The organism is Methylobacterium sp. Leaf106 (assembly GCF_001422895.1).
Taxonomy (GTDB): Bacteria; Pseudomonadota; Alphaproteobacteria; order Rhizobiales; family Beijerinckiaceae; genus Methylobacterium; species Methylobacterium bullatum.
The window spans coordinates 166,764-220,555 of record NZ_LMNB01000036.1; the positions used below are offsets into that span (position 1 = coordinate 166,764).

Annotated in this window: 51 protein-coding genes (1 of these 51 only partly in view); 20 read left to right on the forward strand and 31 right to left on the reverse strand. The window is 68.0% G+C overall.

What is annotated here, in order from left to right; genetic code table 11:
• The 5 genes from ASF34_RS21645 to ASF34_RS21665 all read right to left on the reverse strand — a co-directional run.
• On the reverse strand, positions 1 to 93 hold the beginning of the coding sequence (locus ASF34_RS21645) for a pyridoxamine 5'-phosphate oxidase family protein (RefSeq protein WP_018043681.1). The gene continues 540 nt to the left of window position 1, outside the view; the window shows 93 of its 633 coding nt (coding positions 1-93); it begins with the start codon at positions 91 to 93; its stop codon lies beyond the left edge, outside the window.
• Positions 80 to 421: a lipid-A-disaccharide synthase N-terminal domain-containing protein gene (locus ASF34_RS21650; RefSeq protein WP_018043682.1), complete on the reverse strand. Its 342-nt coding sequence runs from the start codon at positions 419 to 421 to the stop codon at positions 80 to 82. Before ASF34_RS21650 ends, ASF34_RS21645 begins: the two co-directional genes overlap by 14 nt.
• Before the next feature lie 4 nt (positions 422 to 425).
• The gene (locus ASF34_RS21655; RefSeq protein WP_056164509.1) at positions 426 to 1,193 is read right to left on the reverse strand and encodes a glycosyltransferase family 2 protein; all 768 of its coding nucleotides are present in this window, start codon (positions 1,191 to 1,193) and stop codon (positions 426 to 428) included.
• Positions 1,190 to 2,914, reverse strand: a complete 1,725-nt coding sequence (locus tag ASF34_RS21660) for an ArnT family glycosyltransferase (RefSeq protein WP_056164511.1) — start codon at positions 2,912 to 2,914, stop codon at positions 1,190 to 1,192. The genes ASF34_RS21655 and ASF34_RS21660 overlap by 4 nt, the downstream gene beginning before the upstream one ends.
• 145 nt (positions 2,915 to 3,059) lie before the next feature.
• Positions 3,060 to 4,088 (reverse strand): GlxA family transcriptional regulator, encoded by a 1,029-nt coding sequence (locus ASF34_RS21665; RefSeq protein WP_056164640.1) that lies wholly within the window; start codon positions 4,086 to 4,088, stop codon positions 3,060 to 3,062.
• 83 nt (positions 4,089 to 4,171) lie between these two features.
• Here ASF34_RS21665 and ASF34_RS21670 point away from each other — a divergent pair, with 83 nt between their 5' ends.
• The gene (locus ASF34_RS21670) at positions 4,172 to 4,870 is read left to right on the forward strand and encodes a DJ-1/PfpI family protein (protein ID WP_056149672.1); all 699 of its coding nucleotides are present in this window, start codon (positions 4,172 to 4,174) and stop codon (positions 4,868 to 4,870) included.
• 3 nt (positions 4,871 to 4,873) lie between these two features.
• Here ASF34_RS21670 and ASF34_RS21675 read toward each other — a convergent pair whose 3' ends face one another.
• Positions 4,874 to 5,344, reverse strand: a complete 471-nt coding sequence (locus ASF34_RS21675; protein WP_056164514.1) for a winged helix-turn-helix domain-containing protein — start codon at positions 5,342 to 5,344, stop codon at positions 4,874 to 4,876.
• Between the two features lie 89 nt (positions 5,345 to 5,433).
• Positions 5,434 to 6,552, reverse strand: a complete 1,119-nt coding sequence (locus ASF34_RS21680) for a replication protein RepA (RefSeq protein WP_056149677.1) — start codon at positions 6,550 to 6,552, stop codon at positions 5,434 to 5,436.
• A gap of 702 nt (positions 6,553 to 7,254) precedes the next feature.
• Here ASF34_RS21680 and mazG point away from each other — a divergent pair.
• A complete protein-coding gene (mazG, locus tag ASF34_RS21685; protein ID WP_200913348.1) occupies positions 7,255 to 8,085 on the forward strand; it encodes a nucleoside triphosphate pyrophosphohydrolase in 831 nt (276 codons plus the stop codon).
• 37 nt (positions 8,086 to 8,122) lie between these two features.
• Here mazG and ASF34_RS21690 read toward each other — a convergent pair whose 3' ends face one another.
• From ASF34_RS21690 to pabB, 4 genes are read right to left on the reverse strand one after another with little or no spacing between them, the layout of a single operon-like run.
• Entirely contained in the window at positions 8,123 to 8,524 is a 402-nt protein-coding gene (locus ASF34_RS21690; protein WP_056164646.1) for a DoxX family protein, read from the reverse strand.
• 14 nt (positions 8,525 to 8,538) lie between these two features.
• Positions 8,539 to 9,384: an aminotransferase class IV gene (locus ASF34_RS21695; RefSeq protein ID WP_056164517.1), complete on the reverse strand. Its 846-nt coding sequence runs from the start codon at positions 9,382 to 9,384 to the stop codon at positions 8,539 to 8,541.
• The gene (locus ASF34_RS21700; protein WP_056149681.1) at positions 9,371 to 9,973 is read right to left on the reverse strand and encodes an anthranilate synthase component II; all 603 of its coding nucleotides are present in this window, start codon (positions 9,971 to 9,973) and stop codon (positions 9,371 to 9,373) included. Before ASF34_RS21700 ends, ASF34_RS21695 begins: the two co-directional genes overlap by 14 nt.
• Positions 9,970 to 11,379, reverse strand: coding sequence for an aminodeoxychorismate synthase component I (gene pabB, locus ASF34_RS21705; RefSeq protein ID WP_056164529.1), 1,410 nt, complete (start codon positions 11,377 to 11,379; stop codon positions 9,970 to 9,972). Before pabB ends, ASF34_RS21700 begins: the two co-directional genes overlap by 4 nt.
• 271 nt (positions 11,380 to 11,650) lie before the next feature.
• Here pabB and rimO point away from each other — a divergent pair, with 271 nt between their 5' ends.
• The gene (rimO, locus tag ASF34_RS21710) at positions 11,651 to 12,994 is read left to right on the forward strand and encodes a 30S ribosomal protein S12 methylthiotransferase RimO (protein ID WP_056164532.1); all 1,344 of its coding nucleotides are present in this window, start codon (positions 11,651 to 11,653) and stop codon (positions 12,992 to 12,994) included.
• Between the two features lie 25 nt (positions 12,995 to 13,019).
• On the opposite strand, the gene pncA is transcribed toward rimO, so the two are convergent.
• Together pncA and ASF34_RS21720 are read right to left on the reverse strand one after the other, a co-directional pair.
• Positions 13,020 to 13,664, reverse strand: a complete 645-nt coding sequence (pncA, locus tag ASF34_RS21715; RefSeq protein ID WP_156465804.1) for a bifunctional nicotinamidase/pyrazinamidase — start codon at positions 13,662 to 13,664, stop codon at positions 13,020 to 13,022.
• Positions 13,665 to 13,704: 40 nt separating this feature from the next.
• A complete protein-coding gene (locus tag ASF34_RS21720) occupies positions 13,705 to 14,679 on the reverse strand; it encodes a quinone oxidoreductase family protein (protein WP_056164535.1) in 975 nt (324 codons plus the stop codon).
• Between the two features lie 218 nt (positions 14,680 to 14,897).
• Between ASF34_RS21720 and ASF34_RS21725 the strand changes: the two genes are divergently transcribed.
• Positions 14,898 to 15,101 carry a hypothetical protein gene (locus ASF34_RS21725; RefSeq protein ID WP_018043697.1) on the forward strand — a complete coding sequence of 68 codons (204 nt, stop codon included), beginning with the start codon at positions 14,898 to 14,900 and terminating at the stop codon, positions 15,099 to 15,101.
• 223 nt (positions 15,102 to 15,324) lie between these two features.
• Here ASF34_RS21725 and ASF34_RS21730 read toward each other — a convergent pair whose 3' ends face one another.
• On the reverse strand, positions 15,325 to 16,131 hold the full coding sequence (locus ASF34_RS21730) for an alpha/beta fold hydrolase (RefSeq protein ID WP_056164537.1): 807 nt from the start codon (positions 16,129 to 16,131) through the stop codon (positions 15,325 to 15,327).
• Positions 16,132 to 16,226: 95 nt separating this feature from the next.
• Positions 16,227 to 17,618, reverse strand: a complete 1,392-nt coding sequence (locus ASF34_RS21735; RefSeq protein WP_056149689.1) for a GntP family permease — start codon at positions 17,616 to 17,618, stop codon at positions 16,227 to 16,229.
• 301 nt (positions 17,619 to 17,919) lie between these two features.
• On the opposite strand from ASF34_RS21735, the gene ASF34_RS21740 reads away from it, so the two are divergent.
• Positions 17,920 to 19,122: an FAD-dependent monooxygenase gene (locus ASF34_RS21740; protein WP_056164540.1), complete on the forward strand. Its 1,203-nt coding sequence runs from the start codon at positions 17,920 to 17,922 to the stop codon at positions 19,120 to 19,122.
• 3 nt (positions 19,123 to 19,125) lie between these two features.
• Here ASF34_RS21740 and ASF34_RS21745 read toward each other — a convergent pair whose 3' ends face one another.
• Complete coding sequence (locus tag ASF34_RS21745) at positions 19,126 to 20,406, reverse strand: patatin-like phospholipase family protein (protein WP_056164543.1); 1,281 nt, start codon at positions 20,404 to 20,406, stop codon at positions 19,126 to 19,128.
• 329 nt (positions 20,407 to 20,735) lie between these two features.
• Here ASF34_RS21745 and ASF34_RS21750 point away from each other — a divergent pair, with 329 nt between their 5' ends.
• A complete protein-coding gene (locus tag ASF34_RS21750; RefSeq protein ID WP_018043703.1) occupies positions 20,736 to 21,788 on the forward strand; it encodes an HpcH/HpaI aldolase/citrate lyase family protein in 1,053 nt (350 codons plus the stop codon).
• A 292-nt stretch (positions 21,789 to 22,080) separates the two neighbouring features.
• Entirely contained in the window at positions 22,081 to 22,434 is a 354-nt protein-coding gene (gene hspQ / locus ASF34_RS21755; protein WP_056164652.1) for a heat shock protein HspQ, read from the forward strand.
• A 111-nt stretch (positions 22,435 to 22,545) separates the two neighbouring features.
• Here the strand turns inward: hspQ and ASF34_RS21760 are convergent, their stop codons facing one another.
• Positions 22,546 to 23,319: an invasion associated locus B family protein gene (locus tag ASF34_RS21760; RefSeq protein ID WP_018043705.1), complete on the reverse strand. Its 774-nt coding sequence runs from the start codon at positions 23,317 to 23,319 to the stop codon at positions 22,546 to 22,548.
• Between the two features lie 446 nt (positions 23,320 to 23,765).
• Here ASF34_RS21760 and ASF34_RS21765 point away from each other — a divergent pair, with 446 nt between their 5' ends.
• Together ASF34_RS21765 and ASF34_RS21770 are read left to right on the forward strand one after the other, a co-directional pair.
• Entirely contained in the window at positions 23,766 to 25,052 is a 1,287-nt protein-coding gene (locus tag ASF34_RS21765) for an AMP-binding protein (RefSeq protein ID WP_081612738.1), read from the forward strand.
• A 303-nt stretch (positions 25,053 to 25,355) separates the two neighbouring features.
• A complete protein-coding gene (locus ASF34_RS21770; RefSeq protein WP_018043707.1) occupies positions 25,356 to 25,700 on the forward strand; it encodes a hypothetical protein in 345 nt (114 codons plus the stop codon).
• 105 nt (positions 25,701 to 25,805) lie between these two features.
• Here the strand turns inward: ASF34_RS21770 and mfd are convergent, their stop codons facing one another.
• The 3 genes from mfd to ASF34_RS21785 form a co-directional block, all read right to left on the reverse strand.
• Positions 25,806 to 29,405, reverse strand: a complete 3,600-nt coding sequence (gene mfd / locus ASF34_RS21775; protein WP_056164550.1) for a transcription-repair coupling factor — start codon at positions 29,403 to 29,405, stop codon at positions 25,806 to 25,808.
• Between the two features lie 165 nt (positions 29,406 to 29,570).
• Positions 29,571 to 29,864 (reverse strand): FAD assembly factor SdhE, encoded by a 294-nt coding sequence (locus ASF34_RS21780; protein WP_018043709.1) that lies wholly within the window; start codon positions 29,862 to 29,864, stop codon positions 29,571 to 29,573.
• An 82-nt stretch (positions 29,865 to 29,946) separates the two neighbouring features.
• Complete coding sequence (locus ASF34_RS21785) at positions 29,947 to 30,210, reverse strand: hypothetical protein (RefSeq protein WP_018043710.1); 264 nt, start codon at positions 30,208 to 30,210, stop codon at positions 29,947 to 29,949.
• A 270-nt stretch (positions 30,211 to 30,480) separates the two neighbouring features.
• Between ASF34_RS21785 and recG the strand changes: the two genes are divergently transcribed.
• Together recG and ASF34_RS21795 are read left to right on the forward strand one after the other, a co-directional pair.
• Positions 30,481 to 32,622: an ATP-dependent DNA helicase RecG gene (gene recG / locus ASF34_RS21790; protein ID WP_156465805.1), complete on the forward strand. Its 2,142-nt coding sequence runs from the start codon at positions 30,481 to 30,483 to the stop codon at positions 32,620 to 32,622.
• A gap of 300 nt (positions 32,623 to 32,922) precedes the next feature.
• Positions 32,923 to 33,255, forward strand: coding sequence for a hypothetical protein (locus ASF34_RS21795; RefSeq protein WP_056164556.1), 333 nt, complete (start codon positions 32,923 to 32,925; stop codon positions 33,253 to 33,255).
• Positions 33,256 to 33,355: 100 nt separating this feature from the next.
• Here the strand turns inward: ASF34_RS21795 and ASF34_RS21800 are convergent, their stop codons facing one another.
• From ASF34_RS21800 to ASF34_RS21840, 9 genes are all read right to left on the reverse strand, one after another.
• Entirely contained in the window at positions 33,356 to 34,159 is an 804-nt protein-coding gene (locus ASF34_RS21800; protein ID WP_244479071.1) for a DUF502 domain-containing protein, read from the reverse strand.
• A 117-nt stretch (positions 34,160 to 34,276) separates the two neighbouring features.
• The gene (locus ASF34_RS21805; RefSeq protein WP_018043714.1) at positions 34,277 to 34,474 is read right to left on the reverse strand and encodes a hypothetical protein; all 198 of its coding nucleotides are present in this window, start codon (positions 34,472 to 34,474) and stop codon (positions 34,277 to 34,279) included.
• A gap of 229 nt (positions 34,475 to 34,703) precedes the next feature.
• The gene (locus ASF34_RS21810) at positions 34,704 to 35,051 is read right to left on the reverse strand and encodes a nitrile hydratase accessory protein (RefSeq protein WP_244479072.1); all 348 of its coding nucleotides are present in this window, start codon (positions 35,049 to 35,051) and stop codon (positions 34,704 to 34,706) included.
• Positions 35,051 to 35,716: a nitrile hydratase subunit beta gene (nthB, locus tag ASF34_RS21815; protein WP_056164559.1), complete on the reverse strand. Its 666-nt coding sequence runs from the start codon at positions 35,714 to 35,716 to the stop codon at positions 35,051 to 35,053. The genes ASF34_RS21810 and nthB overlap by 1 nt, the downstream gene beginning before the upstream one ends.
• Positions 35,713 to 36,354 (reverse strand): nitrile hydratase subunit alpha, encoded by a 642-nt coding sequence (gene nthA, locus ASF34_RS21820; protein WP_056164562.1) that lies wholly within the window; start codon positions 36,352 to 36,354, stop codon positions 35,713 to 35,715. Before nthA ends, nthB begins: the two co-directional genes overlap by 4 nt.
• A gap of 146 nt (positions 36,355 to 36,500) precedes the next feature.
• A complete protein-coding gene (locus ASF34_RS21825; RefSeq protein ID WP_082494254.1) occupies positions 36,501 to 37,547 on the reverse strand; it encodes an endonuclease/exonuclease/phosphatase family protein in 1,047 nt (348 codons plus the stop codon).
• A 189-nt stretch (positions 37,548 to 37,736) separates the two neighbouring features.
• Positions 37,737 to 39,563 carry a glutamine--fructose-6-phosphate transaminase (isomerizing) gene (glmS, locus tag ASF34_RS21830; RefSeq protein WP_018043719.1) on the reverse strand — a complete coding sequence of 609 codons (1,827 nt, stop codon included), beginning with the start codon at positions 39,561 to 39,563 and terminating at the stop codon, positions 37,737 to 37,739.
• Between the two features lie 235 nt (positions 39,564 to 39,798).
• On the reverse strand, positions 39,799 to 41,202 hold the full coding sequence (glmU, locus tag ASF34_RS21835; protein WP_056164569.1) for a bifunctional UDP-N-acetylglucosamine diphosphorylase/glucosamine-1-phosphate N-acetyltransferase GlmU: 1,404 nt from the start codon (positions 41,200 to 41,202) through the stop codon (positions 39,799 to 39,801).
• Positions 41,203 to 41,338: 136 nt separating this feature from the next.
• Positions 41,339 to 41,578, reverse strand: coding sequence for a hypothetical protein (locus ASF34_RS21840; RefSeq protein ID WP_056164577.1), 240 nt, complete (start codon positions 41,576 to 41,578; stop codon positions 41,339 to 41,341).
• 243 nt (positions 41,579 to 41,821) lie between these two features.
• Here ASF34_RS21840 and ASF34_RS21845 point away from each other — a divergent pair, with 243 nt between their 5' ends.
• Together ASF34_RS21845 and mdoH are read left to right on the forward strand one after the other, a co-directional pair.
• Complete coding sequence (locus tag ASF34_RS21845; protein WP_056164579.1) at positions 41,822 to 43,432, forward strand: glucan biosynthesis protein; 1,611 nt, start codon at positions 41,822 to 41,824, stop codon at positions 43,430 to 43,432.
• Positions 43,420 to 45,570 carry a glucans biosynthesis glucosyltransferase MdoH gene (mdoH, locus tag ASF34_RS21850; protein ID WP_056164582.1) on the forward strand — a complete coding sequence of 717 codons (2,151 nt, stop codon included), beginning with the start codon at positions 43,420 to 43,422 and terminating at the stop codon, positions 45,568 to 45,570. The genes ASF34_RS21845 and mdoH overlap by 13 nt, the downstream gene beginning before the upstream one ends.
• Positions 45,571 to 45,785: 215 nt before the next feature.
• Here the strand turns inward: mdoH and ASF34_RS21855 are convergent, their stop codons facing one another.
• Entirely contained in the window at positions 45,786 to 46,199 is a 414-nt protein-coding gene (locus ASF34_RS21855) for a flagellar biosynthesis repressor FlbT (RefSeq protein ID WP_056164585.1), read from the reverse strand.
• A gap of 240 nt (positions 46,200 to 46,439) precedes the next feature.
• On the opposite strand from ASF34_RS21855, the gene ASF34_RS22525 reads away from it, so the two are divergent.
• The 7 genes from ASF34_RS22525 (at position 46,440) to rmf (ending at position 52,248) form a co-directional block, all read left to right on the forward strand.
• Positions 46,440 to 48,140 carry a flagellin N-terminal helical domain-containing protein gene (locus ASF34_RS22525; RefSeq protein WP_082494255.1) on the forward strand — a complete coding sequence of 567 codons (1,701 nt, stop codon included), beginning with the start codon at positions 46,440 to 46,442 and terminating at the stop codon, positions 48,138 to 48,140.
• 719 nt (positions 48,141 to 48,859) lie between these two features.
• The gene (locus tag ASF34_RS21865) at positions 48,860 to 49,102 is read left to right on the forward strand and encodes a hypothetical protein (RefSeq protein ID WP_056164658.1); all 243 of its coding nucleotides are present in this window, start codon (positions 48,860 to 48,862) and stop codon (positions 49,100 to 49,102) included.
• A 115-nt stretch (positions 49,103 to 49,217) separates the two neighbouring features.
• Positions 49,218 to 49,436 carry a hypothetical protein gene (locus ASF34_RS21870; protein WP_056164592.1) on the forward strand — a complete coding sequence of 73 codons (219 nt, stop codon included), beginning with the start codon at positions 49,218 to 49,220 and terminating at the stop codon, positions 49,434 to 49,436.
• Complete coding sequence (locus tag ASF34_RS21875) at positions 49,433 to 50,143, forward strand: hypothetical protein (protein ID WP_056164595.1); 711 nt, start codon at positions 49,433 to 49,435, stop codon at positions 50,141 to 50,143. Before ASF34_RS21870 ends, ASF34_RS21875 begins: the two co-directional genes overlap by 4 nt.
• Positions 50,144 to 50,284: 141 nt before the next feature.
• Complete coding sequence (locus ASF34_RS22955; RefSeq protein ID WP_156465806.1) at positions 50,285 to 51,556, forward strand: calcium-binding protein; 1,272 nt, start codon at positions 50,285 to 50,287, stop codon at positions 51,554 to 51,556.
• A 130-nt stretch (positions 51,557 to 51,686) separates the two neighbouring features.
• Positions 51,687 to 51,899: a hypothetical protein gene (locus tag ASF34_RS21885; protein ID WP_056164601.1), complete on the forward strand. Its 213-nt coding sequence runs from the start codon at positions 51,687 to 51,689 to the stop codon at positions 51,897 to 51,899.
• 160 nt (positions 51,900 to 52,059) lie between these two features.
• On the forward strand, positions 52,060 to 52,248 hold the full coding sequence (rmf, locus tag ASF34_RS21890) for a ribosome modulation factor (protein WP_018043730.1): 189 nt from the start codon (positions 52,060 to 52,062) through the stop codon (positions 52,246 to 52,248).
• 809 nt (positions 52,249 to 53,057) lie between these two features.
• On the opposite strand, the gene ASF34_RS21895 is transcribed toward rmf, so the two are convergent.
• Positions 53,058 to 53,792: hypothetical protein (locus tag ASF34_RS21895; protein ID WP_244479073.1), on the reverse strand; the 735-nt coding region annotated here is incomplete at its 5' end.

Sequence of the window (53,792 nt, forward strand, 5' to 3'; positions counted from 1 at the left end):
CCAGAGATGGGCCAGGCTGGCGTCGAGATCGTCGAAGAAATCCGGCAGCGGAATCGTCGGGAGAGTCATACCGAGGACGTCACGGAACGGCATCCGCCCCGGGCTTCCGACGCTTTTCCTTCAGGATCAGCGCGACGTTGCGGAGATAAATGCCCGTCGAGAGAGCCTGCCCGAAGATGATGACCGGCTCGCGCCGCACCAGCCCGTAGACCAGGGTCATCAGCCCGCCCGCGATGGAGAGGAACCAGAACGAGAGCGGCATGACGCTGCGGCCGGCCTTCTCGCTCGCCAACCATTGCAGGATGAAGCGGGCACCGAACACCACCTGGGCCAGGATGCCGAAGACGAGCCAGCCGTCGAACTTGGTGACGAAGATGTCATAGGCGTAGCCGCTCAGGTCTTCCGAAAGCTGCATCAGCATGGGTTCAGGCCTCCCTGTCCGTGACGAGCGCGACCTCCACCGCCTCGGGCGAGGGCCGCTTGCGGCGGATCAGCCACCACACCCCCGCGAGATCGAGGAGGCCGACCCAGAGCCGGTCGAACAGGCCGTAATTGGAGCGCCCGGTGAAACGCGGCCGGTCGATCACGTCGGCATGGACCACGCGGTAGCCCTCGCGGGCGACGAGGGCCGGCATGAAGCGGTGCAGCGCATCGAAATAGGGCAGCGCCCGGTAGACCTCGCGCCGGAACACCTTCATGCCGCAGCCGGTATCGCGGGTGTCGTCCTTGAGGATGCGGCCGCGCACGCCGTTGGCGATGCGCGATTGCAGGGTCTTCAGGCGCCCGTCCTTGCGGCCGACCCGCTGGCCCTGGGCCAGGCCGGTGCCCCGACCGCCCTCCTCCAGGGCCGCCACCAGGGCGGGGATGAAGGCCGGATCGTTCTGGCCGTCCCCATCGAGGGTGGCAATGAGGGCGCCCCGCGCCACGGCGACGCCCGAGCGGATCGCCGCCGACTGCCCGCCGCTGCGGGCATGGCGGACCACGCGCAGCCAGGGCCGGCTGCGGCGCAGATCGCCAAGGATCGCCCCGGTGGCGTCGGTGGAGCCGTCATCGACATAGATCACCTCGAACGGGCCGAGGCCCGAACAGGCGCGCTCGATCTCGGTGACGAGGCTCTCGACATTGCCGGCCTCGTTCTTCACCGGGACGACGATGGACAGGCGGATGGAGGGGGCTGTGTCGGTTTGGGTCACGGGGTCACCGCATAGGCCGAGAGGTCGATCCGCCGGCCGCTGTTAATGTTGAAGCCGGAGACCCGGCCGACCGGCGCAGCCTTAACGCCTGTTTCCGCCCGCCGGAACTCGTCCAGGAACGGCTCGGTGACGAAGACGAGGCGGCAGCCGCCCTGAGCCAGGAACTCCGCCGCCTCGGCACCGGTGTTCGTCATGGCGAGATCGGTCCCGATGAGGAAGACGAGGCTCGGCTCGCGGTAGCCGAGACTGGCGACCTTCGGCGCGGCGCAGGGCAGCCCGTCGCGGAGGGCGGCAAGGCGCGGCGAGACCTTCAGCGCCGCGAGCACCGGCTGGGTCAGCCCGAACACCGCCGGCGAGAGCAGGGCCGAGGCCAGGATGGCGCAGGCCAGCGCCCGTTCGGGCAGGCGGCGGGCGAACAGGACGACAGCGAGGATCGCGGCGGCGCAGGAGGCCAGCAGCAGCGGCAGCCCGGCGACGGGGATCACGTGGTCGAAGGTCCAGGCCACCCCGACGAGGCCGAGGGTCAGGCCGACCGGGATCAGCACCACCAGGGCGGCCACGGCCCTGGCTCCCCGCCGGCCCGGATCGAGGGCCCCGCGCGCAACGGCCAGGAGGGTGAGGATCGCCACGGCCGGCATCAGCGGCAGGACGTAATGCGGCAGCTTGGTCGGCACGGCCTCGAACAGGATCCAGGCGGGCACGATCCAGGCGAGGAGGAACGCGATCGCATCGTCGCGCCGGTTGGCGAAGGCGAAGGGCGCGCTCAGCGCCGCGAAGGCGGCCCCCGGCCAGAAGGTGGCGAAGAACACCGCCAGGTAGGTGCCGGGCGGCGCGCCGTGCTTCTCGGCGGCACCGCCGACCTTGCCCAGCATGTCGTGCCCCACCGCCTCGCCGAAGAACGCGCCGCCGCTCTTCCACGCGATGGCGACGAACCAGGGGGCGACGATGGCCAGGGTCAGCCCTAGGCCGAGGCCGGGACGCAGGTCCATGAGCCAGCGGCCGGACCGCTCCTTCAGCGACAGCGCGAGCGCGGCGAGCCCGACGAAGAGCGGCACCATCGGCCCCTTGATCAGGATGCCGATCGCCATGGCCAGCCAGAACACCAGCACGGTCGTGAGATCGGGCCGGCCCCGCATCCGTCCGGGCGTGATCCGGCCGAGCCAGACCCGCGCCAGCGCGCCCATCGCGACGACCGAGCAGGCGGTGAGGAGGGCGTCCGTCTTGGCGAGGCGCGCCTCCGCCGAGATCATGATGCAGGCGGAGAACAGGGCGGCGGCGACGAGCGCGCCCCGGCGCGGCAGGAAGGCGAGGGCCGCCCAGTAGGTGAACAGGCTCGCCAGCAGCGCGCCGATCAGCGAGGGCACGCGGTAGAGCGCGATGGTGGTGCGGGCGTGGTCGAGCCCCAGGGACTCGGCCCCCTTCACCACGGAGGCCTGCACCCAGTAGATCCCCACCGGCTTCTTGTGGCGCGCCTCGCCCTGGAATCGGATGTCGACGATATCGCCGGTCTCGATCATCTGCTTCGAGGCCTGGGCGAAGCGCGGCTCGTCGCGGTCCATCGGCTGGAGCGAGACGAAGCCCGGCAGGAAGCAGACGAGGCAGAGGGCCAGGAGCAGGGCGCAGGCGCGGGCATGGCTCGCCGAGGCCGCCTCGATCAGCCTGTCGAGGAAACCCGCTTCGGCGCCGGGCGGGACGGCATGTCCGGCATCGGCGGTTCTCATGAGACGGGACGCAGTGGGGCGGACATGGGGCGGCTCCGGGCCGACGGGCAGCCCTTGACGATCGGTCGATGCCGCGACGGGCGGCGGTGTCGATGATGCGGCCGGGAAAGTCAAATTCGCCCGCATCGGAGGAGGGCTGCCAGGATCACGCAAAAGCAGCGAAACGACGGCGGTACTCGCCGGGCGTCGTCGCGATCCGGCGCAGGAAGACCCGGCGCAGGGTCTCCTCCGCGCCAAAGCCACAGCGTTCGGCGATGCGCTTCAGCGGCAGGTCGGTCTCCTCCAGCAGCCGGCGGGCGGCCTCGAAACGGATGCCCTCCATCGCCTCGGCCGGGCTGCGGCCCGTCGCGGCGCGGTAATGCCGGGCAAAGCTGCGCGGGCTCATCCCGGCCCGGTCGGCCAAAGCGGGGATCGTCAGATCGGCGGCGAGGTTCTCGCCGATCCAGGCATGGAGGCGGCCGAACCGGTCGTCGCCGCCCTGGAGCGAAAGGGCGGCGCTGAACTGGGCCTGCCCGCCGGGGCGCTTGAGGAACACGACGAGGTGCCGCGCCACGGCCAGGGACGTCTCCCGCCCGAGATCGGCCTCCACCAAGGCCAGGGCGAGATCGATGCCGGCAGTGACCCCGGCCGAGGTCCAGAGCGCGCCGTCGCGGATGAAGATCGGGTCGGCCTCGACCCTCGCCGCCGGATAGAGGGCCCGGAGGGCGTCGCAGCGGGTCCAGTGGGTCACCACCCGGCGGCCGTCGAGGAGGCCCGCCGCTCCGAGGAGGAAGGCGCCGGTGCAGACCGAGGCGACGCGGTGCGACCGGGCGGCCCGCGCGCGCAGCCAGCTCCGAAGGTCGGCATTGTCGAGCTGGGCCTGAACCCCTCGCCCGCCGGCGACGATCAGCGTGTCGATGGAGCCGGTATCCGGGACCAGCCCCTCGGCCGTCAGCGCGAGGCCCGACGAGGTGGCGACGGAGCCGGCGCGCTCGGCGACGACGCTGACGCGATAAGGGGATGGCCGGCCGGCATCGACGAAAAGGTCGTTGGCGGTGGCAAAGACCTGGAGCGGACCGGCCACATCGAGGAGTTGCACCCCGGGATAGGCCAGGATCGCCACGGTGATGATCGCCCCGGCTAGGGGCGGCTCCAGAAGCGGGCGGTTTGGCAGGATAGGAGGGTTTTTGGTCATGTCGGCCGGCAACGTGCGCCGGTATCGTCGGACCTGTCCAGTCGCGGACTTTCCGTTGCCGCCCCCTCCCGGAGACCCTTGCCATGTCCCAGACCGAGATCCGCTTCGAGATCGGCCTCCTGACCTTCGAGGGCGTGCAGCAGCTCGACCTCACCGCGCCCTACGAGGTCTTCGCCTCGCTGCCGGGGGCGCGCGTCCATCTCGTCGGCCTCGACCGCGCCACCATCGTCAGCGCCACCGGATTGCCGCTGACGCCCACGACGGATCTTACCGCCTGCCCGCCCCTCGACCTCCTGTGCATTCCGGGCGGGATCGGCGTGAACGCCCTGATGACGCACGCGCCCGTGCTCGATTTCGTGCGCGCCCAGGCCGAGCGGCCGATCCTCGTCACCTCGGTCTGCACCGGCGCCCTCATCCTCGGGGCGGCGGGCCTGCTGCGGGGGAAGCGCGCGACGACCCATTGGGGCGCCCTCGACCTGCTGGCCGCGTTCGGGGCGATCCCGGTCGACGAGCGGATCGTGCGCGACGGACGGATCATCACCGGAGGCGGCGTCACGGCCGGTCTCGATTTCGCCCTCGCGGCGGTGGCCGAGCTCGCGGGCCGGACGGAAGCCGAGACGATCCAGCTGGCCCTCGAATACGCGCCGGCCCCGCCCTTCTCGGCGGGCCATCCCGGCACGGCCTCGCCCGAAGTGGTGGCGGCGGCCCGCGCGCGATTCGCCGCCTCGCGCGCGGCCCGCGAAAAGATCATCGCGGAGATCACCCGGAATGGGCGGTTCTGAGCCTCATGCGTCGTCGGGCCCGGAGGCGAGGGCATAGACCGCGTCGCCGAGGCGCTGGAACGGACCGTCGGGCCCCGAGCGCTTCCACAGCCGGGTGTTGAGGGCCGCCACCGGGTCGATGCCGGGGACCGACAGGCCGCGCAGGGTCAGTCCCTCCAGGATCTCGGCGGCATGGAGGGGACGGCCCGCCTCCTCGAGGATCTCGGAGGCCGCCTCCATGAGGAGACGGCCCTCGCGCCGGGCCTGCGACCGGTCGCCGCCGGATTCGCCGGCGGGCTCTTCGCTTGCCGTATCCGGCGACGGGGCGACCGGGGCCGGATCGCGCCGCCCGTCCACTGCTCCTCGGGCGGGCACGGATATCCGCCGGCCGATATCGAGGAAGAGCGTGAGGTCGGCGATGACCCGCTCGATGCGGGACCGTTCACGATAGAGGTCGGAGAGGCGCGCCTCGGCCTCGGCTTCCGTCAGGAACATGGTGATACCTCTGGAATATTCCAATTATGGAATATCTAACAGAAGACGCATCATAATGGAATATTCCCAACGGATATTTGGAAGATGCCTCAGCCCGCGAGGGCGCGCCGTGCCGCACCGGCCTTGGATGCGCCCGCCTTCGCCCCGCCGAGCCTGGGCGGCACCAGCAGGGCGCTGGGATGGGCGGGCTGGAGCATCATGCCGGCCTCGTCGAGGGAGACGGGCAGTTTCGGGAAGACCTCCTGCATATGGGCGAGATCGGCCTTGAACGCCTGCCGGAAGCTGCGGATGCTGGCATTGTCGGCGCCGAACTGGCTGTGCAGGTTGGCCCAGGTCAGCCGCAGCGGGCGCTGCAGGACGCGCAGGCGGTAGCCGAGCCAGAACAGGAGATCGAGCTTGCGGGCCGATCCGGCGAAGGCGCGGGCCGCGCGGATATCCACCGGCAGGGCGTGCTGGATCAGGTTGTCGTAGAAATCCTGGTGGAACTGGACGGTCTTCGACCAGACCTGCCCCTCCCCCGATCCGTGCGAGAGCCAGAGGTCGAGCTGGCGGAAGGGCGGCACGTTGAGGGTGCTGGCCTTGTCGCTGCCGTCCCAGAGGCCGATCTGCAGGGTGCAGGCGGCGAGCCGGTTGAGCTGTTCCTTGAACTGCCGGATCGTGCCGCGCTCGCCGCCGGTGACGGAAAATCCCATCTCCTTCATGAAGCCCGACAGGCTGTCGGCCACCGTGATGGTGGGGCTGCGCTGGCGCACCGCCTCGGTGCAGAGATGCAGCAGGACGAGGCGGGCCTTGGGGCCGTAGGGCAGGCCCTGGAACTCCATCTCGCCATTGACCGGGTTCTTGAGGCGGCCGGCCAGCAGGCTGAGGGAGTTGCGGCCGTATTCCCGGAAGAACTCGCGAGCATCGCCCGGATCGCGATAAGGCAGGCCGCACAGGGCCAGCACGCTGTGGATGTGCTGCAGGTTCTCCGGCAGGGTCGGTTCGTTCTCGATGACCTCGCGCACCATGTCGCGCCGACGCCGGTCGCGGGGCATGGCGCCGCGCATGTCGGCGGCCTCGCGCAGGATCGAGGCCTCGGCGTCGCGGGCACGCTGCCGGTGGAGGATGTGCTCGACGATGCTTCCGAACAGGAAGCTGCCGCGGCCGGCCTCGACCTCCTCCAAGAGGTCGGGATCACGGATCTGGGCGAGCTTCTCCTCGATCCCCATGGCTGTCATCGATACCGGCGGCTCTCGTCACTGAACGTCCGCCATCGCACGATTCCGAGGCTAGGAGTCGCCGGGGCCGGATCTTATCCCGACAATCCACGGGCCCGGCCACGAAACCCGGCAACCGGGGGATGGGCCGCACCGGTTCGGCGATCCCGCCACCGGAAGAGACCGCCCCCTGGCCGTTCCGGCGCCTACGCAGAGTTCGATACGGGCCGGAATTCCGTTCTATCCCCATACTTCACCGGCAAACCCCGTTCTCCCCGCAGAATTCCATACGGATCGGCGCAGAATCCCATACGGATCGGGGCCGCGACAGCGCAGAATCCGATACGGAGCCACGCAGAATTCGATACGTCCCCGCGCAGAGTTCGATACGCAAAAGGGGCTCAACCCACGGGACGACCACGCGAATTCGCCGTCCCATATAACTTGCTGAACTGACTCTCTAAAAAGAGGTTACTGATATCTTTCCTAAGGGTCCGGAGGATCGTTCGTTTTGACGGACGGCACGGTTTTTTGATCGATATCTTGGAATTTCCAGAATTCCTCCTCTCCCGGTCCACAGGTTCGGCACAGACGAGGATGGACCGCGCACCTTGCGACAGCGGGTTGAGGAAACCCCGCCGCGTGGCCTAACCCTGGTCCGACACTCGCTTCCGCTTCTCCCCGATCCTCCGATTTCCCAAGCGTGGTGAACCCGTGACATCCGACTTGCCGATCGAGACCCTGCTGCGATTGATGGCGGTGCTGCGCGATCCCGAACGGGGCTGCGCCTGGGACCAGGTCCAGACCCTCGAAACCCTCGCGCCTTACACGCTGGAGGAAGCCTACGAGGTGGTGGACGCCATTGAGCGCGGTGATCTCGACGAACTGAAAGGCGAACTCGGCGATCTCCTGCTCCAGGTTGTGTTCCAGGCACGGGTCGCCGAGGAGGCCGGGAGCTTCGCTTTCGACGACGTGGTCCGGACGATCTGCACCAAACTGATCCGGCGGCATCCGCATGTGTTCGAGGCGGATGGGTCGCCGCTGGCGGACGGTCCCGAGCGCCTGAGCCTGGCGCAGCTCGACGCCAATTGGACCGCCTCGAAAGTGGCGGAGCGGTCGGAGAAGACGGGACCGTCCGAACACGCCGGGGGCGACCTCCTCGGCTCCGTCGCCAAGGCCCTGCCCGCCCTCACCCGGGCCGAGAAGATCAGCCGCAACGCGGCGCGGCACGGATTCGACTGGCCGGACGCGGCCTCGGTCGTCGCCAAGATCCGCGAAGAGGTGGACGAGGTCGCCGACGCGCTCGGGCGGGACGATCCGGATCACCTCGCCGAGGAGATCGGCGACCTGCTCTTCGCGGTGGTGAATCTCGCCCGGCATTCCGGAATAGACCCGGAATATTCCTTGAAAAAAGGGAATATCAAGTTCGAGCGGCGCTTCCACGCCATGGCGGCTTTGATCGCGGAGGATGGGGCAAGCCTGGACGAGGCCGATCTTCCCGCCATGGAGGCCGCCTGGCAGCGGGTGAAGCGTTCGGAAGCCTGATCGCCGGCTCGCTTCGGTCCGTTCGGCCGCCCGCGCTCTAGCGCCGCCCGAACGGCCAATCGACGATCCGCGTGGCGTGGAGCGCCCACCAGACCAGAACCGGCTGCAGGGCGAGGCGGGGGTCGTGATACCACCAGCTGTCGGGCAGGCCGGGAACGGAGATCCCCTCGACCGCGTGCTTGATGTTGGCCGGGAACACGCAGATCGCGTAGGCGGCCAGGGCGTAGCCTGCGGCGCGGCGGGTGCGCGCGACGAACAGGCCCGCCACGCAGGCGAGTTCGTAGAAGCCCGTCAGGATGACGACCTGCCTCGGCCAGGGCACCCAATCGGGCATGATCGGCAGGAAGCTGTCGGCGGCCGCGAGGTGGAGGAAGCCGATGCCGCCATAGAGCGCGGCGAGGCATAGCCGCGAGAGCAGGCGGTTGGGGGCCTCCGGCATGATGGTCTCCGGCCTCACGCCACTTCCGGTGCGACGCTGCATTCCTCGGCGATGAGACGGCGGAGCCCGTGGCTCAACGCGGCGACGGCTTCGTGCCCGCCGGGAAACGCCGTCGTCCCGATCGTCGTGACGGGGGACAGGCCGCGCAGGGAATTGGTCATGACCACCGCCTCGGCGGCCAGGACCTCATCGAGGGCGAGGGAGCGTTCCGTGGTCCCGATGCCGAGGGATCGCGCCAAGCCGAGAACCTGCGCCCGGACGATGCCGGGCAGCACGCCGTCCGACAGGGGCGGGGTGACGAGGCGCCCGTCCAGGATTGCGAAGAGGTTGCCGGTCCCGGCGCAGGCGAGGTGGCCTCCGGTGTTGAGGAACAGGGCCTCGTCGAAGCCCCGCGCCTTCGCCTCCCGGGCGGCGAGGATGGCGTCGAGATAGCCCAGCGTCTTGATCCTCGCGGCCGGCGAGGTCTCGTTGCGGCGGATCGTGCTCGGATGGAGGGAGACCGGCGCGAAGCCCGATCCCGCCTGGCGCGGCGTGGCGGCGATCCACCAGACCGGCCGGGCCGGCTCCGGCGGAGCGAGGCCGCGCGGGCCCGAGCCGCGGGTCACCGTGGTGCGGAGCGCGCCGTCGCCGATGGCGGCGGCGACGAGATGCATCGCCTCCCCCACCGCTTCCCGGTCGATGGAAAAGCCCAGATCCGCGGCCGAGGCGGCGAGCCGGGCGAGATGCGCCTCCCGGAAGGCGATGCGGCCGCCGAGGCAGAGGGCCGTGTCGAAGAGGCCGTCCCCGAGGGTCAGGCCCCGGTCGGCGAGGTCGAAACCGTGGCGGTTGCCCTCGTGGAGGGCGCCGTCAAACCACAGCATCGCGGGTCTCCCGCCACCGGCGCGCCAGGTCGAGGAAGTTGCCGAACACCGCGTGGCCGTTCTCGGTCAGCACCGATTCCGGGTGGAACTGCACGCCCATCGTCGGGTGGCGCCGGTGGGACAGGGCCATCACCTCGCCCTCCCCCGACACGGCGTCGATAACGAGGGATTCGTCCATGCCGGGCTGGGGCGTGACGATGAGGGAATGGTAGCGGCCCACCTGCATCGGGTCGGGCAGGCCCGCGAACAGGCCGGACCCGTCATGCCGGATCGCCGTCGCCTGGCCGTGGAGCGGCCTCGCCGCCCGCTCGACCCTTCCACCGAAGGCCGCGCCGATGGCCTGGTGGCCGAGGCAGACGCCGAGGATCGGGATCTCGCCGGACAGGGCCTCGATGGCGGGCAGGGTCACGCCGGCCTCGTTGGGGGTGCAGGGGCCGGGAGAGAGGATCAGCGCCTCGGGGGCGAGCGCGCGGATGCCGGCGACGTCGACGGCGTCGTTGCGCAGCACCTTCACCTCCTGGCCGAGCTCCTCCACGTAGCGCACCACGTTGAAGACGAAGGAATCGTAATTGTCGACGACGAGGATCATGACGCCTCGCCCCGGTTGCGATCCGGCTCGAAGGCGGCGAAGACCCGCGCCGCCTTGGTCAGGGTCTCCTCGTATTCGGCGGCCGGGTCGGAGAGGAGCGTCACCCCTCCCCCGGCCTGGAGCACGGCGCGGGCCTCGTCCATGAACACGGTGCGGATGGCGATGGAGGTGTCGAGCGACCCGTCGAAACCGATGGCGCCGATGGCCCCGCAATAGAGCTCGCGGGCATCGCCCTCGATCTCCGTGATGATGTCCATGGCGCGCAGTTTCGGCGCCCCGGTGATCGAGCCGCCGGGGAAGGTGGCGGCGATCAGATCGATGGCGTCGAGGCCCTGGCGCAGGGTCCCGGTCACCACCGAGACGAGGTGATGGACCGAGGCGTAGGATTCGAGCCCGCACAGGACCGGCACCTTGACGCTGTGCGGCTCGCAGATGCGCGAGAGGTCGTTGCGCAGGAGATCGACGATCATGATGTTCTCGGCCCGCTCCTTGACGTTGGCCTGGAGCGCCTCGCCCAGAGCCCGGTCCTCGGCGGGATCCTCCACCCGGCGCACGGTACCCTTGATCGGCCGGGTCTCCACCGCCCTGCCCTGCAGCTTCATGAAGCGCTCGGGGCTGCTCGACGCGATGGTGAGAGCACCGAAGGACAGATAGGCGCCGAAGGTCGCCGGGTTGGTCTCGCGCAGGCGGTGATAGAGCGAGAAGGGATCGTATCCCGCCGGCAGCGCCGCCTCGAAGCGCTGGGCGATGTTGGCCTGGTAGATGTCCCCGGCCCGGATGTAGTCGCGCACCCTCTCCACCGCCGCCTCGTAGGAGGCCCTGGTGAAGTTGGAGCCCCAGGCAAGCGGCGGCGTCTCCGTCCTCGTTCCGGTTCCGCCGGCCGCGAGCAACTCCGCGAAACGGTCGAGCCGCGCCCGTGCCCGGTCGGCGCGGGCGGATTCCGTGAGCTCCGGAAAGCCGGTGGCGATGAGCCGGCAGGTCCGGCTGTCATGGTCGATGGACAGGACCGTGTCGTAGAGGTTGAAGGCGATGTCGTCGGTGAGGCCGGCCCGGCGGGCCGGCGGCCTCACCCGCTCCAGGCTCGCGCCGAGATCGTAGGCGAAATAGCCGATGGCTCCGCCGGGAAAACCGGTTCCCTCGTCCCCCGCCAGCCGGTAGGGCGCGAGGCAGGCGCGCAGGGCCTCCAGGCCAGTTTCGCCGGATTGCCGCCCCTCGAGGGGCCGTCCGTCGAGCGTCGCGCGGCCGTTCGCGTAGCGGAACCGCCCGAACGGGTCGGCGGCCACGATCGAGACGCGCCCCAGGGTCTCGTGGCGCATGGCGCTGTCGAGGAAGGCCAGCCCCGGCAGGGACGAGAACGCCTCCGCCGCCGCGACGGGATCGATGAAGGGGATCTCGCGGGTCCACATGATGCTGTCGGACTTAAGAGCTTCGCGCGGGCGGGGACACGGGCCCCTCCTGCGGCATGGTTTCCTGATAACGCGCCACAGGTGACACGGGTCGCGGTTCGACGGAAGCCGCGCGGGCTGCATGGGCCGTGCAGGCTGTCGGCATGGTGCCCGGAACCGCCGCCCTCGCAACCGCGCGAGGATGGGCGTATAGGAAGGCTGCAACCCGGCACCCTCCGCCCCGAGAATCACGGCCGGTCGAGTTTTCCTCGGCCGCGACCGACGAGCGACCATGACCGTACCCGTCACCATTCCGACCCCGGCGAAAGCCGCGCCCAAGATCTCGTTCGTCTCTCTCGGCTGCCCCAAGGCGCTGGTGGATTCCGAGCGCATCCTCACGCATCTCCGGGCGGAAGGCTATGAGCTCGCGCGCCGGCATGACGGGGCGGATGTGGTCATCGTCAACACCTGCGGCTTCCTCGATTCGGCCAAGGCAGAATCGCTCTCGGCCATCGGCGAGGCCATGGCCGAGAACGGACGCGTCATCGTGACCGGCTGCATGGGCGCCCAGCCCGAGGAAATTCGCGAAAAGTATCCGAACCTCCTCGCGGTGACCGGGCCGCAGGCCTACGAATCGGTGGTGGCCGCCGTGCACGAGGCGGTGCCCCCGGCGCACGACCCGTTCCTCGATCTTGTGCCGCCGCAGGGGGTGAAGCTCACCCCACGCCATTACGCCTATCTGAAGATCTCCGAGGGCTGCAACAACCGCTGCACCTTCTGCATCATCCCGTCTTTACGCGGCGATCTCGTCAGCCGGCCGGCCGGCGACGTGCTGCGCGAGGCCGAGAAGCTGGTGAAGGCCGGCGTCAAGGAATTGCTGGTGGTCTCGCAGGACACTAGCGCCTACGGCGTCGATATCCGCTACGCCACGAGCCCCTGGCGCGACCGCGAGGTGCGGGCGAAGTTCTACGACCTCTCCGCCGAACTCGGCGAGCTCGGTGCCTGGGTGCGGATGCATTACGTCTATCCCTACCCGCACGTGGACGACGTCATCCCACTGATGGCCGAGGGCAAGATCCTGCCCTATCTCGACATGCCGCTGCAGCACGCCAGCCCATCCGTGCTCAAGCGCATGCGCCGGCCGGGCAACCAGGAGAAACAGCTCGAGCGGATCCGGCGCTGGCGCGAGATCTGCCCGGACCTCGCCATCCGCTCGACCTTCATCGTCGGCTTCCCCGGCGAGACCGAGGCCGAGTTCGAAGAGCTGCTGACCTGGATCCGCGAAGCCAAGCTCGAGCGCGTCGGCTGTTTCGAATACGAGCCCGTAGGCGGCGCGGTGGCCAACGGACTCGGCGATCTCGTCCCGCCGGAACTCAAGGCCGAGCGCAAGCGCCGCTTCATGGAGGCGCAGCAGGGTGTCTCGGTCCGCCTGCAGAAGGCGCGCGTGGGCAAGCGCCTGCCCGTCATCATCGACGAGGCCAATGGCGGCATCGCCAAGGGCCGCTCGAAATACGACGCGCCGGAGATCGACGGCAACGTCCACGTCACCTCGCGCCGGCCGTTGCGGGTCGGTGACATCGTCACCGTGAAGATCGAGCGGGCCGACGCCTACGACCTCTACGGCAGCGCGGTTTAGGACCGCGCACCGGCGTGTTCAGGTTCTATCCGCCCCCGATCGCCCCGATCGCCCCGATCGTGATCCGTTCGATCCCAGCCTCACGCATGGTTGCCCAAGCGCGTTCCACCGATCCGTCGATATCGATCCCCCGCACCGCATCTTCGATGACGGTGACGGCAAAGCCTGCCTTGCGGGCATCGAGCGCGCTCCAGAGCACGCAGTAATCGGTGGCGAGACCGGTGAGATAGAGGTGTTCGAACCCGCGCTCGCGCAGGTATCCGTCGAGCCCCGTTCGCGTATTCCGATCGGCCTCCAAGAAGGCCGAGTAGCTGTCGGTATGGGCATGATAGCCCTTGCGCATGACCAGTTCGGCCCAATCGACGTGAAGCTCGGACGAGAAACGGGCACCGGGCGAGCCCTCGACACAATGGTCGGGCCAGAGGACCTGAGGGCCGTAGGCGAGGTCCACGGTCTCGAAGGGGGACTTCCCCGCATGGCTGGAGGCGAAGGAGACATGGCCCGGCGGATGCCAGTCCTGGGTCAGGACCACGTGCGGGAACAGGGCGGCGAGGCGGTTGATCGGGGCGATCACCGCATGGCCGTCCGGCACCGCGAGGGCTCCGCCGGGCAGGAAGTCGTTCTGGACGTCGACCACGAGGAGAAGGTCGCGCTCGCCTGGGGGCATCATCCGCCTCCTCCTGTCGTCAGGTGATCACGGGATACCCGGATCACGGGGTCATGATCGTGGCGCCCGTGGTCTGGCGTCCGGCCAGATCCTTGTGCACCTGCACCGCGTCGGCGAGCTTCGCCCGGGCATGGACGGGGATCTTCACCGCCCCGCTCGCCACCACGCCGAACAGGTTTTCGGCCATGGAATCGAGGGTGGCCCGCGTCCCCGCATGGGTGAACAGCGTGGGCCTCGTGGCGAAGAGCGAGCCCTTCTGGGCGAGGAGGGCCAGATTGAAGTTCTCGATCGGGCCGGAGGCGGAGCCGAAGCTCACGAACATCCCCAGCGGGGCGATGCAGTCGAGGGAGGCCGGGTAGGTGTCCTTGCCGACGCCGTCATAGACGACGCGCACGCCCTTGCCGCCGGTGATCTCCTTCACCCGCGCGGCGAAATCCTCGTCGCGGTAGAGGATGACGTGGTCGCAGCCATTGGCCCGCGCCAGCTCCGCTTTCTCGGCCGAGCCCACCGTGCCGATGACGGTGGCGCCGATATGCTTGGCCCATTGGCAGGCGATGAGGCCGACGCCGCCGGCGGCGGCGTGGAACAGGATCGTGTCGCCCGGCTTCACCGGGCATGTCCGGTGCAGGAGATACTCGGCGGTGAGGCCCTTCAGCATCATGGCCGCGGCGGTGGCGTCGTCGACCCCGTCGGCGAGATGCACGGCGGCGCTGGCATTGATCACCACCTCCTCCGCATAGGTGCCCTCGGCCGAACCGTAGGCCACGCGCTCACCCACCCGGAACCCGGTGACGCCCTCGCCGATGGCGGCGACCACGCCCGCACCCTCCTTGCCGGGCGTGAAGGGGAGCTGCGCCGCCTTGTAGGCGCCCGAGCGGAAGTAGATGTCGATGAAGTTGACGCCGATGGCCGTCTGGCGGACGCGGATCTGGCCGGGGCCGGGCTCGCCGACCGCCACCTCCTCGTAGCGCATCACTTCGGGCTCGCCATACTCGTAGACCCGGATCGCCTTGGGCATCGTCGTCACTCCTCGTCTGACCGATGGACGCGACATAAGCTGCCTGCTGTCAGGGGCAAGCCCAGTGCTGCCGAGCCGAGCCCTGACGCCGGCGATCGAGGCGCCTTGCCCGAGGCGAGTGCGGGCGGCATGGCCGTTGCAGACCATCGCCCGGCTTCGCGTGAGACAGGCCGGTCGGTATCGTTCCCCGGCAGCTGCGCAGGAGGGTGCCGCGTTCCATGGAAGAGATCGTCTGGATCAGGCCCGCCGATTACGATCCCGCCGTCGTCGCGGGGCTCGTGTTCCAGCCGGAGCCAGGCCTTCCCGCCTTCGAGGTCATGGACCGCTGCCGGGTGGTGATGATGTTCAAGGCCGGGATCGCCTGGGAAATCAGGCCGTTCACGCAACTCACCTTGAAGATCGTCGAGGAGCCGGAAGGCTGAAGCTTTTCACGGGATCCGCGACAGTTCCAGGTCGCGGCGGATCGCCAGGAGGTCGAGGACGGCGATAACCAGCCAGGGACCTGCGATCCCGATGAAGAATGCCATGGTGAGCTCTCCTCTCCCGGCGATGATCCGGCACCGCCGCATCGGACGATAGGACAGGTCCCGGCAGTCGGCAAACGGGAGTTCGGGCTGTGGCATCGCCCTGATCCCGCGAGATGCCTCAGGGCCGTCCGGCGGCGTTCAGGATCAGCATCGCGATCGTGTCGGGCTGGGAGATCAGGGACAGGTGGCTCGCCGTCACCTCGATCGTCGTGGCGCCCATCCTCTTCGCCATGAAGCGTTCGAGATCGGGGTCGATCGTCCGATCCTCCGTCGAGACCGCGTAGAAGCTCGGCTTCGATCGCCAGGCCGCCTGGGTGGTCCTGCCCGCCAGCAGCGCCTTCGCGAAGGGCTGCTGCACCGCGTAGAGCACCTTCGCCTTCGCCTCGGGAAGGTCGCCGGCGAAATCACGCAGGAAGGCCGCCTCGCCGAGGCGCCCGTATTCTCCGTCGAAGACGATGCCGGCGCTGGCGGGGGGCGTCGGAAAGGTTCGTGCCAGGGCCGCGTAATCCTCGCCGGCATCCGGCGCGCGGGCCGCCACGTAGACGAGGGCGGATACGTTCGGATCGGTGCCGGCCTCGGAGACGATCATGCCGGCGAAGGAATGGCCGACGAGCACGGTCGGCCCGTCCTGCCGCGCCAGCACCCGCCGCACCGAAGCCACCGCCTCGTCGAGTGTGGTCAGCGGGTTCTGCACGGAGGTGACGGTCAGGCCCGCCATCTGCAATCGCCCGATGACCTCGGACCAGCACGACCCGTCGGCGAAGAGGCCGTGGACGAGGACGACGTTCCGCGCCGGCGGCGGGGCCGCCTTGCCTGGGTCCGCCTTGCCTGGGTCCGCCTTGGCTGATTCCGCCTTGGCCGGGTCCGCGCCAAGCGGGAATGCGGCACCGGCGGCCGCGAGTGTCAGGAAGGTTCGACGATCCATCGGAAGGCTCCCGTCGCATCGGATGTCGCGGCATTGGCCGCCCGCGCCCTGAGAAAGTCCAGGCCATCGGGAACCGCGATGCCTCTGACCGAGCCTCACACCAGCCCGGTCAAGTAATAGACCCCGATCACGAGAAACACCGCGCTGGTCTTGAGCACGGTGATCGCGAAGATGTCGGCATAGGCCTGCCGGTGTGTCAGCCCCGTCACCGAGAGCAGGGTGATGACGGCGCCGTTATGGGGCAGGGTGTCCATGCCGCCGCTCGCCATGGCGGCCACCCGATGCAGCACCTCCATGGGGATATGGGCCGCCTGCGCCGCCGCGATGAAGGTGGAGGACATGGCGGCGAGGGCGATGCTCAGCCCTCCGGAGGCCGAGCCGGTGATGCCGGCCAGCGCCGTCACCGTCACCGCCTCGTTGACCAGCGGGTCGGGGATGGCCGACAGGGCCTCGCGGATGACGATGAATCCCGGCAGGGCCGCGATGACCGCGCCGAACCCGTATTCGGAGGCCGTGTTCATGGCCGCCAGCAGCGAGCCGGCCACCGCCGCGCGGCTGCCCTCGGCGAAGCTCTTCGAGACCGGCTTCCAGGCGAAGACGAAGACCGTGAGGATGCCGGCCAGCAGCGCCAGCTCCACCGCCCAGATCGCGGTGACCGACGAGACCGTGGTGACGATGGGCTTGTCGAGCCCCGCCAGCATGGTCTCGGTCTTCGCCCCGTAGAGGCGCGGGATGAGCGCGGTGAAGGCGAGGTTCGAGAGGCCGACCACGACGAGCGGCAGCAGCGCCACCAGGGGATGCGCCAGGGCTTCGTCGGAGACGGGCGTCGGCTCGTTGGTGTGGCCGCTGCCGTAGCCCTCTCCTCTGGCCTTGGCCGAGGCGATGCGCCGGTCGAGATAGGCCACGCCGGCCACGAGGATGAAGGCGGCGCCGATCAGACCGAGCCAGGGGGCGGCCCAGGTGTTGGTGCCGAAGAAGGTGGTGGGGATGATGTTCTGGATCTGCGGCGTGCCGGGCAGCGCGTCCATCGTGTAGGAGAAAGCGCCGAGCGCGATGGTGCCGGGGATGAGGCGCTTGGGGATCTCGCTCAACCGGAAGGCTTCCGCCGCGAAGGGATAGACCGCGAACACCACGACGAAGAGCGAGACGCCGCCATAGGTGAGCAGGTTGCACACCAGCACGATGGAGAGCACGGCCCGGCGCGCACCCACGAGATCGATGACGGCGGTGACGATGGACCGTGAAAAACCCGACAGTTCGATGACCTTGCCGAACACCGCGCCGAGGAGGAAGACCGGCAGGTACAGCTTCACGAAGCCGACCATCTTCTCCATGAACAGGCCGGAGAAGACCGGCAGCACGGCGGACGGGTCGGTGAGCAGCACGGCAAGCAGCGCCGCCACCGGGGCGAACAGGATGACGCTGAAGCCGCGATAGGCGACGAGCATCAGGAATCCGAGCGCCAGCAGCGCGATGGCGAGGCTCATGACGACGCTCTCATGATGGGGCAACCTCCGGGCACTCTGCCCCTGTCGGGACGCTCAGCTGATGCTAAGGCAGGTTCGCATTGGCAATGCCAACGCTTCACCTCGCTCAGGCCTTTGAAGTGTCGCAGGTTTTGGGATGCAAAACCGGTGACCACTTTTGCTAAACCTGCTTAAAAGCCGCAGCGTGGCAATGCCACAGCGAGGTGACCCGAGACGGACGGCACCTATTTGAAACGGCAGCGGTCCGGTCGGTGCCGCTTCGACTGGTCTGGTGAGGGTACCCCTCGCCGAGGAGCGATGCATGGATTCGTCCCCTCCCCGTTTCGACGTGGCCGTCGTTGGCGCGGGTGCCGCTGGGCTCGGTCTCGCCCTGGCCTTGGCCCGAGAGGGCATCGCCACGGCCCTCGTCGGCCGCCACGCCCCCGTCGCCGATGGACGCACGGTCGCCCTCCTCGACGGGTCGGTGCGCTTCCTCGACGCGCTGGGGGCCTGGGCGGAGGTGGCGCCGCATGCAGCGCCGCTCGCCGAACTCCATATCGTCGATGACACGGGCAGCCTGTTCCGTCCGCCGCCGGCCCGGTTCGTGTCCACCGAGATCGGCCTTCCCGCCTTCGGCTGGAACGTGGAGAGCGCCCGCCTCGTGGAGACCCTGCGGGCGCAGGCCCGGTCGGCTCCCGGCCTGACCCTGTTCGAGAGCGACGCGGTGGGGCTGGAACGGGATGCCGACGAGGCCCGGATCGGTCTGGAAGAGGGCGGACCCGTCGTCGCTCGCCTCGTCGTCGGCGCGGACGGTGCCCGCTCGCGCATGCGGGAGCAGGCCGGCATCGCCACCAGGGAGTGGTCCTATCCGCAGGCCGCCATCACCACGCTGCTCGCCCACGAGCGCCCGCACCGGGACGTCTCCACCGAGTTCCATACCCGGCAGGGGCCGTTCACCCTGGTCCCCCTCCCCGGTGGGCATCGGTCCAGCCTCGTCTGGGTCACCGGCGCGGGACCGGCGCGCCGCCTCTCCGAACTGGAGGATGCCGACCTCGCGCGCGCCATCGAGAACCAGGCCCAGGCCATGCTCGGAGCCATGCGCATCGACGGGCCGCGCGGGCTCGTTCCCATGCGGGGCCTCTCCGTCGCCTCCCCGGTCGGGCCTCGCATCGCGCTCATCGGCGAGGCGGCCCACGCCTTCCCGCCCATCGGTGCGCAGGGGCTCAATCTCGGCTTGCGCGATGCGGCGGCGATGCGTGACAGCGTCCTGGCCGCGACCTCGGACGGACGCGATCCGGGCTCGCGCCAGGCCCTGTCCGGCTTCGCCCGGTCCCGGTCGCTGGATGCCCGCCTGCGCACGGCGGCGGTGGACACCCTCAACCGCAGCCTGCTCAGTTCTTTGATCCCCATCGACGCCCTGCGTGGCCTGGGACTCCTGGCCATGACGACGATCGGACCTCTGCGCCGCATCGTCATGCGCGAGGGGGTTCTGCCGCGCCTGGGCGCACCCTCGCTGATGCGGTGACGGTCAGCGCCGGGCGAGACTCGTGGGCGATTCCGCCGACCCGACACGGTCGCCCGTCGATCCGGTGGGGATCGAGGCGGCGGGGGTTCCGCGGCTGAAGGCGGTGCCGTCGCGCCCGAGGCTCTCGCCATGGGCGAACAGGGCCTTCATGTAATCCTGGTCGAAGGGTGCCGAGCTGGTGCGCGTGAACCGGTTGTCGATCTCGGCCACCTCGAGATCGAGGCCGTTGCGTTCGGCGAAACGCTCCGTGAGGGCGAGCGCCGCGCGGGTCTGCGCCTTGATCGCGGCGGACATCGCCCGGCCGAGCACGCTCAGGGTCGTGCGTGTGGCCATCTGGAAGTCCGGTGTCACCGTGTTGTTGACCACGAGGTAGACCGTTCTCGTGGGAAGCCTCACCTTGGCCTTGCCGAGGATCGCGGCTTCCGGCGCCAGGTAGAACGGCGCGGTGGTGCCGCCATCCGCATGCATCTCCTGGAAGCGCTTCCCGCCCGTACCGATCACGTCGAGCATCACCGGCGGGAACACGCCCGGCACCGCCGAGGAGGCGAGGATGATCGAGCGGAACAGGTCGAGCGCCTTCGGGCTGCCCTCGGAGGCGATGGCGCCCATGTCCCACAGGACCGGGCGCTCGCTGTCCACGGCGGTGGTCGCCACCAGCAGGCGCCGTCCCTTGGCGTGCTCGGCGGCGATGTCGGCGAGGAGCTTGCCCGTCACCATCCGGTCGATCCGGCGCTTGAGCGGCCAGGTATCGGTGAGCGCCTCATTGGTGCCGCCGAACTCGAACACGTCGGCGGCGGAGATCTCGGTATAGGCCCGCGCCAGCGTCGCATCGGCGCTGGAGCCGAGGAAGGCGAAGGGCGCGATCATCGCCCCCGTGCTCACCCCGGTGATGATTCCGAAATCGGGCCGGTCGCCGGCCTTCGACCAGCCGTTGAGAAGGCCGGCGGCGAAGGCCCCGTTCTCGCCGCCACCCGACAGGACAAGCCACGGATCGGCCGCCGCGCTCGCGCCGTCGATGAGGCTCTGGAATGCCTTGGTGTCGTCGGCCGCGATCCGTAGCTGGCCCTTCAGGCCGTCGGGCCGGGCCTCGGCGGCGTCACCGGCCGTGAACGGCACGCGCTCGGATGCTCTGGCGGGCGATGCCTTGGAGGAGTCCCTGGGAGAAGCGGTTCTCGCCGGAGCGCCCGCATGGGCCGGAGCGGCTTCGCCCGGCGCGGCGACGCTCAGCATCGTGACGAGGCCGGCAGCGTAGAGGAGACCGTGTCGGGTCGATGATCCGGACATGATAGAGTGTCCTTGATGAGTCTCGAAACGCCCGCCTCTGTTGCGAGAACCCGGCCTGTACCTGCCGGTTCCTACCCGCTGCACGGGCCCCTGCGTCGAACATGCGCCAGCGCACGTCGTTGGGAAAGTGGTCTTCGCCTCGAACCCGCCTTTACGTGGGGGGTAACCTTGACTAACCGCTTCGAGGCTAGAGCCTCACCCCGAAAAGTCCGACCCGAGTTTTCGGCAAAGATGATGCGACCTGAACATCCTATGGCATCGTCCTGAATACGATATCCAGAGCGATGACCCAGTCCGACGATCGATCGACACACGGAGCCCGAGACCCCATGAAATTGCCGCGCCGCTTCTTCCAGCCCCTCGCCACTGGCGCCCCGGCCCCGTTCCGTGACCTGCCGGTGAAGCTCGAGCGGATGATCCACTTCGTGCCGCCTCACAACGACAAGGTCCGCGCCCGTGTGCCGGACCTCGCCGCCACCGTGGACGTAGTGCTCGGCAACCTCGAGGACGCCGTGCCGGTCGACCAGAAGGAGGCGGCCCGCAAGGGCTTCGTCGCCATGGCGCAGGCGACCGATTTCGCCGCGTCCGGCACAGGCCTGTGGACCCGTATCAACGCCCTCAACAGCCCCTGGATTCTCGACGACCTGTTCGAGATCGTGTCCCAGGTCGGGGACAAGCTCGACGTGGTGATGGTGCCCAAGGTCGAGGGTCCGTGGGACATCCACTACATCGACCAGCTGCTGGCCCAGCTCGAAGCGAAGCACGGCGTCGGCAAGCCGATCCTCGTCCATGCCATCCTGGAGACGGCCGAGGGCGTCGCCAACGTGGACGCCATCGCCTCCGCCTCCCCGCGCATGCACGGTATGAGCCTCGGCCCCGCCGATCTCGCCGCCTCGCGCGGCATGAAGACCACCCGCGTCGGCGGCGGCCACCCGGATTACCGTGTCATCGCCGACCCGACGAGCGACGGCGCCGCTCGGGCCAGCGCCCAGCAGGACCTTTGGCACTACACCATCGCCAAGATGGTCGATGCCTGTATGGCCAACGGCCTCAAGGCCTTCTACGGCCCGTTCGGCGACTTCTCGGACGGGGATGCCTGCGAGGCCCAGTTCCGCAACGCCTTCCTCATGGGCTGCGCCGGCGCCTGGACCCTGCACCCGAACCAGGTCGCCATCGCCAAGCGCGTCTTCGCCCCCGATCCGGCGGAGGTCGCCTTCGCGGTGCGGATCGTCGAGGCGATGCCGGACGGCACCGGTGCGGTGATGCTCGACGGCAAGATGCAGGACGACGCCACGTGGAAGCAGGCCAAGGTCATCGTCGACCTCGCCCGGCTGGTGGCCGAGAAGGACCCGGAACTCGCCAAGACCTACGGCCTGAAGTGACCTCTGGCCCGAACTGAGATGGCCTCCCCTGGCTCCCCTTCTCCCCGCACGCGGGGAGAGGGCTTCATGCCCCCTCGTCGGGGCATGAAGCGAGGCGGCAGCCGACGGTGAGGGGGCGGCTCAGGCACAGCCTCGTTCGTTCGCCCCCCCTCACCGCCGCTTCCCGCAGCCACGGATCCCGAAGCGATCGGCCGGATGTCGTTCCGAGATCTGCGGCCTGAGATGGCTCCTTGCGATGCGGCGTGGCAACGCCGCCGATGACAACCTGTCCGACGCATCCTATTTTGGCGTCATGACCGATCTCTCTCCCACCGGAATCCAGACGCGCACCGCCAAGTTCGGCCTCGGCGCCGTGGTGCGCCACCGGATCTACCCGTTTCGCGGCGTCGTCTTCGACGTGGACCCGATCTTCGACAACACCGAGGAATGGTGGCTGGCGATCCCCGAGGAGGTCCGGCCGCGCAAGGACCAGCCGTTCTACCACCTCCTCGCCGAGAACGCGGAGAGCGAGTACGTGGCCTACGTCTCCGAACAGAACCTCGTTCCCGATACATCCGGCGAGGCCCTGCGCCATGCCGGGATTCCGGAGGTGTTCGAGCGGGATTCGGACGGCGCCTACCGTCTCCGGAGCGCGCACGCGAACTGAGTGCGGGACGGTCCCCCACTGCATGGGGCGCCGTCGTCGAATGTGCGCATGAAAAAGGCCGGGCGACGAGCCCGGCCTTTTTCATGTTCGGATCGAGGCCGGGGCTCGGTCTCAGGGCTTCGGAGCGGCACTTCCGGCAGCGGTACCGGCGGCGTTCTGCTTTTCCAGGTTCTTGCGCATGTCTTCGCTGCGCTTCTCGAGCTCGGCCTGGAGCTTCTTCTGCTGCTCTTCCAGCACCTTCGGGTCCACGGCCGGGCCGTCGAAGGCCTTGCCGAAGCCGGCCAGCGGCACGGCGAAGGTCACCTCGCGCTGGGCCTGGTTCTGGACGCTGATGTTGAGGGTGGTGCCCTTCTTCAGCGCGTTCACGAGGTCGTTACCGACATTGCCGGCTTCGGCGAAGCAGCCGTTGGGGAAGCACACGGCGAACTTGCCCGGGGTCGCCTGCTGGCCATCGACGGTGAAGCGGATGCCCGGGCCGAGGAGCAGGCCGAGCGGCAGCAGGTAGCGCACCACGCGCACGCTCTGCTGGGCGTTCTTCATGTCGTAGACCGCCACGGCGAGGACGGGCTGGCCCTGGTCGGAGACGAAGTCGCGGGTTGTGTAGCAGACGTCGGTGCTGGTGTTCTGGTCCTTGCCGCACACCTTGGTCCAGTCGGCCTGGGACGGCTCGGACTTCACGTTGACGATCTGCGGGCCGGCCGGCTGCTGGGCGGCCGGGGTCTGGGTGGCCGGAGCCGCCGGTGCCGGGGCGGCCGGAGCGGGCGCCTTGCCCTTCGGCGCCTGGGCGAAGGCCGGTGCCGCCAAGCCCGTATTGCCCATCATGCCGGCCAGGGCGAGAATCGCGGCGGCGCGCATCGGGCGCGCGGGACGGTTGGCAAAGAACATCAGCTCTGACCCCTTGGATATCGCGAATGACGAAGGAATGCTGCGGCTCTCGAGCCCAGCAAGGCGTTTCCTGAACTCGATGGTGCGGATCGAAACCCGCGGACGGTGTTCGGTCGAGCCCTCGCCGCCCTGGTCCGCGCGGTCAAGCCCTCGGCGCGCGCAAATTGCCCCTTCCCGGAGCTTGGATGGCCAACCTGGCCCGCCAAGGCGCCGGACGGGGCGCTCAACGCCTCGAACCCGCTCGAACGACCGGGCGGCCTGCTTCCCTGCGGAATGCGGCGAAGACATGACACCTGTCTCGTCCGGAGGAGCGCGATCGTCCCCGTTCGGCCTCCTCGACACGGATCGGTTTAAGCAAGGTTTAACCCTAATCGTCCATGACCGGAGGGCACGAGGAGTCGATGCGCGCGGGGAGTTGAGCGGAGGTGTCGGCGCAGCCAGCGATCATGTCCTTTCGTGACGCCCTCCCCGTCCCCGTACCGGCGGACAGCCCCGTCGCGCCGAGCCAGCGCTCGGAAACGGCCAGGCCCGGCCTGTGCACCTTGCTGGCGGCGACCGCCCATGCCGATCCCGGCCGGGTCGCCTTCGTGGATCCGAAGGACAAGGCAGGCTGGTCCGGGCGCGGCCCCATCACCTGGACCTATGGGGCCGCCGCCGAGATCGTCGCGCGCCTCGCCAACGGAATGCGACAATGGCGCCTGGCTCCGGCGAGCCGGGTCGGCCTCATCGCCGCCGCCGGGTCCGAGACCCTGCTGTCCTACCTCGCCATCGAGGCCGCGGGCCACATTCCCTGCCTCCTGCCCCAGGCATGGGACGAGGATGCCCTGGTCTCCGGCATCCAGGCCGCCGGCATCCAGGCCGTGCTCACCCAGTCCCGGGTCGCGGGAAAGCTTCCGGCCGAGTGCCTGCGCCAGGTGGCGGTACGCTATTTCGGCCTGCGCTACCTCGCGGCTTTCGGGCCGGACGTGCCCGACGGCGTCATCAGCCTCGACGGCATGGTCCTCGACGGACGCGGCGGCCCCTTCGCACCGGAGAGCGCCGGGCTCGTCACCTTCGCCGCCGCCGATCCCGCGCAGCCGGTCTATCGTCCCGCCGACGCGCTGATCGCCACCATCGCCGTCCATCTCGCCACGGCCCGGGTCGCCCCCCGCGAGCGCATCCTGACCCTCCTCGCTCCCGTCGACCTGAGGGGGCTCGTCACCGGTCTCGGTGCCGCCCTCGTGGCGGGGGCCGGCCTGGAAATGGTCGGGCCGTTCGATGCCGGCCGCTTCGCCGAAGCGCTGGGCCGGCCGGGCCCGACCCATCTCGTCGCGCCGGCCGCCCTCGAACGCAATTTGGCCGCGAGCCGCAGCCCGGACGGACTCGAATCCATCGTCCTGGCCCATCGGTTACCGACCCGCCTTCACGCCCGGCTGCTGGCGCCGGCCTCCGTCCATGCTCCGCGACGGGTGGTCGATGTCCTCGCCTTCGACGAGACGGCGCTCCTCACCGCCTCGCGAGCCGACGGGGATCTCGCCCACTTCCTTGCGGATGCTCACCCGCTGGCGCCGTTTCCGGCCCTGCTCGATATCGCGCGGGACGAGGACGGGCGATTCGCTTTCCGGGGTCGCGCCTCCGGGGCCAGCCCATTGCAGCGCGGAATTCCGCCGGGAAAAACCGCCGATCTCTGGAATGCCGTGCCCTTCGCGGCAAAAATATTTGCCGGCCGAGCAACCGAGATCGTCCGCTGCTGATCGTCCCGGCTTCGGGTTTTGCCCGAAATCCACCGCTTTCGAGGAATGGTGAGCGGCCATCGCAAAAGGCCAAGATTCAGTGTGCTTGGAAAATAAAATCTGCGTGTGAAAGCAGTTTCTTATAGTGATCGGCTGACGTCATGTGTGAAGGCTGGCAAGCGCGCGACGTTGCCGTCCGACCCCGGGACATCGGCCGGGTGGCCGCAGTAATTTCGCCCCACAGCCGGCGAACCATCCGGGTTGACGTGTGTTATCGCACAGGTCCCTTCCCAAGGGGCGATTGATGGGCTAACCCTGACAGTCATGAGTGCGCTGCAACAAGTGTTGGTCGTCGATGATGGTCACCGCGCCATCGATCACTCCCTCGCCGCCGAGCTTGCCGAGCTGGGTTATGCGAGCGTTACCGCATCCCTCGAGGCCGCCGACGACGTTCTCGCCGTCATCGCCCGCCCCGCGGCCATCCTCCTTCAGACCTCGTCCCGCCTCGACCCGGCCTATGCCATGCTCTCGGAGCGCCTGCGCGAGCAGATGCAGCAGGCGGGCATCCCCGTGATCGTCATCGACGGTGTGACGGGGCGTGGCGGCGGTTCCGCGATCGACCTGCAGAGCCGCATCGGGCCTTACGTCCTGAACCAGCCGGATCTCTGACACCGACGATGAACGGGTCGTCGTAGGCGACTGAGCGAGATCGAGAATTTACATGCGAGGCGGGCCGTTGGGCCCGCCTTTTTTCGTGGTCCGGTGCGATGCCGTTCAGGCCGCCTTCTTCTTCGTGGCGCGGGCGATCTTCGACAATTCGCGAAGGATCGAGGTCGTGATCTTGAGGCGCTCGGGAATGGAATCGAGCTCGCGGATGAACACGATGCTCATGTCCGGGCGGACCTTGGCGAAGGAGGCCTGACCGCCGACGAAGGCCACCAGTCCCTGCGGATTGGCGAACGACTTGTCGCGGAAATGCACGACGACGCCCTTCGGCCCGGCCTCGACCTTCTCCACGTTGGTGTCGCGGCACAGGATCTTGATCGTGACGATCTTGAGGAGCTGCTCCACCTCCGGCGGCAGCGGTCCGAACCGGTCGATGAGCTCGGCGCCGAAGCTCTCCATCTCGGCATCGTTCTCCAGGGTCGAGAGCCGGCGATAGAGGCCGAGGCGGACGGTGAGATCCTCCACGTAATCCTCCGGGATCGTGACCGGGGCGCCGAGCGCGATGGTGGGCGACCACGCCTCCTCCACCGGCTCCTCAATGCCGGCCTTGAGGGCCGTGACGGCATCCTCCAGCATCTGCTGGTAGAGCTCGTAGCCGACCTCCTTGATATGGCCGGACTGGGCATCGCCGAGGAGGTTGCCGGCGCCGCGAATGTCGAGATCGTGGGAGGCGAGCTGGAAGCCCGCCCCCAGGGTGTCGAGGGTCTGAAGCACCTGGAGGCGCTTCTCGGCCTGTACGGTGAGCTGCTTGTTGGCCGGGGTCGTGAACAGGGCGTAGGCGCGGGCCTTGGCGCGCCCGACGCGGCCGCGGAGCTGGTAGAGCTGGGCGAGGCCGAACATGTCGGCCCGGTGCACGATGAGCGTGTTGGCGGTGGGGATGTCGAGGCCGGATTCGACGATGGTGGTGGAGAGCAGCACGTCGAACTTGCCCTCGTAGAAGGCCGTCATCACGTCCTCGAGCTGGCCCGCCGCCATCTGGCCATGGGCCACCGCCACCTTGGTCTCGGGCATTTCGGTGTCGAGGAAGCGCTTCACCTCCGCCAGGTCCTCGATGCGCGGCACCACGTAGAAGGACTGGCCGCCGCGATAGCGCTCGCGCAGGAGAGCCTCGCGGATCATCAGCGCGTCGAACGGGATCACGAAGGTGCGCACGGCGAGGCGGTCCACCGGCGGCGTCGCGATGATCGAGAGTTCGCGCACCCCGGTCATGGCGAGCTGGAGCGTGCGCGGGATCGGGGTCGCCGAGAGGGTCAGCACATGGACATCGGCCTGGAGAGCCTTGAGGCGCTCCTTGTGGGCCACGCCGAAATGCTGCTCCTCGTCGACGATGATCAGGCCGAGATCCTTGAACGCCACGTTCTTGGCGAGCAGCGCATGGGTGCCGACCACGATGTCGACCGTCCCGGCGGCCAGCCCCGCGCGGTTCTGCTTCATCTCCGCGGCGGAGACGAAGCGCGACAGCTGCGCCACCTGCACCGGCAGCCCCTTGAATCGCTCCGCGAACGTACGAAAATGCTGGCGGGCCAGCAGGGTGGTGGGCACCACCACCGCCACCTGTTTGCCGCCCATGGCGCCCGCGAAGGCGGCGCGCAGGGCCACCTCGGTCTTGCCGAAGCCGACATCGCCGCAAACGAGGCGGTCCATCGGGCGGCCGGCATTGAGGTCGGAGAGGACGGCGTCGATGGCCGTGGCCTGGTCCTCGGTCTCCTCGAAGACGAAGCGGGCGGCGAACTCGCCGTAGAGCCCATCCGGGGCCTGGAGGCGGGGTGCCTGGCGCACGAAGCGCTCGGCCGCGATCTTGATGAGCTGGCCGGCCATCTCCAGGATGCGCTTCTTCATCTTGGCCTTGCGGGCCTGCCAGGCACTGCCGCCGAGACGATCGAGGGCGACCTCCGCATCCTCCGAGCCGTAGCGGGTCAGAAGCTCGATATTCTCCACCGGCAGCAGCAGCAGGCCGCCGGCATACTGGATCTCCAGGCAATCGTGCGGCGCGCCCGCCGCCGTCACCGTCTTGAGGCCGACGAACCGGCCGATGCCGTGATCGGCATGGACCACGAGATCGCCGGGCTGCAGCGCCTGAACCTCCAGGATGATGTCCTGTGGCCGTTTCGACTTGCGCTTCTGGCGCACCAGCCGGTCGCCGAGGATGTCGCCTTCCGAGATGACCGCGAGCTTGTCGACGATGAACCCGGAATCGAGCCCCCACACCGCCACCGCCATGTCGGTGCCGCGCTTCAGGGCGTTCACCGCCGTGAGGGTGTTGATGGAGACCGGCTTCTTCAGGCCGTGATCGGTGAGCACGCCGCACAGCCGGTCGCGCGAGCCGTCGGACCAGGATGCGAGGATCACATGATGACCGGATCCCTGGAGTTCCTTCACATGCGCGACGGCGGCGTCGAACACGCTGGCCGTCTCGTCCGCCCGCTCGGCGGCGAAGCTGCGGCCCGCCTTGCCCTCGCAATCGATGGTGAGGCGATCGGGGCTTTCCGGCACCGCGAAGGGCGAGAGCCGGGCGACGGAGGCGGCGGCGACCCGCTCCTTCCAGTCGTTCTGCGTCAGGTAGAGGGAGGACGGCCTGAGCGGCTTGTAGGGCGCGACGCCGGTGGAGGGCGTCTTCATCGCCTCGGCGCGGGCGTCGTAATAATCGCGGATCAGGGTGAGGCGCTCGGCGACCGCCTCTTCCGCCTGCGCGTCGAAGACCAGCGGCACGCCCGGCACGTAGTCGAACAGGGTGTCGAGATGGTCGTAGAACAGCGGCATCCAGTGCTCGAGTCCGGCATAGCGCCGTCCCTCGCTGATCGTTTCGTAGAGCCGGTCGTCGCGGGTCGCCGCGCCGAAGGTGGAGATGTAGCCCTGGCGGAAGCGCCGGATCGTCTCCGTGGTCAGTTGCACCTCGCTCATCGGAACGAGGTCGAGGGAGCGGAGCGAGCCCACCGTGCGCTGGGTCTCCGGGTCGAAGGCGCGGATCGATTCCAGGGTATCGCCGAAGAAGTCGAGGCGGATCGGGTTCGGCAGGCCCGGCGGCGACAGGTCGAGAATGCCGCCGCGCACGGCGTATTCGCCCGTCTCGCGCACCGTCCCCGTGCGCAGGAAGCCGTTGGCCTCGACCCAGGCGGTGACGGTGTCCATCGGCACCACGTTGCCGATCGCCGCCGAGAAGGTCTCCACCGCGATCTTCTCTCTGGGAGGCACCCTCTGGATCAGGGCGTTGACGGTGGTGCAGAGGATGCGCGGCTGTTCCTCCGAGGAACGCGAGCGCGAGAGCCGCGACAGCGCGGTCATCCGCTGGGCGGCGATGGCGGCGTTCGGAGAGACCCGGTCGTAGGGCTGGCAGTCCCAGGCCGGGATGCTCATCACCTCGATCTCGGGGGCGACGAATTTCAGCCCGGTCTGGAACGCGTTCGAGCGCCCGGAATCACGGGCCACATGCACCAGCACCGCCGGCCCCTCGAAACTCCGGGACAGGGCGCGGGCGAGATCGGCCACCACCACCGCGTCGAACCCTTCGGGCACGTTGGCGAGCGTCGGACTGTCGCCGCGCTTCAGCGCCTCTAGCGCACGGGCGAGCGCACCGGATTTCGGCAGGGCGAACCGCGCCGTCTGGGGCTTCGGAGCGGGGGCGGGCGCTTTGGGCTGGGGTTTGGCCATCGGGTCGGGGTTTTCGAACTCATGGAAAAGTGTGACGCGACGCGCCTCCCTCCCCCTGTGGGGAGGGACCGAGGGGGGACCCTCCAACTGCGGAGGCGAGCGGCGCTACCCCTACCTCCAACTCCTCCCCACAAGGGGGAGGAGAGCCCCGCATCGCCGAGACCGCTAATGAATCGGCGCGTCGTGCTTATGGAACGCCTGGAGGCGGCGGTATACCGGCGTGTCGTAATTCTGCGGCGTCTCGTCCTCGCCGGTGAGCCAGCGGAACAGGTCGCGGTCGGGCACTTCGATCAGGGCCTCGAAGGTGGTCAGCTCCTCATCGCTCAGCGTACCGATCTCCGCATCGGCGAAACGGCCCATGATCAGGTCCATCTCGCGCATGCCGCGATGCCAGGCGCGGAAGAGGGTGCGGCGGCGGCGCGGATCGAGATCCGCGCTGGTGCGGGTGGTTCCAGACATGGGGTCAGCCTGTGATGCTGTGATCCTGGGATCCCCGGATCGGTGGAGTGGTCGGATCGCGCGAGGTTCAGCGCAGGCCTTTTCAGCGCAGCCCTCGCGCAAGCGTGACGATTGCGCCCACGATGACGATTGTCTGGAATCCGATAGCCGACAGGACCCATTTGAGAATGTCGTATTTCGACTCCGCGATCTCGGTCTTGAGGTCGGATTTCGTCACCAACGTCGACAGATCGGTTTCCCGCGTCTCGCGAAGGACGCCGGTCACGGCCTCCGCCTGGTCGTCCGAGAACCCGGCGGCTTTCAGCTTCCGGGCGATGGCGAGAGTATCGAGGGCGATCGTGGCCATGGTGCGTGCGCCGGAATTCCATGCCGCAATGTCCACAACGGGACCGGCTTCCCAAATATGGCCGATCCCGACAGAGTTGCAACGCCGCCGGACCATATCGTCACGCGCGGCGGCAGCGGCAAAGAGATCGTTGCCCGGCTCGGTCCCCGCATTCTATGCCGGTTTCATGCTCTCTCCTCCGGACATGACGGATACGCGAGGTCCGGCACTGTCATCCCGCCTTCGGGTGTCTTCCGTCCCGCATCCAGACGAGGGATGGTCGCTTCGCCCATGACAGACGAACCCCGCCCGACGAACCTGCGCCCCAGCATCCTCGATCCGCTCTTCGCCCAGGCCCGGACCCTCCCCGGCGTCGGGCCGAAGATGGCGCCGCTGATCGAGCGGCTCCTCGGCACGCCCGAGCAGCCCGCGCGGATCGTCGATCTCCTGTTCCACCTGCCCCAGGGCGGGGTGGCGCGCACGATGATGGGCTCCATCGCCGAGGCGCCGCCGGGCGAGCCCGTGACGCTGGGTGTCACGGTCACCGGCTATCGCCCGCCCCAGGCCGGGACGGGGCGGCGCCCGTTCCGGGTCCTGGTGGAGGACGGCACCGGCGACATCACCCTCGTCTTCTTCGGCATGCCGCAGGCCCGCGTGGAGAAGATGCTGCCGCTGGGCGCCCATCGCTATATTTCCGGCCGGATCGACCTGTGGGACGGGCACCGGCAGATGGTGCATCCGTCGCGGATCGTGGACGAGGCGGGGCTCGCCGCCCTCCCCGCCGTCGAGCTCGTCTACGGCGCCACGGAGGGCCTGACCTCGCGGGCGATCTCGAAACTGGCGCATTCCGCCCTCGACCGGCTGCCGACCCTGCCCGAATGGCAGGACCCGGCTTGGCTCGCGCGGGAGGGGCTGCCGGGCTTCGCCGACGCGCTCAGGGCCGAGCACCGGCCCGAGGCCGCGCCGCCGGTACCGGCGAGCGACGGCATCTCGCCCCGCACCCCGGCGCGGCGGCGGCTCGCCTATGACGAACTCCTCGCCTCGCAGCTGGCCCTGGCCCTGATGCGCGCCCGCAACCGCCGCGCGCCCGGCCGGGCCAATGCCGGGGACGGGCACCTCAAGGACCGGATCGAAGCCGCCCTGCCCTTCGCGCTCACCGGCGCCCAGGCCCGGGCCGTCGAGGAGATCCGCGCCGATCTCGCCTCCGACCGGCGCATGCTGCGCCTGCTCCAGGGCGATGTCGGCTCGGGCAAGACGGCGGTGGCGCTGCTGGCCATGGCCTCGGCTGTGGAGGTCGGCCGGCAGGCGGCGCTGATGGCGCCCACCGAGATCCTGGCGCGCCAGCATTTCGAGCGCCTGACGGGGCTGGTCGGTTCGCTGCGTCTGCGCCTCCTCACCGGGCGCGACAAGGTTTCGGAGCGCCGAGCGACGCTCGCCGACCTCGCCGATGGCCATATCGATATCGTGGTCGGCACCCATGCCCTGTTCCAGGACAGCGTGATCTTCAAGGATCTCGGCGTCGCCGTGGTGGACGAGCAGCATCGGTTCGGCGTCCATCAGCGCCTCGCGCTCGGCGCCAAGGGGGCGGCGGTGGACATTCTGGTGATGACCGCGACGCCGATCCCCCGCACCCTGGCGCTGACCTGCTTCGGCGACATGGACGTTTCGGTCCTGGACGAGAAGCCGGCCGGCCGCCAAGCCATCGCCACCCGCCTCGTCTCCATCGACCGGCTCGACGAGGTGGTGATGGGGCTCGGCCGGGCGCTTGCCTCCGGGGACAGGGTCTACTGGATCTGCCCGCTGGTGGCGGAATCCGAATATGTCGACCTCGCCGCCGCCGAGGACCGCTTCGCCGACCTGCGGCAGGAATTCGGCGACGCCGTCGGGCTGATCCACGGCAAGATGCCGGGGCCGGACAAGGATGCCGCCATGGAGCGGTTCGCCGCCGGCGAGACGAAGATCCTGGTCTCCACCACGGTGGTGGAGGTGGGCGTCGACGTGCCCGAGGCGACCATCATGGTGATCGAGCATGCCGAGCGCTTCGGCCTCGCGCAATTGCACCAGCTGCGCGGTCGGGTCGGGCGCGGGGCCAAGGCTTCGACCTGCCTGCTGCTCTATCGCGGGCCGCTGGGACAGGTCTCCCGTGCCCGCCTCGAAATGATGCGCGAGACCGAGGACGGTTTTCGCATCGCCGAGGAGGATCTGCGCTTGCGCGGCGAGGGCGAGGTGCTAGGCACTCGTCAATCGGGCGCGGCTGCCTTCCGCCTCGCGAATCTGGAGAGCGATGCCAGCCTGCTGGAATTGGCCCGTGACGATGCCAGGCTCATCGTCGAGCGCGATCCCGGCCTCAGATCCGAGCGTGGCAGGGCACTCCGGGTGTTGCTCTACCTGTTCGAAAGGGACGCGGCGATTCGGTTGCTCGGAGCCGGCTGAGCCGATTCGCCGGCTGAACGAAACCCGCGCCAAACCTGAACGCATCGCCACAAAAGCGACGAATCGACCACCGATGACGTCTGCGCAGTTCAGCTTCACGAGCCATGGAACCGCAGCCACACTGCGTCGGAAAGCCCTTGTTTTTCAAAGGCTAAACTGATTTACGGATCTCGTTTCCCGAGCCGTTGTGCGGTGCCGCACGGACTTCCTGAACTTGAAATGAACGTATTCTCCCCTTAACTGAACATGAACGAACGGCCCGCCAGACTGGGCTGCCACAACGAATTCAGGAGGATGGATATGTCTGCCGGACTGTTCCAAAACCTACCGGGTGCCCACGAAATGGGAAGCGTCCACGCCCTTCCGAGCGAGCCGTGGCTGCTTCCGATCTCGGATGGCAAGGAGCCCGCGCTGAAGACGACGGACGATGTCCTCCTCGCTGTCCGTCAATCCGCCCGCCCCTTCCAGATCGCGGCGAATGCGCTGATGGTCCTGCTCTTGGTGGCCGTCACCGCACAGATCGCCATGGGCTGGGGTGGTTCCACCGTTGCCCCGCACGCCAACAGCCATGTCGCCGATGCCTCGCCGCCGACGCTGCCCATCGAGAAGGCCTCGATGACGGTTCACAACTAGGCGCGTTCGAGCAAGGCTCCCGAAAGGTGGGTTCGCTTTTCGGGAGATGTGCGTCGGGTCGACGTCCCGGCCTGGAGACTTGCCCGGCGTTGCCGAGTTTTTACTCCGTGCTGACGAGCTTCTCCTGACGACGGGACGATGCTTCGAGCGCCGCCTCCGGTCCGGCGGTCTGCCCGTTCTGAGCCGCGCGGATCGACGCCGCCATGGCCTGCAGTCTAACCTGCGGATCTTCCGGCTGGATCACCCCCGCCGACATCACCAGCTTGGCTGCGTCGTCGATGCTCATGGGCACTTCGATGATGTCCGTTCGCGGCAGGTAGAAGAAGAAGCCCGTCGTGGGGTTGGGCGCGCAGGGCAGGAACACGCCCACATGGTCGTTCTCCTCGCCGAGCGCCGTCTGCACGTCGGGGCCGGCCGGTGCCGAGACGAACACCACCGACCACGTCCCCTTCACAGGGAATTCGACCAGGCCGACGGTGCGGAACGACGTGCCGTTAGCCGAGAACAGCGTCTCGAAGATCTGCCGCAGGCCCTTGTAGAGGCCCGAGATCACCGGGGTGCGCGCGAGCAGCACCTCTCCGAACTCCACCACGCTGCGGCCGACGAGATTGGCGGTGAGGAAGCCGAGCAGCGTCACGGCGATGAAAGCGATGACGAGGCCGATGCCCGGAATCGAGAAGGGCAGGTAATGGTCCGGCAGGTAGCTCGCCGGCACCAGGGGCTTCACCCAGCCGTCGATGAGGCTGATGAACCACCACGTGATGTAGATCGTGATCGCCAGCGGCCCGGCGACGATGATGCCGGTGAGGAAGTAGGTCCGCAGGCGGCTCTTCTTGCTCACCCGAGGCGGCGGCCGTGCTCCGGCGGGGTCTGGTTCCGGCAACGGGGTGAGCGTTTCGCGCACGGGCGGCCTGTCTCGTGGGAGGCCGATCGTCAGCCTGCATGACAAGGGTTAGCGGGTCGGGCGTGTCACCTCAAGCGCGAGGAAGCGCCGCTGCCCCGGATGATCCGAGGCCGAGGATCACGGCTTGGTCTCGCCGAGCGCCGCCTCCGCCGCCAGCGCCCTCTCCTTCCACGCATCCCGCTCCGCCAGGGCCTCCTTGAGGGCGAGTTCGGCGCGCTGAGCCCGCACGGCGCTGGCCGAGGCCAGGGCCTGCGCCCGTTCGCGGGCGCGGGTCTCGCCGGCCATCTGGACCTTGAGGTCGCGCGGCGTTGCCATGGTCGTGTCCGTTCTCGGTGGGGAGGGAAGTGGCAGGATGCCCCGCCGACGCTGCTTGTGCCAGATCCATGACGTGACGAAGGCGCGGAAGGCCTGTGCCGGCAACCCGTCGTCCCGGGGCCGCGTCGCGGAGCCCGGGATCCAGAAACGCAGGAGGTTCAGACCCTTACCCCGCCGTCAGCGGCATGTCATAGGCGGTCGCCCTGCCCCGTCCGGGGGCTGGGTGTCCTCAGGGCGACGGATGCGGGTCGTTGGCCAGCCGGATCGGTTCGCCGTGCGGGGTCGCGGCGGCGGCGCGCAGGAAGGCGTCGCTGCGGGCCTGGACGCTCGCAGAATCGGTGACGCCGCGTTCGGCGAGCAGGGCTTCCAGGGTCGCGAGCCAGCGTCCGTAATCGGCCGCCGCTTCCGGCTTCCCCTCCGGCCGGATGGTGCGCCCGAGGGCGCGCGCCCATTCCTCCTGCGTGAACAGGCCCCGCTCCTGCAGGGCGACCACCAGGGCGAAGACCTGCGCCTCCCAGGGTTCCGCGAACGGTCCCGGATCGTCGGGCCGGCACATGGCGGTCATTGTGGCGGTCATTACGGCGTCCCCGGCAGGAGATATCCCTCGAAGGCGGCCACGGTGACGCGCCCGCCCGGGTCGGCGCTCGCCCCCCACAACTCAGCGGCCTCGAACCCCACCGTGTAGAGCCATTGCGGCGGGGCATCCCGGCCCTCCGCGCTGGCATCGGGCAGGACGAAGGCGCCGTGGACCCGCTCGATGACGCCACGCCGGCCCCGGACGTAACGGGGTAGGCGGGTGTGGCCAATGGGGTGGTCGTTGCGGGTCAAGACGGGGTCGCGTACCGCATATAGAGCCGGCGCATCCGGCGGCCGGTCGCTGGGGAATCCCGCGGAGAAGCGGGGTGCGATCTCCTCGGCACGCAGCACCCGTTTCACCGGGCTCGCCGGCCCGGCGCTGGCGCCCGCGGCGATTTCTTCTTGCGTGGCAAGGCCATGCGCGACGACCTGCGCTTCGAGGGCAGCGAGCCAGATCTCGTAATAGCTCGACGCGAGGTACTCCGCTGGGGGCAGCGATTCCCGTGCGGCGCGGCTGCCGTCCAGGGTCCATGTACCAGTATAGCCCACCGCCAGAGCCAAGGCGAAGACACGCCGTTCCCATTCCGAATGAAAAACCGGCTCGTTCGCCTCCGGCATGACGGTGCCGAATCCGTGGCCGCCGCCGAGATCCTGCGCGCCGTTCATTGGGCCGTCTCCGGGGTGAGCGGCAGCCCGGTGCCGATCATGGAATCGCGCGTGACCAGGGCGGCGAGCTCGGCCTCGCTGAGGGATTCGGTGCCGGCGGGGCGGAGGGGCAGGACCATGAACCGGGTCTCGGCGGTGGAATCCCACACGGTGATGCGGGTCGCCTCGGGAAGGGTGAGGCCGAACTCGGCGAGGACCCCGCGCGGGTCGAGGACGGCGCGGGCGCGGTAGGGCGGCGCCTTGTACCAGACCGGCGGAAGCCCGAGCACCGGCCAGGGATAGCAGGAGCACAGGGTGCAGACGACGAGGTTGTGGCTGTCGGCCGTGTTCTCGACCACCACCATGTGCTCGCCGCCGCGCCCCCCGATGCCGAGTTCCGCGATGGCCGGCGTCCCGTCGGCGAGGAGCCGTTCGCAATAGGCCGGATCGGTCCAGGCGCGGGCGACGACACGGGCGCCGTTATGGGGGCCGATGCGGGTCTCGTACATCTCGACCAGCGCGTCGAGGGCGTCGGCCTGGACGTAGCCCTTCTCCAGAAGCAGCGATTCCAGCGCCCTCACCCGCGCCTCGATGGGGCTGAGGGCGCTGCCATGCGCGTGGTCCGGATGGTCGTGGTGATGGTCGTGATCGTGCGCCATGGCGTCTCGTCCTGTGCCCGGAACGGCTTTCACGTCGGTTGTCCGGCCCGGAGGCCGGCAAGCACGAAGCACGGGGCGCGCCGGGCGATGTGCGAGCGCCAGTCTGCTACCCGAGAGGCACCGTGTCGACACCACCTCGCAGAGCCTCAGCGCACGGCCTCGATGGCCTCCTGGGCATCGCGGTAATCCTCGGCGGTGGCCTCCGGCTTCTCCTGCCGGACGGGGGCCTGCGGCGCGGCGCAGAGGCTGACCGTGATCGGGAAATGGTCCGATCCGACGCCGGGCAGCCGTTCCATGTGGCCGAGCAGGAAGTGCTCGCTGAAGAAGACATGGTCGAGGGGCCAGCGCATCACCGGCCATTGCGCGTGGAAGGTCGCGAACAGGCCGCGGCCCCGGCGCGGATCGAGCAAGCCGCTGATGCTCTGGAACAATTGGGTCGTGCGGGACCAGGCCACGTCGTTGAGATCGCCAGCGACGATGGTGGGACCCGGCGCTTCTGCGACTTCGCGGGCGACGATCACCAGCTCGGCGTCGCGCGGCGCGCTGCTATGGCCGGGATGCGGGGGGCGCGGATGCAGGCCATGGAGCCTCACCGTCTCGCCGTCCGGCAGCACCACCTGCGTGCGCAGCGACGGCACGTCGTCTTGGAGCAGGAAGCGGATTTCGGGGCCGCGCAGGGGAAGGCGCGAGTAGAACAGCAGGCCGTAGGTGTTGTCCTGCGGCTGCTCGACCCGGTTCGGATAGAGCGCGCGCAACGGAGCCATGGCCTCCTGCCAGGCGGGATCGGTCTCCAGCAGCAGGACGAGATCGGGCGAGCGACGCGTGACGAGATCGAGGGCCGCGCCGTAATTCCTGTTCGTCTGCAGGACGTTGAGCACCACGAGGCTGAGCCGGGCTCCCGGCTCACAGGCTTTGGCCGCCTTCGCCTGGGTGGCGGCGAGCGGCGTGAAGGGCAGGATGTAGCGGACCTGCATGACCAAAGCCGCCGCCATGGCGAGGGCGAGGACGAGGGAGGTCGTGTCCCTGGAGACCAGAAGGAGGCCGGCGAGGCAGGCCGCCAGCGCCACCGCGATCTGGAGCCGGGGGAAGTCCAGGCTGCGGATGAAGCCGAGATTGGTCTCGATCAGGGGCAGCACCGTCGCTGCCACGAGCAGACCGGCGATGCCCTGCAGGGCGAGCGTGAGATACGTCAAACCTGGTCTCCGCCGCCGTGCGCCCGTCAGGGAGCCGCCCAACCGGGCCATTCAATGGGCCATGCCGCGTCGTCTCGCGCGACCGCCACGCGGCCCCGTATGACCGCCATGCGACCCCCGCTTCGACCGCCACGCGACCCCGTTTCGAGGCGCGCCTGACAATCGACGGATTCCGGTGGCGGTTCCGGCCTATTCGACCGTCACGGATTTGGCGAGGTTGCGCGGCTGATCGACGTCTTTGCCCATGAAAACGGCCGTGTGGTAGGCGATGAGCTGGATCGGCACGGCGTAGACGATGGGAGACACGACCGGGTCGAGGTCGGGCATGGTCACCGTCGCCATGGTGTCGAGGCCGGCGGCCGCCGCGCCCTTGGCGTCGCCGATGAGGATGATGCGGCCGCCGCGCGCGGCCACCTCCTGCATGTTCGACACCGTCTTCTCGAAGATCGCGTCGTGCGGCGCGATGACGATGACCGGCACGCTCTCGTCGATGAGGGCGATGGGGCCGTGCTTGAGCTCGCCGGCGGCGTAGCCCTCGGCATGGATGTAGCTGATCTCCTTGAGCTTCAGCGCGCCTTCCAGGGCCATCGGGTAGCTGGTGCCGCGACCGAGATAGAGCACGTCGCGGGCCTTCGAGACCTCGCGGGCGAGGAGCTCGATCTCGCCTTCCAGCTTGGTCGCGTCCGCCATCAGGCCCGGCACGGTGATGAGCGCGTCGACGAGTTCGCGCTCGCGCTCGGCGCTCAGGGTGCCCCGCGCTCGGCCCGCCGCGATGGCGAGGCACAGCAGCACCGTGAGCTGGCAGGAGAAGGCCTTGGTGGAGGCCACGCCGATCTCGGGGCCGGCGAGCGTCGGCACCACGGCCGAGGCTTCGCGGGCGATGGTGGAGGTCGGCACGTTGACGACAGCCAGGGTGTGCTGGCCCTGGCTCTTGGCGTAGCGCAGGGAGGCCAGGGTGTCGGCGGTCTCGCCCGATTGCGAGATGACGAGGGTCAGGCCGGCCGTGTCGAGGGGCGGCTCGCGGTAGCGCGCCTCGGAGGCGACGTCGATCTCCACGGGCAGGCGCGCCAGGGATTCGAACCAGTATTTCGCCACCAGCCCGGCATAATAGGCGGTGCCGCAGGCGGTGATCGAGAGCCGCGAGAGGTCCTTGAAATCGAACGGGAGCGCCTCGGGCAGGGCGACCCGGCCGTTGGCGAGGTCGACGTAATGGGCCAGCGTGCGGCCCACCACCTCGGGCTGCTCGTGGATTTCCTTGGCCATGAAGTGGCGGTGGTTGCCCTTCTCGACCCGGTAGGCCTGGGCGACGATGCGCTGGCGCTGGCGCGAGACCGGATTGCCGTCGATGTCGCGGATCGCGGCGCCCTCGCGGGTCAGCACCGCCCAGTCGCCCTCCTCCAGATAGGTGATTTCCTCGGTGAAGGGGGCGAGAGCGAGGGCGTCCGAGCCCAGATAGGTCTCGCCTTCGCCGAAGCCGATGGCCAGGGGCGCCCCGTGGCGGGCGCCGATGAGGAGATCGTCGTAGCCGGTGAAGATGAAGGCCAGGGCGAAGGCACCGCGCAGGCGCGGCAGGGCGGCGGCCACGGCCTCCACCGGGCCCAGCCCCTTGTCCATCTCGGCGCTGACGAGCTGGGCCACGACCTCCGTGTCGGTCTCGCTCTCGAAGCGCACGCCGCTGGCCTGCAGCTCGGCCTTCAGCTCGCGAAAGTTCTCGATGATGCCGTTATGGACGACGGCTAGCCGCGCCGTGGCATGGGGGTGGGCATTGGTCTCGTTGGGGCGGCCATGGGTGGCCCAGCGGGTATGGCCGATGCCAATGGCGCCAGGCAGCGGCTCGTCGCGCAGCCTGAGTTCGAGGTTGGAGAGCTTGCCCTCGGCCCGGCGACGGTCCAGCCGGCCATGAGCCAGGGTGGCGACCCCGGCCGAATCGTAGCCGCGGTATTCGAGGCGGCGCAGGGCTTCGACCACCTGTCCCGCCACCGCCTCATGCCCGACGATGCCAACGATTCCACACATGGTCGCTACTTCTCATACGAGTGGGCTTGGCCGGGGAGCGGAAGCGGGACGGGCCTCCGACGTCTCCGACCGGGATCTTGGCGGTGGCCCACGCAAGGAGCGGCCCAAGCCTTCTGGGAGGGCCTTGTACCGGATCGGAACACGATCCGGCCAGGGTTCCTGCTCTTGCACGGTCTCCGAAGCTGAATTCAGCTCAATTGATACGTTCACGTCCGACGATACGATACTGACGGAACTAGTCTTTCTTGGAACGAGCGGCCTTCATCGCCTGCAATGCCGCCCGCATCCCGCTGGCCATGCCTTCGATGATGCGCTGGCGGCTGCGGGCGATGGCGAGGGCGTCGCCCGGCACCGAGGCGGTGATGACCGAACCCGCGCCGACGATGGCGCCGGCCCCGACGCTCACCGGCGCCACCAGGGCGGTGTTCGAGCCAATGAAGGCCCCGGCCCCGATCTCGGTACGGTGCTTGTTCACCCCGTCGTAATTGCAGGTGATGGTGCCGGCCCCGATATTGGCGCCCGGACCGATCTCGGCATCGCCCAGATAGGTGAGGTGGTTGGCCTTGGCGCCCTCGCCGAGGCGGGCGTTCTTCATCTCGACGAAATTGCCGATGCGGGAGCCGGCCTCCAGCACCGCGCCGGGGCGAAGCCTCGCATAGGGGCCGATATGAACGCCCTGCGCCAGCGTCGCGCCCTCGAGATGCGAGAAGGCATGGATCACGCAATGGTCGCCGACCGTCACTTTGGGGCCGAACACCACATGAGGTTCCACGAGAACATCCCGGCCCAACACCGTGTCGACGCTTAGAAAAACCGTTTCCGGCGCCACCAGGGTGGCCCCGCCGATCTGGGCCGCACGGCGCAGGCGTGCCTGGATCGTCGCCTCGGCGACGCCGAGCTGAACCCGGTCGTTGACGCCCTGCGCCTCGGCCTCGTCCACGGGCACCACCGCCACGGCGAGCCCGTCCTCCACGGCGAGGGCGACCGCATCGGGCAGGTAGTACTCGCCTGCCGCGTTGGCGTTGCCGATCCGCGTCAGCAGGCCGAGGGCATGGGGGCCGGAGAGTGCCATGAGGCCGGCATTGCACAGGGTGACGGCGCGTTCCTCCGCGCTCGCATCCTTCTCCTCGCGGATGGCGAGGACGCGCCCGCCCTCCGTCAGCACCCGTCCGTAGCCGGTGGGAGTCTCCGCCGTGAAGGCCAGCACCGCCACCGCCGCCCCCTCGGCCAGGGGCGCGCGCAGGCGGGCGAGGGTGGCCCCGGTGATGAGGGGTGTGTCGCCGAACGCGATGACCACGTCGTCGGAGCCCGCTTCCAGGGCTTCGCGGGCGGCGAGCACCGCATGGGCCGTGCCGAGGCGCTCCACCTGCGGATGGACCGAGGCACCGGGCGCCGCGCGGGCGATCTCGGCGGCGACCGCCTCCTGCCCCGGCTCCACCACCACGGCGATGCGGTTCGCCCCCGCCTCCCCGGCCGCGGCGAGCACGTGGCCGAGCATGGTCCGCCCGGCCACCGCATGCAGCACCTTGGGCAGGTCGGACCGCATCCGCGTGCCCTTGCCGGCGGCGAGCACGATGGCGGTCAGGCTGCGTCCGCCCGTCCTGGCGGGCTCGGTCGAATGGGGGGTCTGCGCCGTCATCGTCGCTCCGCCGCTGTCGGGCCGGGGGCCGGCTCGCGTCCTGTCCGGCTGCGCTACTGCGTGGCTTGTCGGGTAGCAAGCCTGCGCGGCCGGCAAGCCGGGCGCGCGGACGGAGATCCGGTCCGCCCCGTCGCGGTCACTGGCTCTTGAGGATCAGGGTGATCAGCACGGCGGCCACGCAGACGAACATGACGACCCCGAGGACCAGGCTCGCCAGGGTGGTGGTGGAGATGTAGGTGCCGGCGACGGTTCCCAGCATGCGCGTGACGCCGCCTCCCGCCGGGGAGGCGGCGTCACCGGGGTGGCCGCAGCTCGGACAGGCGAGGGCCTGCGCGGAGACCTGTCGCGCGCAGGCAGGGCATGGGATCAGGGCCAATGAGGTGCCTCGTGTGAGGTGAACGACCCACGGAATCTGTCACAAGCGCGGCCATTCGGCCAGTCCGAGCCCCCTCGCCTGCCGTGCCCGGCGCTGGCCGGCCGCTCGCCCGTCGGAAAATCCGCGTTCCGTTGAACGGTTTCGGTTCCTTCCGGCTTAAGGTTGGGTTCAGGCCGTGCCGTGGTAAAGCCGGGACATACCGCATCGCACCCCGCGCCTTCCCGCGCCGACATTACAGGTCCAATGACGCCGACGATTCCGGGACTTCGCCGCGCCGTGACAGAACCCTCCTCCGCTGATCCCGTGGTGACGGGACCCCAGGACCGGAGCCGCCGGGAGCTTCTCTTGCAGGCGAGCGCCGCCGCGCTGGCTCTCTCCCTCCCCGGCACCGCCTCGACCGCCTGGGCGGACGATGCCCCCGCCCTCCCCGCCGAGGGCGCGCCGTTCCTCGGCCATACTTTACCCGACCTGGCCCGCGCCCTGGCCAAGCGCCCCTACGCCGCCCCCCGCACCGACGACCTGCCCGGCGCCCTGACCGGGCTCAACCGCGAGCAATACAACGCCATCCGGACCGTACCGGGCAGCGCGATCTGGGCGAACGAGGCCTTCGGCTTCACCCTCGAGCCCCTGCATCGCGGCTCGGTCTTCACCGGCCGCGTGGCCCTGGCCCTGGTGGAGGACGGCACGGTGCGGCCGCTGGCCTACGATCGCGCCCGCTTCGAGGCGGAGGGCATCGCCCTGCCCGAGTTCAAGGACGATCCCGGCTATTCGGGCCTGCGCATCCGTGCCCGGTTCGATGGCGGCGAACTCACCGATTTCGCCACCTTCCAGGGGGCGTCGTTCTTCCGCCTCGTCGCCAGCGGCCAGGGTTTCGGCGTCACCGCGCGCGCCCTCACCCTGCGCCCGGCCGATTCGCGCGGCGAGGAGTTCCCCGAACTCCGCGCCATCTGGGTCGAGCGTCCCGGTCCCGGCGGCCCGCTGGTGCTGCATTGCCTCGTCGATTCCCCCTCAGCCACCGCCGCCCTGCGGATGAGCCTGCGGCCCGGCGGCGATTCGCTCTGCGATGTCGAGGGCACGGTGTTCGCCCGCGCGGCCATCGATCATCTCGGTCTCGGCGGCATGACCACGAGCTACCTCTTCGGCCCCTACGACCGGCGCGGCGCCGACGATGCCCGCGCCGGCGCCTATGCCTCCACCGGCCTGCAGATCCGCACCGGTGCCAACGAGGCGATCTGGCGTCCCGCGCGCAACCCGGAGACGCTGCAGGTCTCGTCCTTCGTCGACGAGAACCCGAAGGGGTTCGGCCTGATGCAGCGGGCGCGCAGCTACGCCGATTTCGAGGACGACGTGCAGCATTGGGAGTGGCGCCCGTCGCTCTGGCTCGAACCCTTCGGCAATTGGGGGCCGGGCGCGGTGACGCTCCTCGAAATCCCGAGCGATTCCGAGTTCAACGAGAACATCCTGGCCTATTGGCGCCCGAAGGCGACGCTGGCGGCGGGCACCGAGCATGCGTTCAGCTATCGCCAGCATTGGTGCTGGCAGCCGCCGGAAGCGCCGCCCGTGGCGCTCGTCTCCGGCACCCGCAGCGGCAAGGCGCCGGGGAGCAACCGCCGCCTCTTCCTGGTGGATTTCACCGGCGACATCCTGTTCGCCGATCCGGACCTGCAGCCGACGCTGCTGACCTCGCCCGGCACGGTGGCGGCCCCGACCCTGTACCGCTATCCCGACCGTAAGACGGTGCGGGTCTCCTTCGAGCTCGACACGGGCGGCGGGAAATCCTGCGAACTGCGCCTCGTGCTCAAGCGCGGGGAGGCCCCCGTCACCGAAACCTGGCTCTACCGGTGGACACCCTGAACACGCACGCGCTTCCCCCCACCGCCCCGGCCGCCTTCCGGCCCGCGATGCCGCCCGAAGCCCCGCTGCCCATGCCGGTGCAGGCGCTCGACCGCTGGGACACCGCATCGGGGCACCGTCCGGCCAAGCCCGCGCGGCGGCCCTGGGCCGCCCGCGCCTTCGTCTTCGGCGGGGCGGCGCTGCTCACCGCCTACGGCGCGCTGGAGATGTACGAGGTCGTGGCCGTCTCGGGCGGGACGACGGCGCTGCAATACGTGCTGCTCGTGCTCTTCACCCTGAACTTCTCCTGGATCGCCCTCTCCTTCATGAGCGCGATCCTGGGCTTTGCCACGCTCCTGCGCCGGCCGAAGGCGCCGCTTCCGCCGACCCGGCTCGCCACGAAGACCGCTATCGTCATGCCGGTCTACAACGAGGCCACCGCCCGCACCTTCGCGGCCGTGGAAGCCATGCGGGCGGAGATCGACGCCACCGGCCACGGCGCGGCCTTCGACTATTTCGTCCTGTCGGACTCGACGCAAGGAGACGCCTGGATCGCCGAGGAGCGCGCCTTCCTCGATCTGCGCGCGCGCTGGGGCGAGGATGCGCGGCTCTATTACCGGCACCGGGCGAAGAACCATCATCGCAAGGCCGGCAATATCGGCGACTTCGTCTCGCGCTGGGGCGGGGCCTACGACCACATGCTGGTGCTCGACGCCGACAGCCTGATGACGGGCGCTTGCGTGGTGCATCTGGCCGCCGCCATGGAGGCGGACCCCGATTCCGGCATCGTCCAGTCGCTGCCGCTCATCATCAACCGCAACACCCTGTTCGCCCGCGTCCAGCAATTCGCCGCCCGCATCTACGGCCCGGTCATCGCCACGGGCCTCTCCGTCTGGTCGGGCCGCGACGGCAATTACTGGGGCCACAACGCCATCATCCGCACCAGGGCCTTTGCCGAGGCCTGCGGCCTGCCCGACCTCAAGGGCAAGCCGCCCTTCGGCGGCCACATCCTCAGCCACGATTTCGTCGAGGCGGCGCTGATCCGGCGGGCGGGCTGGAGCGTGACCATGCTGCCCGCCCTCCCCGGCTCCTACGAGGAGAGCCCGCCCTCCCTCATCGACGTGGCGGTGCGCGACCGGCGCTGGGCGCAAGGGAACCTGCAGCACAGCCGCGTCATCGGGGCGGCGGGCCTGACGCTCGCCTCGCGCCAGCATTTCGCCACCGGCATCGCCGGCTACGTCGCCTCCCCGCTCTGGCTCGGCCAGCTCGTGGTCGGTATCGCCCTGGTGCTGCAGACCGCCTATGTGCGGCCGGAATATTTCACGAGCGAGTTCGGGCTCTACCCGGTCTGGCCGCGCTTCGACCCCGTGCGCGCGCTCCAGCTGTTCGGGCTCACCATGGGCATCCTGCTGGCCCCGAAGCTCCTGGGGCTGATCCTGGCGCTGATCGACGGGCCGGTGCGCCGGGCCTCGGGCGGGGCCATCCGCCTCGTCCTGTCGAGCTTGATCGAGACGATCCTCTCCGCGCTCATCGCGCCCATCGCCATGCTGATCCAGTCGGGCTCGGTGTTCGAGATCCTGGTGGGGCGCGACACCGGCTGGAACCCGCAGCGGCGCGACGACGGCTCGATACCCTTGCGCGACATCGTCCGCCGCCACCGCTGGCACATGGTGCTGGGGCTGGTGACGGGCATCGCCGCCTTCGCCATCGCCACCTCGCTGTTCCTCTGGATGTCGCCCACCATCCTCGGCCTCGTCCTGGCGATCCCGATCTCCTGGGCGAGCGGCCAGCTCTCCTGGGGCCTCGCCCTGAAGCGCCTCGGCCTGCTGATGACCCCGGAGGAGCGCGACCCGCCCGCCATCGCGTCGAGCGCCGGGGCGATCGCCGCCCGCAACGCCGAGGCCGGCCTCGACGAATCGGATGCGATCCGCGCCCTCCACGCCGATGCGGGTTTCGCCGAGGCCCATGCCCTGATGCTGCCGGAGATGCCCCAACGCCCCCGCGGCGTGATCGACACCGACCGCGCCCTCGCCCAGGCCAAGGTGGTGGAGGCGGAGACCATCGCCGAGGCCGCCGAATGGCTCAGCCCCAAGGAGCGCATGGCCCTCCTCCACGACCGCGCCCTCCTCGACCGCCTCACCCGCCTCGAACCCGCGTGAGTTACAACAGTCACGCATGTCGCGGGATGCGCTGACGAGCCCTCCTCCCCACAAGGGGGAGAGGGACGCGGTCTGCCTACGAGAGCAGATGTGTGAATCCGGTAGCCTGCCTGAGACCGGGGGGCGTCCGGACCCGGAGCCGGGCTCCACGAGAGCCTGCCGCATCGGGACTGCCGATGCCGACCCCCTGCCCGCTCGGCGGCCGATTCGGACGGTCAGTCGGCGCTTCCCGAATCGGGCGCTTTGGCCAGGAGGTCGGCGAGAGTGGCCTCGTACTGGATGAGGTCCTTGCCCCGCTTCATCGCCCGGTAGAAGTCCCGCGCCGCCACATGGGCGTTGATGTCCCGGATGTAGGGGGCCGTGCTCGGCACCTCCTCGAGCAATTCGCTCGCCTGGGCCACGAACAGGTTCTCGATCTCCGACACGTCGTCGGAGAGATAGAGCACCGTGAGGGTCAGGTAGAGGCGCTTGCAGGCCGTATCGGCCTCGCTCTCCGTGATGATGTCGGATTCGCGCAGGAACTTCGTCATCGTCTCGATGACGAAACTCGACCGCCGCGACCCGTTGCGGATCGCGGCTCCGCCGATCAGCAACCGCTCGAACGGCTTGAGTTCGATCTTCAGGGGCATGACCGGTCCTTCGGGTTCGGGTGGGATCATCGATCCGGGCGGTTAACAATACATGACCGCCATGGCAGGGTTGCTTGCGGAATACGGCATCTCCCTCGGAGACCGCGAAGATAGGGAGAATACGTCGGATCTCACTCAGGGTTCGTTGACCGTTCGTCTTAAGACGTTCGCAACGTCCTCGTGGTTTGGTGACGTCGCACCCAAAAAAGGGTGCTTCCAGATCAGAATGGATCGGATCACATGTCTTCAGGCATTACGCTTACCGCGGCAACGCGTCAGAACCTGCTCTCGCTGCAGGGCACCGCCGACCTCCTTTCGAGCACACAGAACAAGCTGTCTACCGGTAAGAAGGTGAACTCGGCCCTCGACAATCCGACCAACTTCTTTACTGCGCAGTCTTTGAACAACCGCTCCAAGGATCTGTCGGGCCTTCTCGACGGTATTTCCAACGGTATTCAGACAATTCAGGCTGCAAACCAAGGTATCACCTCGATCCAGAAGTTGGTCGATTCGGCCAAATCGACGGCCAATCAGGCGCTGGCGACGAAGTCGAGCGCGACAGGAGCCAGTGCGACTGGAGCAAACATCACCGCCGGTATTTCTATCAAAGCTGCTGCTGGTACCGCCGATGGCACCATCGACTTCTCGACGTCGACAGACTCGGCTGCTTTCAAGGTCACCGATGCAAACGGTCTTGATACGACTGTCACAATCGATGGCAATGCACTCGCCGGTAAAGTTGCTGATCTCAAAAAGGTGACTAGCGACGAAATCCTTGGTGAAATTAACAAGCAGCTGACTGATAAGGGTGGTGCTGGAGCACAGGTAACAGCCAGCTTGACGTCAGACGGACGATTGAACTTCAAATCGACCGCGACAGGATCCGATTCCAGTCTCAAAATCGAGGCAGTGGCATCGGCCACAAAGGACATCGGCTTCGCTGCAAATGGTTTCGCCGCTCTGAGCGCAACTGGCGTCAACGCCACTGATGGTTCGACCAAGGCAAGTGCGACAGGTGCGAGCGCGGCAGGTGTCACTGTGGCTAAGGCCGGTGTTGCGGCTGCTACTGACTACTCTATCAACATCCAGCTCGGCGATGGTGCGACCAAAAAAATTGATCTTAGCGCCGCAGCTTCCGGCTCTCCTCTCGTGACCGGTGATAAGGCGGCAGCGGTTGCGACAGCTATCAACAAGCAGATTCAAAGTGACGTTGGTCTAAAGGGCAAGGTAATCGCTGAAGGTAATGATACAACTGGTGCCATTACGATCCGTACGACCGATAGTGGGGCAGACCAGAAAATCACAGTGACCTCAGCCGGAGCCGGCGATATCGGTTTTGGTGTCAATACGAGCGCCACCACTATTGCGGCTGGTAAGGCGACTGGGACTGGTGGTGGTTCGACGTCTGCAAACGGTGCCAATGCACGGTCTGCTCTGGCGCAGCAGTTCAATGATTTGCTGACGCAGATCACGCAGCAGGCGCAGGACTCCAGCTACAACGGCGTCAATCTGCTTTACCGTTCTGGCTCAGACCCGAAAGAAAATACCCTTCACATTTCCTTCAACGAAAAGGACACCAGCTCGCTCGACATCAAGGGGTCTAAACTGGATGCGGCCGGTCTGGGAATCGCCACGACGAGCAGCAACTTTGCCAGCGATGATGATATCAAGACGGCATTGTCGCAGCTGACGACTGCGTCAGCTACGCTTCGGACCCAAGCTTCAACCTTCGGCTCGAACCTTACGGTTGTGCAGAACCGTCAGGACTTCTCGAAGCAGCTGAGCAACATCCTCGACACCGGTGCAGCCAACCTGACGAACGCGGACCTCAACGAGGAAGCCGCCAACTCCCAGGCCCTGTCGACCCGCCAGTCCATCGGCATCTCGGCCCTCTCGCTCGCCAACACGGCGCAGCAGGGCATCCTGCAGCTTCTCCGCTAAGCGGATCAGCCGTCACGACGATGAGCGGCCGGGGGAAACCCCGGCCGTTTCTTTATGCGTAGACCGTCCCTCCCCCGCGCGCACCTTTCGCCGGCGACGAACCGCGCCGCCACCGCCTTCCGTAGGCCGCGGAGCGTCTCCAGCTCGGCATGCGCCTGTCGGACGACGCCGTCCTCATGCTGGGGCGACGAGCCGGCTGTACGGCCGGACGCCCGCGTTCACGCGGTTCCCCGCCCCTATCGGCCACCCTGCCCCGCAATGCGCGTCCACGCCTTGCGCCACAGGCGCCCGGCGTTCCCTCCCGGGATCCTTGCAGACCGGGATCGCGCAAAGCGGCCGGCACATTCCGGCATCTGTCCTCTCCCACGATGCCGCGACGCTCGACGCTGCCCCGCGCGCGGACACAGGCGCTCGAACACCTCGCGGGAGATGGTGGTGGCCTGGATTCGGGCGTGGATGGAGGGGGCGTGCCTCGCTGGGGGTCGGCATCCGAGAGCGTGCCGAGACAGCGCAAGGATCGACCGACACGATTTCACGCTTCGAAGCGGGGGAAGAGCTGAAGGGCCGGGGGTGAGGCCGAGGAAGCGGGCGCCAGGCGCTCGACGTGGCTGCTCCGTTCGTTCGAGGGGACGAAAGACCGGAGCGGAACCAGCCCGAGAGCCGCCACCTTTGCTCTCGTGGAGGACGCCTCGCGTGAGGCGACCGCAGGAGGCATGTCCATGCAGAGCAAGCTCACGAAGACGATCATCGGCGCCGTCATCGCCGTCGCCCTCGCCGCTGCCGTGTCCTATGGGCTCATCAACCAGCAGACGGCGGATCAGCTGCAGACCAAGGCGAACCAGACGCTGTCAGACGGTCAGACCGCCCCCGGCACGGCTCCGCAACAGCCGTCGCCGGCGCCGCAGAGCCCCACCCAGCAAGCGCCGACGCAGCAGAGCCCCGCTCCCGCACCGCGGCCGTGACAGTCGCGGATCGGGCGCCGGCGGCACGCCCGCTTTCCGCCGGCTGAAACCGCCCGGTAACCCTCCGGCTTTAGGCCTCGTTAGGCTTGAAACCGCCGAACCGAGACGGATACCGATGACCAGGGACCAGCTTTCCGCCGAACTGTCGCGCATGGCGAAGATGCAGATCAGCGATATCACCCGGGCCGTGAAGAGCGGCGACAAGGCCATCGCCTTGAACGAGGTGAGCGACCTCGCGCTACGCTTGAACCAACTCGCCGATGCCATCGCGGGCGTGCCGGCCCCGGCACCGGCGCCTGCGGTCTCCCGCCCTCGCGTCCTCGACCCGGCGTGACCGCTGCATCGGAGTGGCGTGCGGAGCGGAACGAACGCTCCCGCGCCCGGCTCGAACGGGCGCTCCCGGCCGTCTTTCCCGCGCCCGTCCTTCGGCACGCGCTGTCCCGCCCGCTGCTGCCGCCCACACCACGGCTCGCCGTCGAAAGCTACTGGCGCAACCACGTCCACCGTGCCGATCGCCTGGCGCGGGCGCTGGCCACGCGCTCGGGCCAGCCGGAGGGATGGACGTGGCGCTTGGGAACAGAGAAAGGCTCGGGCCTCGCCGCCACCTTCCGGATGCCGCCCTCTCCCTATCGCGAGCCCGCGCATGCCCGCGGCCCCGGCCATTGCTGCATCTGCGGACAGCCGGTCTTCCGCTTCGGCTGGCACAGGGATCTGTGGGGCACCGGCACGCCGAACAAGAACGCCCGCTGGCATTCGGCCTGCGTCACGGCCTGGAAGTTCTGGGCCGCGCCCAGCGACCAGGTGAAGGTTTTGAAGGCGCATCAGCGCCATCGCTGCGCCGCCTCCGGGAAGCGCCTGCTGAAGACGGCCGAAATCGACCATCGCACGCCGCTCTATCGCGTCTGGCGCGAGCACCGCGATGCCCCTTGGCCCAAACTCCTGGCCTACTGGGGAGCGCCGAACCTTCAGGTCGTCAACCGGGTCGCACATATTGAGAAATGCGGGACGGAGGCAGGCGAGAGGGCAATCCAACGTAATTGATGGCTCTTGTTCCAGGCAAGTGCAATAAACTATCGTAATAACTCGATCATTAGCTACATCATAAAATTTCGGAATTGAAGCTTGCGGTACAAATATATTCTGTTATTCGGCGATGGCTAGGCAAGTGAAAGGATCAATCTCGTGGCATTGCGCAATGGAACGGAAGGCGATGACCGCATCGTCGGACCGAATCAAATAAATGCGGATTATAGACTGACGTATTCATATTTATACGATGAAGATAAAGAGACTTTCACAAAAGGAGGGCTTTTTGGATTTGGGGGAAATGATACAATTTTAGGCGGAAGCTTTAGTGATCGAATAAATGGGTACGAAGGAAAAGACCGTATCTACGGTAATGCGGGGAATGACGCAAATATATATATTGAAAATCCATTCAAAACTTTGGGATACAAAGAGATAACATTTATAGATGGAGGTCTCTATGGCGATCAAGGAGACGATTTTATAGATGGAGGCTCAGGATATGACCTACTCAAGGGTGGCAGCGGGAATGACACCCTCATTGGCGGAATTGGCTCCGACGGTGGTTTGACCGACTCAAAAATTGAATCTGGCCGGGGTGTTTATTCAACAGACGAGGATTTTATTAATGCAGGTCTTTTTGGGGAGGACGGGGATGATAGACTTGAGGGGGGCGATGGCTCGGATTATTTAGATGGCGGTACAGGCAATGATCGTCTGTTCGGCGGAAACGATGACGATAGCGCTGTATATTATCTTTCAATCATAACAAACAAGAATGGAATAACAAATAAAGTTCAAAGAGACACTTATGGCGGCCTCTATGGTGGAGATGGTGAGGACACGCTGGATGGTGGATCTGGAAGAGATTTGCTACATGGAGATAGTGGCAACGATTTTTTGATTGGTGGAGATGGTGACGACAAAGGCTATACGATGCGTAACGTTTCGAGAGCTGGCGATACGCTCACGTTTAAGGCCGGTCTGTATGGTGGGGCAGGAAATGATACACTTGACGGGGGCGCAGGCAACGATGCGTTAGCTGGCGAAAGCGGCAGTGACATCTTGATCGGAGGAACTGGGGCCGACCAGTTAACTGGTGGCGGCGGCGCAGATAAGTTCCTGTATAACAGCGTGGCGGATAGCACTGTGGCAACCTCCGGCAGCGATCTGGTCCGTGATTTCGTGCGAGCGCAGGGAGATCGGATCGACCTCCACTTCATCGATGCTGTGGCGGGCGGTTCTGTTAATCAGGCCTTCAAGTTTATTGGAAGTGCAGACTTTCACGATAGGGCTGGAGAACTCCGAGCAGTAGTTTCCGGCAGCAATACCCTGGTCAGCGGTGATGTGAACGGCGATGGCGCGGCAGACTTCTCCATCGTGTTGAAGGGCGCTCTCACGCTTCAGGCTGGCGATTTCATTCTCTGATTCGGCCGGACGGATGCAGCCTCACGGATTGTGTGAGGCTGCATTATCGCCAGCGGATGTGACCTGAAAATCAGATGAAGGTGACCTGACGGGTCGTTCGCGCTACGGCTACCGCCACAGGGGATTTCTTATGACGGATGACAAAGGCGGCCATCAGGATCGCAAGGACACCAAGGCGGCCAAGGCCGCGGAGCGCGCGGACATCGCCGGTCAGGTCTGGGAAGAGGTCAGAGGCCGGGAGACGGCGCGTGACGATCAGATCGTTCGCCTGAAGGCTCAGCGTCTCGAGCGCGATGCCGCGGATGCCGCCGCAGCAAAGCCCCCGGCCAAGCGGTCGAAGTGAGCGAACCTGCTTAGCTTTTTGATGTGTCGCAGGTTTTCATCGCAGAACCGGGGCCCACGTCTGCGAAACCGTCCTGGACTCTGCCCGAACCTTTTGGCCGCGGGATCATCGGACGAGGGGGCGGGTTGATCGATGACAGCCACACCCCGGAGCCAGTCCCATGGCCGACATCCGTCACGCGTATTCCGATCCCATCGAGCAGGGCGCCCAGGCGCGGATCCACGGTCACCCCAAGGATGCCTGCCCCTATCCCCGCGACAGCGAAGATCGGACCTCCTGGATGGAGGGCTACGACGGTACGCCGCGTGAGGATGGGCCCGATATGCCATCCGGCGAGAGCCGCCGCTGAGCCTCCTTCAGACCAGATGGCTGTCCGGCCCCAGGGAGCGGGAGGTAAGAGGAAAGCCGAGACGGGGACTGCTCGAATGGTCCTGTGAACGCAGAAAAAGTCCGGCGCGTCATCACGGCGGCCGGGCTTTCGGTTTGGCAGATATCTCGGAGGAGCGGGTTCGCGGGGCTAGCTCAGGCCACGGATGCGCTGCCAATCGGTCAGCTCACGGCTTCGGGCATCGTAGAGAGCCCGAAGTTTGGTTCCCTCTTCCCCACGGCCCGCCGGTTGGTTCGAGACTGCATTGACCATCTCGTCGCCAAACCATGCCGCAAGCTCTGCAGCCCAGGCCGCGTCGGCAGCATGGAGACGGCTGGCTGTAACCGATAAGAAGGGGGCGGGCCTCGGGCGGGCTTTCGCTTTCGTCATGTGCGCCGAAACGGACGAATCGTTGCTCCGGTTTCAGACGAAAATACAAAATTTTCGGTGACGCTCAGGCATTGCCGACCCGGAGGCGGCCCGGCGAGGGTATCAGTGGCGATCCGCCAACGGGGCGGGCGCTCGACGAACGCTTTCAGCCTCACGCCCCGCGCCGACGTCACCCTGGCATCGATCCGGCCCTCGAGGCGGCCGATCACGTCGGTTCGGGGGACATCGACCTTGAACGCGTTCCGCCGCTCCAGCCGACCCAGGTTTCCACCCAAGTCATGGACGTGAAAACGAGCGAACACTCATGGTCGTCAGCGAAGGCGCCCCGGCGTGATTTCTTTCTTTCCGTGATTGAGCGGGCAAACACGGATGCCGGCGAAAGAATCACTGGCGGGCCGCCTTCACACCGTGCGTGCTCCGTCAGCGGAGCGCCCCATACACAGCGATGATCCAGCGGCGACCACAAGCAGGGGGATACCTGTCCACGGCAGCCCATCCGCCCCCACACTGTCGAGGATGGCGCCGCCCAAGACGGCTCCGCCGAAAATGGCGATGTTCCATGCCGTGACGATCATGGCCTGGGCCACGTCGGCCGCAGGACCGGCAGCACGCGACGATGCGGTCTGAAAGAGCGTCGCCGACCCGCCGAAAGCCAGTCCCCAGATCAGTGCAGCCCCGTAGATCGCCAACGGTGCTTCGGTCGTCACCGCAAGTATCGAGACGGCCACGAGAAACAGGCCTATGCCGGTGAAGGTCAATGGTCGCAGCCATGTGTCGATCGGCATGCCCGTCAGACCGATACTGACAAGTGCGGAAACCCCGAAGACCAGAAGGACACTGTCGATCTGTCCAGCCATGAGATGGCCGGCCAGAAGCGGCGCGATGTAGGTGTAGAGGAGGTTGTGGGCCAGGACGAAGCAGAGCGTCACCGCCAGCACCGGCCGCACCCCCGGTGTGTTTCGGCGTGCAACTTTGACCCCGTGAGGTGGGGGATCGGCGTCCAATTCCGACCCCCTAACCTCGTTCTGGCAGACTGCCCTCCGGTACGGCCGGAAGGGTGGTGTAGGGGGATGAAGGGCGTGGACACGATTGCGCGCATCCGGCGCGAGTTCTTCACCCGCGGCCGCGCGATCAAG

Bases quoted from the DNA above. Each gene is read 5' to 3' on its own strand.
- ASF34_RS21740 (WP_056164540.1), top strand. From the start codon at position 17,920: ATGGATTCGTCCCCTCCCCGTTTCGACGTGGCCGTCGTTGGCGCGGGT.
- ASF34_RS21805 (WP_018043714.1), bottom strand. From the start codon at position 34,474: ATGGCAACGCCGCGCGACCTCAAGGTCCAGATGGCCGGCGAGACCCGC.
- ASF34_RS21770 (WP_018043707.1), top strand. From the start codon at position 25,356: ATGAGTGCGCTGCAACAAGTGTTGGTCGTCGATGATGGTCACCGCGCC.
- ASF34_RS21680 (WP_056149677.1), bottom strand. From the start codon at position 6,552: ATGGGGATCGAGGAGAAGCTCGCCCAGATCCGTGATCCCGACCTCTTG.
- ASF34_RS21885 (WP_056164601.1), top strand. From the start codon at position 51,687: ATGACGGATGACAAAGGCGGCCATCAGGATCGCAAGGACACCAAGGCG.
- glmU (WP_056164569.1), bottom strand. From the start codon at position 41,202: ATGACGGCGCAGACCCCCCATTCGACCGAGCCCGCCAGGACGGGCGGA.
- rimO (WP_056164532.1), top strand. From the start codon at position 11,651: ATGACCGTACCCGTCACCATTCCGACCCCGGCGAAAGCCGCGCCCAAG.
- pncA (WP_156465804.1), bottom strand. From the start codon at position 13,664: ATGATGCCCCCAGGCGAGCGCGACCTTCTCCTCGTGGTCGACGTCCAG.
- ASF34_RS21730 (WP_056164537.1), bottom strand. From the start codon at position 16,131: ATGGATCGTCGAACCTTCCTGACACTCGCGGCCGCCGGTGCCGCATTC.
- ASF34_RS21695 (WP_056164517.1), bottom strand. From the start codon at position 9,384: ATGCTGTGGTTTGACGGCGCCCTCCACGAGGGCAACCGCCACGGTTTC.
- ASF34_RS21765 (WP_081612738.1), top strand. From the start codon at position 23,766: ATGTCCTTTCGTGACGCCCTCCCCGTCCCCGTACCGGCGGACAGCCCC.
- mfd (WP_056164550.1), bottom strand. From the start codon at position 29,405: ATGGCCAAACCCCAGCCCAAAGCGCCCGCCCCCGCTCCGAAGCCCCAG.
- ASF34_RS21650 (WP_018043682.1), bottom strand. From the start codon at position 421: ATGCTGATGCAGCTTTCGGAAGACCTGAGCGGCTACGCCTATGACATC.
- hspQ (WP_056164652.1), top strand. From the start codon at position 22,081: ATGACCGATCTCTCTCCCACCGGAATCCAGACGCGCACCGCCAAGTTC.
- ASF34_RS21780 (WP_018043709.1), bottom strand. From the start codon at position 29,864: ATGTCTGGAACCACCCGCACCAGCGCGGATCTCGATCCGCGCCGCCGC.
- ASF34_RS22525 (WP_082494255.1), top strand. From the start codon at position 46,440: ATGTCTTCAGGCATTACGCTTACCGCGGCAACGCGTCAGAACCTGCTC.
- ASF34_RS21750 (WP_018043703.1), top strand. From the start codon at position 20,736: ATGAAATTGCCGCGCCGCTTCTTCCAGCCCCTCGCCACTGGCGCCCCG.
- ASF34_RS21795 (WP_056164556.1), top strand. From the start codon at position 32,923: ATGTCTGCCGGACTGTTCCAAAACCTACCGGGTGCCCACGAAATGGGA.
- ASF34_RS21855 (WP_056164585.1), bottom strand. From the start codon at position 46,199: ATGCCCCTGAAGATCGAACTCAAGCCGTTCGAGCGGTTGCTGATCGGC.
- ASF34_RS21845 (WP_056164579.1), top strand. From the start codon at position 41,822: ATGACGCCGACGATTCCGGGACTTCGCCGCGCCGTGACAGAACCCTCC.
- rmf (WP_018043730.1), top strand. From the start codon at position 52,060: ATGGCCGACATCCGTCACGCGTATTCCGATCCCATCGAGCAGGGCGCC.
- ASF34_RS21675 (WP_056164514.1), bottom strand. From the start codon at position 5,344: ATGTTCCTGACGGAAGCCGAGGCCGAGGCGCGCCTCTCCGACCTCTAT.
- nthB (WP_056164559.1), bottom strand. From the start codon at position 35,716: ATGAACGGCGCGCAGGATCTCGGCGGCGGCCACGGATTCGGCACCGTC.
- ASF34_RS21720 (WP_056164535.1), bottom strand. From the start codon at position 14,679: ATGCCCAAGGCGATCCGGGTCTACGAGTATGGCGAGCCCGAAGTGATG.
- ASF34_RS21690 (WP_056164646.1), bottom strand. From the start codon at position 8,524: ATGCCGGAGGCCCCCAACCGCCTGCTCTCGCGGCTATGCCTCGCCGCG.
- nthA (WP_056164562.1), bottom strand. From the start codon at position 36,354: ATGGCGCACGATCACGACCATCACCACGACCATCCGGACCACGCGCAT.
- ASF34_RS21865 (WP_056164658.1), top strand. From the start codon at position 48,860: ATGCAGAGCAAGCTCACGAAGACGATCATCGGCGCCGTCATCGCCGTC.
- ASF34_RS21660 (WP_056164511.1), bottom strand. From the start codon at position 2,914: ATGAGAACCGCCGATGCCGGACATGCCGTCCCGCCCGGCGCCGAAGCG.
- ASF34_RS21735 (WP_056149689.1), bottom strand. From the start codon at position 17,618: ATGAGCCTCGCCATCGCGCTGCTGGCGCTCGGATTCCTGATGCTCGTC.
- ASF34_RS21670 (WP_056149672.1), top strand. From the start codon at position 4,172: ATGTCCCAGACCGAGATCCGCTTCGAGATCGGCCTCCTGACCTTCGAG.
- recG (WP_156465805.1), top strand. From the start codon at position 30,481: ATGACAGACGAACCCCGCCCGACGAACCTGCGCCCCAGCATCCTCGAT.
- ASF34_RS21810 (WP_244479072.1), bottom strand. From the start codon at position 35,051: ATGACCGCCACAATGACCGCCATGTGCCGGCCCGACGATCCGGGACCG.
- ASF34_RS21760 (WP_018043705.1), bottom strand. From the start codon at position 23,319: ATGTTCTTTGCCAACCGTCCCGCGCGCCCGATGCGCGCCGCCGCGATT.
- pabB (WP_056164529.1), bottom strand. From the start codon at position 11,379: ATGTGGACCCGCGAGATCCCCTTCATCGATCCCGTCGCGGCGGCGGAG.
- ASF34_RS21700 (WP_056149681.1), bottom strand. From the start codon at position 9,973: ATGATCCTCGTCGTCGACAATTACGATTCCTTCGTCTTCAACGTGGTG.
- glmS (WP_018043719.1), bottom strand. From the start codon at position 39,563: ATGTGTGGAATCGTTGGCATCGTCGGGCATGAGGCGGTGGCGGGACAG.
- ASF34_RS21725 (WP_018043697.1), top strand. From the start codon at position 14,898: ATGGAAGAGATCGTCTGGATCAGGCCCGCCGATTACGATCCCGCCGTC.
- ASF34_RS21785 (WP_018043710.1), bottom strand. From the start codon at position 30,210: ATGGCCACGATCGCCCTCGATACTCTCGCCATCGCCCGGAAGCTGAAA.
- ASF34_RS21745 (WP_056164543.1), bottom strand. From the start codon at position 20,406: ATGTCCGGATCATCGACCCGACACGGTCTCCTCTACGCTGCCGGCCTC.
- ASF34_RS21870 (WP_056164592.1), top strand. From the start codon at position 49,218: ATGACCAGGGACCAGCTTTCCGCCGAACTGTCGCGCATGGCGAAGATG.
- ASF34_RS21665 (WP_056164640.1), bottom strand. From the start codon at position 4,088: ATGACCAAAAACCCTCCTATCCTGCCAAACCGCCCGCTTCTGGAGCCG.